This window comes from Actinoplanes sp. DH11, assembly GCF_020873875.1.
Taxonomy (GTDB): domain Bacteria; phylum Actinomycetota; class Actinomycetes; order Mycobacteriales; family Micromonosporaceae; genus Actinoplanes.
The window spans coordinates 57672-114761 of record NZ_JAHWGU010000024.1 but is presented as its reverse complement, the minus strand read 5'-3'; the positions used below and the strand labels follow the sequence as shown (position 1 = coordinate 114761).

The window sequence follows — 57090 nt, the reverse complement described above, 5'->3', positions numbered from 1 at the left end:
CAGGCGGCGTTCGCGGCGTTGCGGAGTGGCATCCCGCAGGACGTGGCCGCGCTGAAGGCGGAGGGCTACCGGGTGCACCGGCCGGCCGTCTTCTTCCTCAGCGACGGCCAGCCGAGCCGGGGCGACTGGCAGGGCGAGCACCGGGCGCTGGTGGACCCGGCCGTCACGCACGCGGCGCCGAACATCATCGCCTGCGGGATGGGCGACGTCGAGGCGAACACCGTGCTCAGTGTCGCCACCCGGCCGGAGTACGGCTTCGTCGCCGAGGTCGGTGTGGACCTGGGCAGCGCGATCGCCAAGTTCTGCACGGCGCTCACCAAGAGCATCGTGGAGTCCGGCCGGTCGCTCGGGTCCAGCCAGCCGGAGCTCGTGGTGAAGCAGCCCGAAGGCTTCCGCATGGCGATCGACGTGGTGTGACGATGGCGTGGGACACGAACGGATGGCGGGAGCGGATCGGGCCCTGGCTGGTCTGGCCGCTCCCCATGCCCCGGTCCGGTGCGGAGCCCCGCCCCCGGCGCGAGGAACCCCGGCGTGAGGCCTCCCGGCGCGAGGGAGCCCGGCGGCCCGAACCCCGGCGCGACGAACCCCGGCGCGAGGAGGCCCGGCGCGAAGAGGCCCGGCCCACCGGGGCGGAGGACCACGGTGGGCGCGGCCGGACCTACGGGTCCAGCACCGCGCCGGCGGCCACGCTCGCACCGCCCCGGCATGCCGCCCGGCGCGCGCAGGCGGACCCGGAGCGCTCCTGGTGGGGCACGCCGGTGATCGGTACGCCGGTGGACGAGTTCGAGCCTCGGCCGCCGGAGTCGGTGTCGTACCGGCCGGACCTCGTGGTGGACGGCTGGGCGTCCGAGGACCTGATCGTCCGGGCCGCCTCGACCCGCGGCTACCTGCACCGCTACCGGGGGACGCCGAGGCAGGACGACCTGGCGGTGGCGTTCGAGCCGCGTACCGGATCGGTGGTCTTCGCCGTCGCCGACGGCCTCTCCTCGGCCCGGCACGGACACGTCGGATCGAGCGCGGCCTGCCGTGCGGCGGTGACCGCGATGGTCAGCGCCCTGGAGGCGGACCCACAGGCCGGACGCCCGCTGATCGACTGGCAGGGACTTGTCGACCAGGCGGCCTGGCAGCTGATCGCCCAGGCCCGGACCCTGCTCGGCCCGGACACCGAGCCCGCGGTGGCCGAGCGCGACTTCGCCACCACGCTCGTCGCCGGGATGGTCCGGCCGACGGCGCAGGGCACCGAGGTGTCGCTGATCCAGGTAGGCGACAGCAGCGCGTGGATCCTCGCCGATGGGCGCTACCAGTGCATGTTGAAGAGCAAGTACACGGCGGACCCGGAGGTGGTCTCGTCGGCCACCGCCGCGCTGCCGCGTACGCCCCGGGTGACGCCGCGCGGTGGCCTGCTCCAGCCGGGCGAGGTGCTGCTGATCGGCACCGACGGGTTCGGCGACCCGCTCGGCGACGGCACCGGCGAGGTCGGCCGGCACTTCGCCGAGGTGCTGACCCGGGCGCCGAACCCGCTCTCGTTCGCCGGCAGCCTGGACTTCTCCCGGGAGACCTTCGACGACGACCGCACCCTGATCGCGATCTGGCCACGCACCGCGAAACCGGCGCCACGGCGATGACCGGCGTACCGGAGATCGAGAAGCCGGTGCTCGGCGCTCTGCGGCGCCTCGGCGACGGCGGTCAGGGCAGCGTCTGGGCGACCGACTCGATCAAGATCAACGGTTCCTGGCCGGGGGTCTACAAGGAGTACGACGCCGCGGTCCTGCCCCGGCTCGACATCGCCCAGCTCCGCCGGATGGTCTCCTTCGTGCCGAGCCTGCCGATGGACCGCGGCCGGTGGCTCTGCGAACAGACCGCCTGGCCAGCCGCGCTGGTCCGCGAGCACGGCGCCGTCCGGGGCTTCCTGATGCGCCGGATCCCGCCGGAGTTCGAGACGTCGCTGCCGCAACGCAGCGGCGCCGCGGTCCGGCGGCCCGCCGGCTTCCAGTACCTGCTGAACCACGAGGACTATCTCCGGCGGATCGCGGTACGGATCGACGACCGTACCCGCCTGCTGCTGCTCGCCGACCTCGCCGAGACCCTGGCCGAACTGCACCGGCTGGGTATCGCGGTCGGCGACCTCTCCCCCAACAACCTGCTCTTCCACCTCGCCCCGGGGCCACCGCGGTCCTTCTTCATCGACTGCGACGCGATGCGGCTGGCGGGTTCGTCGGTGCTGCCGCAGGCCGAGACCACCGCGTGGGAGGTGCCGGCGGGCGAGGAACTGGGCACGGCGGCCTCGGACGCGTACAAGTTCGGGCTCGTCGCGATCCGGCTCTTCGCCGGTGACCAGGACAGCCGCGATCACACCGTGCTCGGCCCGGCGTCCGGCGAACTGGCCGCCATGGCGCTGCGCAGCCAGTCACCGGACCCGGCGGCCCGCCCGGCGCCGGGCGCCTGGGCGCCGCTGCTGCGGACCGCTGCCACCTCGGTCACGACGGTGCTGGCGAAGTCGGCGAACGCACCCAAGGCCAGGTCGGCCAAGGGCACGAAGACCGGGCCGGTGAACGCTCCGAAAGGCGGGGCCCGGACCAGGAGGACACCCGGGCAGCGCACCCCGGTCAAGCCGGCCACGACGGGGGCCACCGGCCCGCACCGGCCGGCACCACCGCCGGTCGTACCGGCACCACCCCCGCGGCCCGTGCCCGCGGCGGCGGACACCTCGTCGGTCAGTCCGGTGACGGTCGCGATCGTGCTGGCCCTGATCGCCATCGGCGTGTTCGTCATGTGCCAGCTGGCCTGACCTTCCGACCGGAATCTCGCACGTCACGGGCGATGCCGCGCGGACCCGGCGGCTGCCTACAATAAAATATGGAGGAGCCTTTCTGGTACGCGCTCACCGAACCCCAGCGCGCGGACCTGCTCAGGATCGGCACCCGGCGGGTGTTCGCCGCGGAGACCGTGATCGTGCGGGAGCAGGAGGCGTCGGACTTCGCGGTCGTGGTGCTGGACGGCTGCGTCAAGGTCTGCACCTACGCCACCCACGGGTACCAGGTGATCCTCGGCCTGCGCGACGCCGGTGACCTGCTCGGCGAACTGGCCGGCATCGACGGCGGCCTCCGCTCGGCCACGCTCTGCGCCCTGACCGAGGTGGACGCCCTCCTGCTGCCCGGCCCGGCCTTCCGCGAGCTGCTGCGCGCCTTCCCGGACGCGGCGGCCCTCGTGCAGCGGACGGTTTCGGCACGCCTGCGCGAGGCGGACCGCTACCGCGCCGCCGCGGGCGCGCAGACCAGCCCGCAACGGCTCGCCGCGCTGCTGCTCAGCCTCGGCCGGCGCTACGGTGTGGCCGCCCAGGACGGCGCCCTGCTGATCGAGCTGCCGCTCTCCCAGCAGGATCTGGCCGGCCTGATCCTGGCGTCGCACCGCACCCTCGGCCGGTTGCTGGAACAGTTCCGTGACCAGGGGATGGTCGCGACCGGGCGGCGCAGCCTGCTGCTGCTCGACCTGCCCGCGCTGCGTGCCGTGGCGGCCGGCTGAGCCCGCACGGCCTCACACCTGTTTGTACGTGAGCTCCGGATGCCCGTACCGCACGGCGGTCGGGTTCCACAGTGTCACGAACCGTTTCTTCGCGGCGGTGGCATCCTTCGACGCGGCGTCACCGCGATCCCGGTGGTCACCGTTCATCGACGACGAACCGCAGCCGTTGCGGGAGACGGCGCGAGCCCATTGGGCGTACGCCTCGTCCGCCTCCCGCGAATGCGCGAGCGCCTCGCCCAGCTCCGCCCGCAGCTGGGCACCGTCCGGCAGCCCGTCGGTGCGCAGCCCACCGAGCCGGGTCAGCAACGCCGCCCGGCCGGCTGCCGCCTCGTCCAGCGCGGTCGCGGCCCGGCCCGGCCGGTCGCAGCCGGCCACGTCCTCGACCGCGCGGATCACTTTCTGCCGGTCCCGCCCGGAACCGTCGAGCAGGGTGGCCAGGGCACTCGCCTGCTCCTGCGGGCTGCTGCCGGTGTCCACCGTGTCCGCGGTGTCCACGGTGGCCTTCCACCAGCCGCCGATCGTGCTGAGGTTGTTCAGGCCGCAGAGCAGCACGAGGCTCAGCGCGGCATAGGTCAGGATGCTCCGGCCGGACGGCAGCCGGCGCGGGCTCGGCCGTCCGGCCCACGTGCCGGCCTGCGGCGGACCGGCGGGCCCCCTGGCCGGTTGCCATCGCTGCTGCGTCGGATGCGCTTGCTGCGGCGGATGCGGCTGCTGCCATTGCGGCTGCTGCGGGTGCGACGGCTGCTGGTAGGGCGACTGCTGCTGGTAGGGCGGCGGCTGCTGCTGGTAGGGCGGCGGCTGCTGCTGGTAGGACGGTTGCTGCTGGTAGGGCGACTGCTGCTGGGCTTGCGGCTGGAGCGGCTGTGACCGGTACGCCCCCGGTGCCGCCTGGTTCGGCACCGCCCGGGCCTGCTGGGGCACGACCCGGGCCGTCCCCGTCGCGGTGCGGTACCACGACGGCTGCGCCGCGGGTACCGGCCTGGCCTGGTCCAGCGCGGTCCGCCACTGCGCGGCCGACGGCCGGCGGCGCGGGTCGGTCTGCAGGCTGTCGGCGGCGAGCCGGTGCAGGTCGCCGCCGGCCCGGTGCAGCACACCCGGGTCCCGTTCGTCCTGGCTGCCGGCGAAGAGCCGGACCGCGAGCAGCGCGAACTTGTAGACGTCGGCCTCCGGCGTGGCCAGGCGCTCGCCCGGCGGCACGTGCCAGCCCGGGGTCTCGGCCTGCGGCAGCGCGGTCGAGGCGGGCAGCCGCATCGCGTCGCAGTCGATGAAGTAGCAGCGCGGCCGGCTGGTGAGGCTGAAACACAGGTTGCGCGGCGACAGGTCACCGACCGCGACACCGAGCCGGTGCAGCCGGTCCAGGGCCTCGGCCGTGTCCCGGAGGAACTCGACGCGGAAGGTGTCGTCCACGGCGAGGCCCCGATCCCGGGCGAACTCGTCACCGTTGAGCAGGAACTGTGCCGTGCAGAGCGTGTCCTTGCGGGCGCGCCCGAGCCGCATCGGCGTCCAGAACGCCGGCGGCACCCGGGGCATCAGGAAGCCGGTGACCCGGCCGGCCTCCTCGACGATCGCGGCCGGCCAGGCGGTGGCCCGGGCCAGCCACGCCGTGTCGCCGCCGGAGAGCCCGGCCGGGAAGCGGACCATCTCGGCGAAGGCGGTCTCGTTCAGGGTCGCCCGGGTGGCGTTGTCGTACTGCTTGTAGACGACGTCCGGCATCCCGGGCACGGCGTAGACCGTCCCCTGCCCGCCACTGTTCAGCTCGGTGAGCGGACCGAGCGACCCCACCGTCACCCGGTCGGTCCGTGCGACCAATGTCCCCGCCCCCTGGAATACGTCGGCGCGCAGCTCAGGAATAGCGGATGGGATTCCGCGCCGGTATGCCATCCGGCCTGTTCAACGAGTCATATTCTTCGGAGGATCCGCCGGGGTTCCGCTGTCGCCTTTCACCATGCGCCCCTTCGGACGGTTCAACCTCCGAGGACGGCCGTCCTCGAGCGTGCCGCCCGTTTCCAGGCATTCTGTCCTGGACAGGAAGCCGCCGAACGACTCGTCGAGCTCGCCGCCCCCGGCGGACAGGACAGGCCTAGGCGTCGAGCAGGGCGCGCAAACCGGCCACGTCCTTGACCCGCTCCGCGCGGGTGGCTGCCAGCGGTGACACCAGCAGCGTCGTGACACCGGCGGACGCCAGCTCGTCGACGCGCCGACGCACCTCCTCCGGGCGGCCGACCAGCGACGTGGCCGCGACCAGGTCGTCCGGCACGGCCGCGGCCGCCTCGGTGCGGCGTCCACTCAGGAACAGCTCCTGGATCACTGTCGCCTGTTCCGGGTACCCGTACCGCCGGATCAGATCGTTGGAGAAGTTGCGGCCCCGCGCACCCATCCCGCCCAGGTAGAGCGCGAGCTGCGCGCGATGCGCAGCGAGCAGCGCGGGTGACGGTTCGGCGAGCGCGAAGGGTACGGGCACCGACACGTCCAGCGGTCCCAGCCCGGGATCGCGCCGGCGCAGCCCGTCGGCGAGCGCGTCACCGAAGACCCGGCCGGCCGCGCGCGCGTCGAAGAAGAGCGCCTGCCACCCCTCGGCGATCTCGGCGGCCAGGGCCACGTTGCGCGGGCCCATCGCGGCCAGCAGCACCGGGATCCGCTCCCGGACCGGCCGGTTGATCAGCTTGAGTGGCTTGCCGAACTCGCCGGGCAGCGGCACCCGGTAGTGGTCGCCCTCGAACACCAGCGTCTCGCGCCGCCACACCTTGCGGAAAATCTCCACCGCCTCCCGCGTACGGGCCACCGGCGCGTCGTAGCGGACCCCGTGGAACCCTTCGATCACCTGCGGGCCGGAGGCACCGAGTCCGAGCGAGAACCGCCCGCCGGAGACGTAGTCGAGCCCCGCCGCCGTCATCGCGGTGAGCGTCGGGGTGCGGGTGTAGAGCTGCATCACGCCGGACGCCAGGCCCATCCGCCGGGTCCGCGCGGCGAGGAAGCCGAGCCGGCTGACCGCGTCGAAGCTGTACGCCTCGGGGACCACGACCAGCTCGGCGCCGGCCGACTCGAACTCGGCCACCTCGTCGACGGTCTCGGCGAATCCCTCGCCGCTGTATCCGATCTGGATGCCGAGGCGCATCAGGAGTCGTACACGATCACTTGGCGGATCAGGTCCCCACTGCCGAGCGCGGCGAGCGCGTCACCGACCTGATCCAGCCGGAGCCGCCGGCTGATCATGCCGTCGATGTCGAGGCGCCCGGCCCGCCAGAGCGCGAGGAGCCGGCCGAAGTCGCGGGGCGGGTCGGCCGAGCCGTAGAGCGACGGCATGATCGTCTTACCTTCGAAGAGCAGCTCGAACGGACTGAACTCGACCTGCTGGTCGGCCCGCCCGGCGCCGACCACCACGACCGTCCCGCCGCGCCGGCAGGCGGTCCACGCGGTGCGCAGCGTCCGCGGGGCGGCCACCACGTCGAACGCGTAGTCGAAGCCCTCCCCGCCGGTCAGCTCGGTGACGAGGTCGCCCAGCGCGTCCGGCCCGGCGGTGTGGGTGGCGCCGAACCGTTTCGCCGCCTCGTGCCGGGCCGGCACGGTGTCGACCGCCACGATGACGGCGGCACCGGCCACCCGGGCGCCCTGCACCGCCGCGATGCCCACGCCGCCGCAGCCGATCACCACGACGGTGTCGCCGGGCCGCACCCGGGCCGTGTTGACGACCGCACCGACCCCCGTCGTCACACCACAGCCGACCAGCGCGGCCACCTCGTAGGGCACGTCGTCGCCGATCCGCACCGCCCCGGCCCGCGGGACCACCATCTCCTCCGCGAACGCGCCGCACCCGGCCATCCCGAAGACCGGCTCCCCGCCCGCGGTGAAACGCGGCATCACGTAGCCGGCCATCACGTGCGTCATGCAGAGGTACGGCTCGTTGTACCGGCAGGACGCACACGTCCCGCAGGAGGGCAGCCAGTTGACCGCGACCCGGTCACCGGGCGCCAGGTCCTCCACCCCGTCGCCGACGGCCAGCACGTCACCGGCCGCCTCGTGACCGAGCACGGCCGGCACCGGCTGCGGCAGGCCCCCGGTCAGCGCGGAGAGGTCGGAGTGGCAGACACCGGCGGCGCGCACCCGAAGGTGCACCTCGCCCGGCCCGGGACCGAGCACGGCCACGTCGTCCCGGATGTCGAGTTTCTCGTCCCCGATCGTGTGCAGAACCGCCGCGCGCATCCCGCCACCCCCTTCGCGCCACTGCCGCCCACAATTAGAACATGTTCTACGCTATCGAGGCGGGTCCGCCCGAGCAAGCGTTTGGCAGGCGCGCATAATGTGGCCGGTGACGACTCCGAAGAACTCCGGGCGGCGCGCCCACCTGGTCTCGCTCGCCGGCGACCTCTTCGCGGAGAAGGGCTTCCGGGCCACCACGGTGCGGGAGATCGCGGACGCGGCCGGGATCCTCTCCGGCAGCCTCTACCACCACTTCGACTCCAAGGAGTCGATCGGCGACGAACTGCTCAGCGCCTTCCTCGACGACGTCCTGGCCGGTTACCGCGAGGCCGCCACCGACACCGACCCGCGCGCCGCGATCGAACGGATCGTCCGGTCCAGCACGGCCACCCTGAGCCGGCACCGGGCGGCGCTGACCATGCTGCAGAACGACTGGGCATACTTCAGCGCCCAGCCCCGCTTCGGCTACCTGCGAACCGCCATGAAAGAGATCGAACAGACCTGGGTCGACCAGCTCACCCGCGGCCGCGAGACCGGCCTGTTCCGCGCCGACCTGGACCCCCGCCTGACGTACCGGCTGCTGCGCGACATCCTCTGGATCCCGACATCCTGGTCCCAGTCGAAAGGCGCCTGGACCAACGACGAGATCGTCGACGGCCTGCTGCGCCTGCTCTTCGACGGCATCACCGCCCGCCCATAGCCGGCAGCACCGCAAACGGTGCCTCCACCGCAGCACGACGCCACGCCTCCGACGATTCCGCCCCCGGATTGCGGGCCCCACTTGCACAGTCGCAGCGTGCCGACCCAACCGCCGCAGATGCCGACCCGACCGTCACAGCGTGCCGGACCGACCGTCGCGGCTTGCCAGCCCGGCCGTCGCACACCGTCGCGGCCTGCCGACCCGGCCGTCCACACCGTCACGGCTTGCCAGCCCGGCCGTCGCACACCGTCACGGCTTGCCAGCCCGGCCGTCCACACCGTCACGGCTTGCCAGCCTAGCCGTCGCGGCTTGCCAGCCCGGCCGTCGCGGCTGCCGGCCCGGCCGTCGCACACCGTCGCGAATCGCCGGTCCGACCGTCGCACACCGTAGCGGCCTCTCGACCCGGCCGATCCGCGACGACCGAGCCGGCTCTGCGTGGGCGGCTGCGTTGCGGCCGAGCGGCGTTGTTGATCTGCTAGCGATGCGAAATTGCTGTTTTACCCCCATGATCACCGCGATTTCGTAGCGCTAGCAGATCAACATCTCGCCATGAATCGCGCGGCCGTCGCCACCGGGGGAATAAAAGGGGCAATACGGGTTGATGCGCGGGCGTCGCGGTCGGGGATGACAAGCGACGACCACTGCAGACGCAAGCCGACCCCGCCGGCTCGCGCCCGCAACGAACGCCGCCTGACCGCCGCGGCCGCAAGCCGACCCGGCCCGCTAGTGCTCGGACGAACGCCGAGCCACAGCCCCAAGCGCAAGCCGACCCCGGCCGCTACTGCCCGGAAAAAACACCACCACAAGCGCAAGCCGACCCCGGCCCGCTACTGCCTGGAAAACACCGCCACAAGCGCAAGCCGACCCCGGCCCGCCACTGCCCGAAGGAACGCCGCCACAAGCGCAAGCCGACCTCGCCGGTTCACGCCCGCAACAGACGCCGCGTGACTGCCGTGGGCGCAAGCCGGCTCGGCGCGTTCCACGACAACGCGGACGAGGTTCCGCCGCCGGCCCGCGGCCGGGAACCGTAGCCAAAGCGCCCCCGCCGCTCTAGCGTAAGTAACCAAGCAAGCGTTTGGTTCACTCCGGCGGGAGGCGCTATGGGGCGGCTCGACGGCAAGGTCGCGCTGATCACGGGTGGGGCGCGCGGCATGGGTAAGGCGCATGCCCGGCACTTCACCGCCGAGGGCGCCCGGGTGGTGATCGGTGACGTGCTCGAGGAGAAGGGCCGGCGGGTCGCCGTGGAGGTCGGCGGGGTGTTCGTCCGGCAGGACGTGACGAGTGCGGACGACTGGGCGGGGGCGGTGACGGCGGCGGTCGAGGCGTACGGCCGGGTGGACGTGCTCGTCAACAACGCCGGGATTCTGCGGCACGGGCCGGTCGCGGAGATGGACCCGGCCGAGTTCCGCCACGTCCTCGATGTCAACCTGGTCGGTTCCTGGCTCGGCATCCGGCAGGTCGTCCCGGTGATGCGTGCGGCCGGGGGCGGCTCGATCGTGAACATCTCGTCGATCGAGGGCATCGCCGGAGCGGCCGGGCTCGCGGCCTACAGCGCCAGCAAGTTCGGTGTGCGCGGGCTGACCCGGTCGGCGGCGCAGGAGCTGGGGCCGCTCGGCATCCGGGTCAACTCGGTGCACCCCGGCGGGGTGCTGACCTCGATGGCCTTGGCCGCGGCGCAGACCATGACGGCGGTGGACGGCAGCGGGTTCCTCAAGGCTCTGCCGATCGCCCGGTTCGCCGAGCCGGTGGAGATTTCCCGGCTTGTCGCGTTCCTGGCCTCGGACGAGTCGTCCTACACCACCGGCGCCGAGTTCCTGGCCGACGGCGGCCTGCTCAGCGGGCCCGGCTACTGAGCCGGCCGGGCGGCAACGGCCGCGAGCGAAAAAGGGCGGCGGGCGAAGAAAGGCAACGGGCGGACGGCGGAAACAGCGGCACGGGCGGCGGGCGAGAGAGCGGCAGACGGGCGGAACGGGTGAGTGACATGGACGGACGGGTCGCGATCGTGACGGGGGCCGGGCAAGGGCTGGGCGCGGCCGAGGCGACGGCCCTCGCCGCCGCCGGCGCGCGGGTCGTGCTCAACGACTTGGCGGGGCCGGCGCTCGACGAAACCGTGGAACGGATCCGCGCGGCCGGCGGCGAGGCGGTCGCGTGCGCCGGCGACGTCGCCGAATGGTCCACCGCCGAGGCGTTGCTGGCGGCCGCCACGGGCTCGTTCGGCGGCCTGGACGTCGTGGTCAACAACGCCGGGGTGCTCCGCGACCGGATGATCTTCTCGATGTCGGAGCAGGAGTGGGACACCGTGGTCCGGGTGCACCTGCGCGGGCATTTCGTGACGACGCGGCTCGCCACCGCCTACTGGCGGGACCTGGCTAAGCGGGAGGGGCGGCCCGCGTACGCCAGGATCGTCAACACCGCCTCGGAGGCCTTTCTGCTCGGCTCGGCCGGGCAGGCCAATTATGCCGCCGCCAAGGGCGGCATCGTCGCTTTGACGCTGGCGACGGCGCGGGGTTGCGCGACTTATGGGGTACGGGCGAACGCCATCTGCCCGCGCGCCCGCACCGCGATGACGGGGGCTTTGATGGGCCCACCACCGCAGGGTGCCGACCCGATGGACGCGGCGCACGTCGCTCCGCTGGTGCTGCACCTGGCCGGGCCGGCCGGTGAGCGGGTCACCGGCGAGGTGTTCGTGGTGCACGGTGACGTGGTGGCGGTGCTCGGGCCGCCGACGGTCCGGGCCACGTTCCGGGCGGCGACGGGCGTGTGGACACCGGGCGAGCTGGACGCCGCGCTGAGTGCGGTCTTCACCGAGGATCCGCCGCGACCGGGTTTCGTGTGCGACGAGACATTACCGCTGGCCGATACGACGTTCGGTGCGGAGGCCCGGTGAAGCAGCGCGAGACGGTGTCGATGACCGGCGACGAGATCAGCGGGCTGCTGTCGGCCGCCCGCAAGACGCACCTCGCGACGATCAATCCGGACGGAACCCCGCACCTGGTGACGATGTTCTTCGGGCTGACCGAGGGCCGGGTCGCGTTCTGGACGTACCGGGCCTCGCAGAAGGCGGTCAACCTGACCCGCGACCCGCGGCTGACCTGCCTGGTGGAGACGGGTGAGGACTACTTCGAGTTGCGCGGCGTGCAGCTGACCGGGGTGGCGCGGCGGATCGACGATCTGGCCGGCGTGACCGGGGTGGGCCGGCTGATCGCGGCCCGGATGCCGGACGTGCCGCGGGACGCGCTGGACGCGTACGTCACGCAGGCCGCGCGCAAACGGTGCGCTTTCGTCGTGGAGCCCCACCGCGTCGTCAGCTGGGATCATCGCAAGCTGCTCGGCTAATCTCATCCACCATGTCTGCCGGAAACCAAGCCGGGCCCGCGGGAAACCCGGCCGGGCGGCCCCGCGACCCGGAGGTGGACGAGCGGATCACCCGCGCCGCCGCCGAGCTGTTCGGCGCGCACGGCTGGGCCGGGTTCTCGGTGGACGCGGTGGCCCGCCGCGCCGGGGTCGGCAAGGCTTCCATCTATCTGCGCTGGCCGAACAAGGAGGCGCTGCTGGCGACGGCCCTCGCGACCCGGCTCTCCGGGGTGCGCGACATCGACACGGGTTCGGTGCGCGACGACCTGGTGGCGCTGGCCCGGCAGGTGCTCGGCGCGTTCCTGGGCGCGGACGGCGGCGCGGTGCTGCGGCTGACCCTGGAGGCGGCCAGCGTCCCGGCCGGGCAGGAGCACCTGGACCGGTTCCGCGGGTCGCAGGCGGCGGCCGCGCGCGCGATCGTGCGGCGCGGCATAGACCGTGGTCAGCTGGGCCCGGACACCAGCGTGACGCTGCTGCTGGACACGATCAGCGGTGGCGCGCTCAATCACGCGCTCGTCACACCGGCCCGGCTGCGTGATCAGGTGGCGGCGGGCGCCGACCGGTACGCCGAGGAGCTCGTCGACTTCGTGCTCAGCGCCGTCACGTAACCGCCGGACCTGGCCAGCCGGCCGGCGGACACCAGCAGTTCGATGTGCGCGGCCGTCTCGGCGACCGCGCCGACCCGCATCGGGCCGATCTTCTCCCAGGGCCGGGACCAGGTCAGCGCCGCGGCCACCTCCCAGACGGTGGGTGTGCCGAGCCGGCCGACCGTGTCGACGATCTCGGCGCAGCGGTCCCGGTGGTGCGCGTCCAGGGCGGCGGCCCGGGCCGCGATGCCCCGGAACCGGTGTTCGTGGCCGGGCAGCGCCTCGTACGCGTCGTAGGCGGCGACCTTGTCCAGCGAGCCGAGGTAGTCGCCCAGCGGGTCGCCGCCGGTCAGCTGGAGGCCGATGTTGGGGCTGATCCGGGGCAGCACGTGGTCGCCGGTGAGCAGCACTCCCACGTCAGGTTCGAGCAGGCAGAGGTGGCCTGGGGTGTGCCCGGGCGTCCAGACCGCCCGCAGCCGGCGCCCGGCCAGCGGCACCAGGTCGCCGTCCTCGAGGAGCACGTCGGCGTCGGCGAGCGGGGCGAAGTGCCGGTCCACGTCGGCGCCGAACGTGCCGAGCAGGTGGTCGATCTCGTCGGCCGGCACGGCGAGCCCGCGCAGCCAGTCGCCGAGCGCCCGGCTGGGCGGGGTCTGCCGGTCGCGCAGCATCGACGCGCGCTCGGCCGGGTGCATGGCGACCCAGGCGCCGGCGGCGTCGCGCAGCCGGGCGGTCAGGCCGTGGTGGTCGGGGTGCACGTGGGTGAGCACGACGCCGGTGACGTCGGCCGGTGTCGCGCCGGCCGCGGCGAGGCCGGTCTTGAGGGCGGACCAGCCGGCCTCGCTGTCCCATCCGGGGTCGACCACGACGAGGCCGTGGTCGCCGGGGATCAGGTACGACAACGTGTAGCGCAGCGGATTGTCCGGGATCGGCACGGGGATCGAGACGAGCCCGCCCGCCAGTTTCTCGATGCGCAAGCCCCAGCCCCTTTTCCTAGACGACTGTCGTCTAGGAACGGAATCTACATCATCTCGTCGGTCGTCGGGATGAGCACCGTCTTGATCTCGGTGTATGCCTCGACGGACGCCCGGCCGCCCTCCCGGCCCAGGCCGGACTGCCCGAACCCGCCGAAGGCGACGTGCGGCTCCAGCTGGTAACCGTTCACCCCGACGGTCCCGGCCCGGACCGCCCGGACCAGCCGCATCGCCCGTTTCACGTCGGTGGTCCAGACCGTGGCGGCCAGGCCGTACGTGGTGTCGTTGGCCAGCCGCACCGCCTCCTCCTCGTCGGCGAACGGCACCACGGCCAGCACCGGGCCGAAGATCTCCTCGCGGGCGATGGTGGCGTCGTTGCGGACGTCCGCGAAGACCGTCGGCGAGACGAAGTTGCCGGCCGCCAGCTCACCGTCCGGCCGTCCGCCGCCGACGACCAGGCGGGCGCCCTCGGCCCGGCCGCGCTCGATGTAGCCGAGCACCCGGTCCACCTGGCGCTCGCTGATCAGCGGCGAGGCGGTGGTCTCCGGATGGAACGGGTCGCCGTAGTTGACCAGGGCGGCCATCGCCTCGGTGATCGCCAGGAACTCGTCGTAGACGTCCCGGTGCACCAGCGCCCGGCTCTGCGCCACGCAGGCCTGGCCGGAGAGGCCGAGCGTCACCGTGCCCATCGTGGTGGTGGCGGCCGCGTAGACGTCCGCGTCGGCGAAGACCAGGGACGGGCTCTTGCCGCCGAGCTCCAGGCTGGTCCGTTTCACCCCGGCGGCGGCCGCGGTCAGCACCCGGCGCCCGACCTCGCGGCTGCCGGTGAAGGTGATCTTGTCGACCAGCGGGTGGTTGATCAGCGCCTCGCCGGTCGGCTCGCCGGGACCGGTCACCACGTTCAGCACGCCCTCGGGCAGGCCGGCCGCCTCGACGATCCGGGCCAGGCGCAGCGCGGCGAACGTCGCGAGCTCGCTCGGCTTGAGCACCACCGTGCAGCCGGCGGCCAGCGCGGGCGCGAGTTTCTGCGCGGCCAGCAGCAGCGGGCCGTTCCACGGGATGACCGCGGCGACCACGCCGACCGGCTCGCGCAGGGTGAACACCAGGTGCTCGCCGCCCTGATAGCCGGGCAGCGTCTCGCCGGCCAGCTTGTCGACCCAGCCGGCGTGGTGCTCGAAGACGTCGGCCACGCACTCGACCGACATCGCGTACGTCTGGCCGAAACTGATCGGCACCCCGTTGTCGAGGGACTGCGTCGCCAGCAGATCGGTGGCGTCCGCGCGGATGGCGTCGGCGATCCGGCGCAGCACGCGGATCCGCTCCTTGGCCCGGGTGCGCGGCCACGGGCCCTCATCGAAGGCCCGGCGCGCGGCCCGCACGGCGGCGTCGACGTCGGCGACGCCGGCGACCGCGAACGCGCCGACCTCCTCGCCGGTGGCCGGATGCGGGTGCACCCAGGTGCGCCCGTCGGCGGCCGGCCGCCAGGAACCGCCGATCAGCAGCTCACCGGTGGAGATGCCGAGTTCGTCGCGCTTCGACTTGATCGAGAGGACCACCGCGCACCTCCACTGGAACGTGTTCTAATTTCCGCCGAATCTACGCCCCGGGACGCAGGTCCGCCAGAGAGGCCGGCCATTCGCCGCCGCCGTGCACGGCGAGCGCCGCGCCGCTGACGTGCCCGGCCAGCGGCGACGACAGCAGCAGGCAGGCGTCCGCGACGTCCTCGGGCGTGGCCGCCCGGCCGGCGACCAGGTGCCGCGATGCCGCCGAGCCGGGCGCGCCGGTGTCCACCGGGCCGACGATCAGGCTGTTCACCCGTACACCCGGGCCCCACTCCACCGCGAGCGACGCCGCCAGATGCAGCAGACCGGCCTTGGCGGCGCCGTAGGCGGCGGTCCCCGGCGACGGCCGCACCCCGCTCACGCTGCTGATCATCAGGATGACGCCGCCGCCCGGCTGGTCGCGCAGCACCGCGTGGGCCGCCTGCGAGACGTGCAGCGGCGCGACCAGGTTGAGGTCGACGACCGCGGCGTGCAGCCGCGGCGAGGCCACGTCGGCGAAGACCTGCGGACTGCCGCCGGCGTTGTTGACGACCACGTCGAGCCGCCCGAACCGCCGCACCGCCTCGGCGATCAGCGCCGCCGCCTGGCAGGGATCGCGCACGTCGGCACGGAAGAAGTCGTCGTCGGCCGGCTCGGGCAGGGTCCGGCCGCAGACCAGCACGCGCGCGCCGGCGGCCCGGTAGGCGCCGGTGATGGCGGCGCCAATGCCACGGGTCCCGCCGGTGACGACCACCGCCCGGCCGGTGAGGTCGAAGGCTTCCATGCCCGTCGATCCTAGCTACCCGAGCAAGCGCTAGGTTAGGCTCCCCGGCATGGGCGTACGGGTGCGGTCGGGAGCGATCACCGAAGTGGTGATCGACTTCCCGCCGGTCAACGCCCTGCCCGCCGCCGGCTGGTTCGAGCTGGCCGGCGCGCTCACCGCGGCGGGCGCCGACCCCGGCACCCGCGTCGTGGTGCTGGCCGCCGAGGGCCGCGGGTTCTGCGCCGGTGTCGACATCAAGGAGATGCAGCGGACCCCCGGCCACGAGGCGCTGCTCGCGGCCAACCGGGGGTGCGCGGCCGCGTTCGCCGCGGTCTACGAGTGTCAGGTGCCAGTGATCGCGGCGGTGCAGGGGTTCTGCCTCGGCGGCGGTGTCGGCCTGGCCGGCAACGCCGACCTGGTGATCGCCGCGGGGGACGCGGTGTTCGGGTTGCCCGAGGTCGACCGCGGGGCGCTCGGTGCGGCGACCCACCTGGCCCGGCTCGTGCCGCACCAGCTGATGCGGACCATGGTCTACACCTGCCGGACGGTGCCGGCGCGGGACCTGTTGCGCTTCGGGACGGTCCTCGAGGTGGTGCCGGGCGCCGCGCTGCGTGCGGCGGCGCGGCGGGTGGCGGCGGAGGTCGCGGCCAAGGACCCGGTGGTGATCCGCCGGGCCAAGGAGTCGCTCAACGGCATCGACCCGGTCGACGTGCGGCGGTCCTACCGGTTCGAGCAGGGGTTCACGTTCGAGCTGAACCTCGACGGCGCCGGCGACCGGGCCCGGCAGCGGTTCGTGGAGGAGTCCCGGTGAGCGTCGCCGACGTCGACGAGGCGGTCGCCGGGGTCCGGGACGGGATGACCGTCGGGATCGGCGGGTGGGGGTCACGGCGCAAACCGATGGCCCTGGTCCGGGCGCTGGTCCGGGCCGGCCGCCGGGACCTGACGATCGTCTCCTACGGCGGCCCCGACGTGGGGCTGCTGGTCGCCGCCGGGTGTGTCCGCCGGGTGGTCACCGGCTTCGTCTCGCTGGACAGCATCCCGCTGGAACCACACTTCGGCCGGGCCCGGACCAGCGGGGAGATCGCCCTCACCGAGTACGACGAGGGGATGCTCCACTGGGGCCTGCTCGCCGCCGCGCACCGGCTGCCGTTCCTGCCGATCCGGGCCGGCCTCGGCTCCGACGTGATGCGGGTGAACCCGGGCCTGCGCACGGTCCGCTCCCCCTACGCCGACGACACCGAACTCGTCGCCGTGCCGGCCCTGCCCCTCGACGTCGCGCTGATCCACCTGAACCGCGCCGACGCGCACGGCAACGGCCGCTACCTGGGCCCGGACCCCTACTTCGACGACCTGTTCTGCCTGGCCGCGAAGCAGCGCGTGCTCTCCTGCGAGCGGATCCTGAGCACCGCCGACCTCGTCGGCGCCGGTCCCCCGCAGACCCTGCTGACCAACCGCTCGATGATCGACGCCGTCGTGGCCACCCCGCACGGCGCGCACTTCACCAGCTGCGTCCCCGACTACGGCCGGGACGAGGCCTTCCAGCGGGAGTACGCGACGACCGGCTGGGACACGTTCCGGGCGCGTTACCTCGACGGCGACGAGGCCGACTACCAGAAGGCGATCCGGCAATGACGACCCGCGCCGAGGTCTGCGTGGTGGCCTGCGCCGAGGCGTGGCGCGGCGACGGGGCGATCCTGGCCAGTTCCACCGGCGTGATCCCCCGGCTCGGCGCCCGCCTCGCGCAGCTCACGTTCGCACCGGAGCTGCTGGTCACCGACGGGGAGGCGACGCTGCTGCGGGACGCGGACGTGGAGGGCTGGCTGCCGTACCGTCAGGTCTTCACCATGGTCGCCGCCGGCACCCGGCACGTGATGATGGGCGCGAGCCAGCTCGACCGCTCCGGCAACTCCAACATCTCCTGCATCGGGGCGTGGGAACGGCCCCGGCGCCAGCTGCTCGGCGTGCGCGGCGCACCCGGCAACACGGTCGGGCACCCCACCAGCTACTGGATTCCCCGCCACTCGCCGCGGGTCTTCGTCGAACGGGTCGACATGGTCTCCGGCGCCGGCTGGGACCGCGGCGCCCACGAGATCCGGGTGGTCGTCACCGACCTGGCCGTGCTCGACTTCGCCGGCCCCGGCCGCACCATGCGGCTGCGCTCCACCCACCCCGGCGTCTCCGTCGCGGACGTCGTCGCCGCGACCGGCTTCACCCTGACGATCCCCGCCGAGGTGCCGCCGACCCGGGAGCCGTCGCCCGCCGAGCTGCGGCTGATCCGCGAGCACCTCGACCCGGACGGCCTGCGCGGCACATGAGGACCGCGCTCACCGACCTGCTCGGCTGCCGGCACCCGATCGTGCAGACCGGGATGGGTTACGTCGCGGGCGCGGGCCTGGTCAGCGCGGTCGGCGAGGCCGGCGGCTTCGGCATCGTCGCCTCCGCGACGATGAACCTCACCGAGCTGCGGGACACCATCCGGGAGATCCGGGCACGCACCGCGGCGCCCTTCGGGGTCAATGTACGGGCGGACGCCCCCGACGCCCGGCAACGCATCGACCTGCTGATCCGCGAGAACGTACGGCTGGCCTCGTTCGCCCTGGCCCCGGACCGCGAGCTGATTCGCCGGTGCGCCGGGGCGGGCGTCCTCACCATGCCGTCCGTGGGTGCCCGCCGGCACGCCGAGAAGGTCGCCGGCTGGGGCGTGGACGCGGTGCTCGTGCAGGGCGCCGAGGGCGGCGGGCACACCGGCCCGGTGCCGACCACGCTGCTGCTGCCGCAGGTGGTGGACGCGGTGGACATCCCGGTGGTGGCGGCCGGCGGCTTCTTCGACGGGCGCGGGCTGGTCGCCGCCCTGGCCTACGGCGCCGCCGGGATCGCGATGGGCACCCGGTTCCTGCTGACCGCGGAAAGCCCGGTCGGCCCCCTGGTGAAACAGCTCTACCTGGACGCCGGCGTCACCGGCACGGTCGTCACGACGAAGGTGGACGGGGTGCCGCACCGGGTGCTGCGGACCCCGTACACCCGGGGCCTGGAACGCTCCGGAAGCATCGCCGCGCTGCTGCGCGCGACCCGGCACGCGCTCGCGTTCCGTCGCCTCGCCGGGCTCAGCTGGCCGGAACTGATCAGCGCGGGGTGCGGTGCCCGGCACCGGGGCGGCGGCAGCTGGGCGCAGACGCTGCGGGCGGCGAGCACACCGGTGCTGTTGCGCGCGGCGATGGTGGAGGGGCGGCCGGAGTACGGGGTGATGTCCGCCGGCCAGGTCACCGGCCTGCTCGACGACCTGCCGTCGTGCGCCGCGCTTGTCGATCGCATCCTGGCCGAGGCAGCCGCCACACTGACCCGCCTGCCCGCCCCCGACCAGCCCGCCGCCCCGCCGGACCGGCCGCCCGCCGACTCGGACCAGCCGCCTGCCGCTTCGGACCGGCCGCCTGCCGCTCCGGGTCGGCTCAGAGACGCTCGATGATCGTCACGTTCGCCTGGCCGCCGCCCTCGCACATGGTGACCAGGCCGTACCGCCCGCCGCACCGCTCCAGATCGAACAGCATCGAGGTCAGCAGCCGGGCGCCCGTCGCCCCGAGCGGATGACCGAGAGCGATCGCTCCCCCGTTGACGTTGGTGCGCGCCGGGTCGGCGCCGGTCTCGCGCAGCCAGGCCAGGACCACGCTGGCGAAGGCCTCGTTCACCTCGAACCGGTCGATGTCGTCCACGGCGAGCCCGGCCCGGCGCAGCGCCCAGGCGGTCGCCGCGATCGGCGCGGTGAGCATCAGGATCGGGTCGTCCCCGCGCGCCGAGACGTGCCGGATCCGGGCCCGCGGTGTCAGCCCGTGCACCCGGACCGCCCGCTCGTTCGCGACGAGCAGCGCGGCCGCACCGTCGGCGATCTGGCTGGACGTGGCCGCCGTCGTGACCCCGCCCTCGCGCAGGGGTTCCAGCGCCGCCATCCGTTCCCGCCCGGTGTCCCGCCGCGGGCACTCGTCGCGCCCGTTCCCGCACGTCTCGGCCTGGAAGCTGCCCCGATCGATCGCGGTCACCGCGCGCCGATGACTCTCCAGGGCGTACTCCTCCAGCTCGTCGCGGCCCAGCCCCCATTTCGCCGCGATCACGTCGGCGCTGCGGAACTGGTCGGTGCCCCGCACCCCATACCTCCCGATCCAGCCCGCCGACCCGCGGTACGGCCCCTCCGAGCCCATCGCGCTGCCGATCGGCACCCGGCTCATGCTCTGCACGCCCCCGGCGACGACGAGGTCCGCGGTGCCGCTGGCCACCGCCTGCGCGGCGAAGTGCACGGCCTGCTGCCCGGAACCGCACTGCCGGTCCACTGTGACGCCCGGGACGTGTTCCGGCAGGCCGGCCGCGAGCCAGGCGGTGCGCGCGATGTCACCGGACTGCGGGCCCAGCGTGTCCACGCACCCGAGAACGACGTCGTCGACCGCCGCCGGGTCGACGCCGCACCGGCGCAGCAGTTCCCCGATGCAGCCGCCGGCCAGGTCGGCCGGGTGCACCGCCGCGAGCATGCCGCCGCGCCGCCCGACCGGAGTCCGCACCGCGCCTGCCAGAAACGCGTCCACTGTTGACGCCCTCCCCCGATCGACGGTAGAACGTGTTCTAACTTAACCCTTGCGGGGTGTCTCGTGCGGATCGGATTCACACCGGATCAGGAGAAGCTCCGGCTCTCCCTGCGGACGTACTTCGCCGACCTGATGACCCCGGCGCTGCGCCGGGCCCTCGACGACCCGGACGGGGAGTACGGTGACGGCGCCGCCTACCGTCAGGTCGTCCGGCAACTGGGCCGCGACGGCTGGCTCTCGACGGACGGCCGCACCCGGATCGATCAGCTGATCTTCACGGACGAGGCGGCGCTGGCTGGGGTGCCGGTGCCGTTCCTGACCCTGCACACGGTGGCGCCGACGATCGCCCGGCACGGCACCGACCAGCAGAAAGCCGAGCTGCTGCCCCGGATCGCCGCGGGCGAGGCGCACTTCTCCATCGGTTACTCCGAGGCCGGGGCCGGCACCGACCTGGCCGCGCTGCGCACCCGGGCGGTCCGCGACGGCGACAGCTACGTGATCAACGGGCAGAAGATGTGGACCAGCCTGATCCGCTACGCCGACTACGTCTGGCTGGCCTGCCGCACCGACCCGGACGCGCCGCGGCACCGGGGCCTGTCGATCCTGATCGTGCCGACCGACGCGCCCGGTTTCTCCTGGACACCGGTCCGGACGGTGGCCGGGCCCACCACCAGCGCCACCTACTACGACGACGTGCGGGTGCCCGCGTCCGCGCTGGTCGGCGCGGAGAACGAGGGCTGGCGGCTGATCACCGACCAGCTCAACCACGAACGGGTCGCGCTGACCTCGGCCGCGCCGCTGCAGCTGTCGCTCGCCGAGGTCACCGCCTGGGCGGCCACGTCCGGCGCGAACCGGCAGGAATGGGTGCGCCTGCACCTGGCCCGGGTGCACGCGAAGGTCGAGGTGCTCAAACTCTTCAACTGGCGGGTCGCGTCCGGTTCGCTGTCGCCGGTGGACGCGTCGGCCGGCAAGGTCTACGGGACCGAACTCGCCATCGAGGCGTACCGGCTGCTCACCGAGGTCCTGCGCGCCCCCGGGCCGGCACCCGGGCCGGACGTGGCCGGGCGGATCGCGCGCATGTACCGCTCGTCGTTGATCCTCACCTTCGGCGGCGGCGCCAACGAGGTGCAGCGCGACATCATCGCGGCCGCCGCGCTCGGCCTCCCGGTCCGGCGATAGGAGCCGCGATGGACTTCACACTCAGCGACTCGGCACGCGAGGCCGCGGCCCTCGCCCGCGATCTGGCGTCCGCCGACGGCGGCCTGGGCGCCTCCGGACGCGACCTTCTGAAAGAGGCGGACGAGGCGGGGTACGGGCTCGCCGAACGCTGCGCCATCCTGATCGAACTCGGTCGCCACGCCGCCGACGTCCCCGTACCCGACGATGTGCTCAGCTCCGCCGCCTACCAGCTCGGCGTGGTCGAGAAGGCCCTGGAGATGACCGCCGCCCACGCCACGTCACGCATCCAGTTCGAACGGCCGATCGGGTCGTTCCAGGCGGTGTCGCAGCGGCTCGCGGACGCGTACATCGATGTCGAAGCCCTTCGCGTGGCCGTCTGGCAGGCCGTCTGGTGCCTGACCGACGACCCGCCCGCCGCCGCCGAGGTCGCCACCGCCGGATTCTGGGCCGCCGAGGCCGGGCACCGCGTGCTGCACACCGCCGTGCACGTGCACGGCGGCACCGGACTCGACCTGGACTACCCGCTGCACCGCTACTTCCTCGCCGCCGAGAAGCACGAGTTCCGGTTCGGCGGGGCCACCGCCCAGCTGCTCACCCTCTCCGAGGTGCTCCGATGAGATTCACGCTCGGCGTCGCCCTGAGCCCCATCGACCAGCTGACCGAACTCGCCGTCATCGCCGAGGAGTGCGGCTTCACCTCGATCGCCCTGCCCGACTCGATCTTCTTCTCCGAGCACGCCGGTGCCGCGTACCCGTACACCCCGGACGGCCGCCGCTTCTGGGACGCCGACACCCCGTGGGCGGACCCGCTGATCGCCGCCGCCGCGATGGGCGCCGTGACCACCCGGATCCGCTTCTACACCCAGGTGCTCAAACTGGACCCGCGCAACCCGGTGCTGCTGGCCCGCCAGGTCGGCTCGGTGGCGAACCTGACCGGCAACCGGTTCGGCCTGGGCGTCGGCCTCGGCTGGTCACCGGAGGAGTCACACTGGTGCGGCACACCGTTCCGCGACCGTGGCGCGCGCGCCGACGAGGCCATCGAGGTGCTGAAACTGATCCTCGGCGGCGGCATGGTGTCGTACCACGGCAAACACTTCGCGTTCGAGAAGCTGCGGATGAGTCCGGCGCCGAGCGCCCCCGTCCCGATCTACGTGGGCGGGCACACCGAACCCGCGCTGCGGCGCGCCGCCCGGGCCGGCGACGGCTGGTCGTCGGCGATGATGCGGCTCGACCACCTGCGCACGGTGATCGAGCGCCTGCACACGCTGCGCGCCGAGTACGGCCGGGCGGCCGGCCCCTTCGAGATCCAGGCCGTCTGCGTCGACCAGTTCGGCCTGGACGGTTACCGCCGGCAGGCCGAGGCGGGCGTGACCGACGCGATCACGGTGCCCTGGGTCCTGGACGGCCTCGGCTTCGACGCCTCGCTGCCGGCCAAGCGCGACTCCCTGCACCGCTTCGCCGACGACGTGATCAGCCACTTCCCCACTGCGTGACCGAGCCGCTTCACAGGCGGGCCGCTTCACAGGCGGGCCGCTTCACAGGCGGGCCGCTTCGCCCGCGGGCCGCTTCGCCCGCGGGCCGCTTCGCCCGCGGGCCGCTTCGCCCGCGGGCCGCTTCGCCCGCGGGCCGCTTCGCGGCTGGTCGCCTTCCCGCTCAGTGATCGGCGAGCGCCGCGTTGCCGCGGGCCACCAGCTCGGTGAACCAGCCGGCCTCGGCGAGCGGCACCATCGCGGTCCTCGCCCAGAACGCGCCGTCCGCACCGCGGTCGCTGCTGTACGCGGTGACGCGCCGGAACTCCGGGACCCCGTCCACCGCATCGTCGCGCAGGCACCTGCTCGCGGCGGTGAGCTGCCCCTCCCGGATGATCCGGCAGAGCCCGGTCTGCCGCGGCGCCAGCTCCACCAGGACCTGCGAGCGGCCGAGATGGTACCCGTCGACGACCGAGCCGTGCCCGACGTCGTCGCTGCCGATGTTCATCCCGGTCAGCCCCGGCGGCCGGTGCTCGGGCAGGTAGGCGAAGTGCCGCAGCTCCCCGTTGCGCCGCTCCAGATCGATGACGAGCACGTCGCGCAACAGCTGATGCTCCGGAACCGCCTCGTCGATCATCAGGTCCGCTGCCGTGACCGGCGCCGCACCGGCCTCCTGCCGCCCGAACCCACCGGCCACCAGCCCGGCGCCGGTCAGCAGCACCACGCCGAGCGCCACGAACCCAGCCTTGACCCGCACACCGGCCTCCCCCGAAAGTCGCCACAGACTAGCCGGTGACGAGCACCCGATTCCCGCGTCACCCGCCCGACGCCCAGCCTGGGCCCGGAGGCGCGCCCATGCCGGCATGTTGATCTGCTAGCGGTGCGAAATCGCGGTTTCAACCCCATGATCACAGCGGTTTCGCACCGCTAGCAGATCAACACCGGCCCCACAGACGCAACGCAGCGGTTTGCGGCAGCTCAATCACCGGCCGCAAGGAAGCCGACCGCAGGAAACACCGCGCCGCGACGACATCCCGCACGCCATGCTCCACACCGCGACCCCCGCCGGTGCAAGCCGCACGCTCGGGCGCATTCCGCCAGCCACCTACGCACCGTCGAAGGCCGCGTCCACGTCGGCGGCCGTCAACCCGTACGCCTGGAGGTCATAGGCCTGCGCGGGGCGTCCGCGTACCCCGCAGGCTCTCCGCATGGGCGTCCACCACCGCGCCAGTCCCCGCCCCCGGCGCCGGTCAGATCCTGATCCGGGTCGCCGGCTGCGGCCTGTGCCGCTCCGACCTGGCCATGCCCGGCATCCCGCGCACCACCGGCGAGCGGATGGGCTGGCGGATGCTCATCGGCGCCGGCGGCCTGGGCGCCTTCGCCGTCCAATTCCTGCGCGCGACGACACCCTGGCGTGGACCTGACGCCCTGCCGAGCCGCCGGTGGGGTGGGCTGACAAGCTGGGGGCATGACGATGCGGTTCGCGGAACTGGCCTGGCACGAGACCCCGATGGGCGAGCTCAGCCTGCGCCGCCGGCTTGATCCGGCGCTCGGCACCGAGGTGTACGAGGTGAAACTCGGCGACGAGTACCTGATGTCCAGTCTGTTCCCGGTCGCCGAGATCGCGCTCGCCGACCTCGGGCTGGCCGAGCTGGCCGGCGAGGACCTGGACGTGATCGTCGGCGGGCTCGGGCTCGGTTACACCGCGCGTACCGTGCTGGCGGATCCGCGGGTCCGTTCGCTCGTGGTGGTGGACGCTCTCGGTGAGGTCATCGACTGGCACCGGCAGGGCCTGCTGCCGTTCGCCGGTGCGGTCGCGACCGATCCGCGGAGCAGGCTCGTGCGCGGCGACTTCTTCGCGCTGACGGCGGAGGCCGGCGGGTACGACCAGGAGCACCCGGGCCGGCCGGTGCACGCGATCCTCGTCGACATCGATCACAGTCCCCGCCATCTGCTGCATCCGCGGCACGCGGCGTTCTACACCGCCGAGGGCCTGCGTGACCTCGCCCGGCACCTGCACCCGGGCGGCGTCTTCGGGCTCTGGTCGAACGACCCGCCGGAGGACGAGTTCACCGCGCTGCTGGGCGAGGTGTTCGCTACCGCGCGCGCCGAGGTCGTACCCTTCGACAACCCGCTGCAACGACGCACCTCGACCAACACCGTGTACGTGGCCCGCACGGCACCCGCCTGAGCTGTCACTCGCAGCCGACGCCGTCGCCGTCCCGGTCCAGGTGCCGGCCGTAGCCGGGGTCGCCGGCGTAGATCGGGTCCGCGCCGGCCGCCCGGACGGCCGTGCAGTTCTTGTAGTACACCGAGCTGGGCGCCTTCGTCGTCGGCCTGGGCTTCGGCTTCTTCGTGGTCGGTTTCGGCGTGGGCTTCTTCGTCGCCGGCTTCTTGGTGGTCGGTTTCGGCTTCGGTGTGGCCGGCTTCGTCGTCGTCCTCGTCGCAGCGGGCCGCGACGTAGCCGGGCGCGTACTCGGCGACCGGGAACTGGCCGGGCGCGAACTCGGCTGGGAACTCGGCGCGGACCGCGCCGTCTGCGCCGGGCTCGGCGACGATGCGGCGGCGGCCGGCTCGGCAACCGGCTCGCTCGTGACCGACGTGGTGGCGACCGCACCGGCCGCCTTCTTCGGCTGCGTACCGTCGTCGGTGAACGCGCCGACGACGCCGACCCCGCCGCAGCAGAGGACGAGGACGCCACCGGTGATCGCGCCGATCAGCTTCCAGGAGGCACGCCTCCGGGGCGGAGGCGGCGGGACGGGCGGCTGTTGCCAGCCGGGAGGCTGTTGCCAGCCGGGCTGCTGGGGCGGGACGGGCGGCTGGTACGGCGGCTGATAGCTCACCTGATCACCCTGCCGCCGTTGTTGATCGCCGTCGATTCCACGTTCGGGTGCCGCGGCCGCGATGTTCAGGCAGGTCGCGCTGGATGAACGGCCCGGCAATCTTCCGCGACTCGGCCACACGGCCACGCCCGCCCCAGGAGAATCCCCGGTGTGACGGTGCAACGAGCCGCCGGCAGGGGCACAGCGTGGTGGCTGGGGTTCCTGGCGTTCATCGGCGCCGGGTGCCTCGGTGTCGGCGCCTGGCGGGTGTACTTCGACCTCACCCGGCCGCCGGCGTCCCCCGTACTCATCGTCGTGGGCGCCTTTCTGCTGCTCAGCCCGGTCCTCATCCACCGGCTCGGCACCGCGCCGGCCGGGCCGGCCCGCTACGGGCTGCGGCTGGTGCAGCAGATCGCCGACCAGGGCGCCCCGAAGACGGCCGCGCTGCTGGACGGTACGGAGCTGGCGCGGCTGGTGGACTCGTACACCGTGATCCGTGAGGAACTGGACGGCGACGACTGCTGGACCGCACGGGTCAAGGTGCAGGACTCCCTGGTCCGGCAGGCCGCCGGGTTCGCCTGCCGGCACGAGTTCGACCCCGCCGAGGTGAAGCTGCTGTTCCCGAAGGCCGCCCCGGTGGTGCGGGTGCTGCTCGTAGCGCTGATGCGCGGCGACCCGCGCCTGCTCGACGCCGGTGTGCTGGCCGCCGCCATCGCGAAAGCGGCGTCCCGCAACGAGCGCTTCCACGCCCTGAAGGTGGTCCAATGGCATTGGCCCCGGCTCAAGCGGTACGAACGGGTGCAGATCCAGGACAGCATCGAAGCGGCCCGGGCGGTGATCGACGGCGACCCCGACGTCTACCTGGAGGCGGAGAAGATCTGCGCCTTGCAGATGCGCGCCCGCCCGGCCCGCCTGATGGAACCCGAGCCGAAAAGTTGAGGCGCGCGGGTCCGGCGGGCCTTCGGCGTATGGCGCGTCCACATTCCGCACGCGTGGCCGGACTCTGCGGGGTTCGGAGGAGCACCCGGCGAGCAGGGCGGTAGCGTGGCGGCGGAAGGCGGTGGCGGTGCGCGAGCGAACCCGGGTGCCGGCGGCTGACGCCCCGGCCGGACCGGCTCGGATCCGGTTCGGCGTCCTCGGGCCGGTGATCGCCGAGGACGGTGTGTCCCGTCCGGTCGCGCTCAAGGGCCCGATGCACCGCGCGGTCCTGGCCCGGCTGATCGTGGCGCGCCGCCGGGTGGTGCCGGTCCGGGATCTGATCGACGACCTCTGGGTGGCGCCGCCGGACGGTGCGGTCGCGGCCGTGCGCACCTTCGTGGCCGCGCTGCGGCGGGCCGTGGAACCGGGCCGGGCGCCCCGGACGCCGCCCGCGCTGCTGGTCACCCGCGGCGCCGGGTACGCCCTGCTGGCCGAGCCCGGTGACGTCGACGCCTGGCGGTTCGAGGACGCCGTGGCGGTGGCCGGTGCGGCGGCGCCGGCCGAGGCGCTGACGGTGCTCGACGAGGCGCTGTCGTGGTGGCGCGGGCCCGCGTACGCCGACTTCCCGGACGCCGTGTGGCCGCGGCCCGACCGTTCCCGGTTGACCGAGTTGCGCCTGCAGGCCGTCGAACGGCGGGCCGGGGCCCGCCTCGACCTGGGCCGCCCGGCCGAGGCCGTCCCGGACCTGGACGAACACGTCACCGCGCACCCGTGGCGCGAACCGGGCTGGCGGCTGCTGGCGCTGGCGCTGTACCGCTCGGGCCGGCAGGGCGATGCCCTGGCCGTGCTGCGCCGCGCCCGCGACCTGCTGGACCGCCAGCTGGGCATCGCACCGGGCGCCGAGCTGCGCATCCTCGAGACCGACATCCTCCGGCAGGCACCGCACCTGGACGGCCCGGCCGCGCCTTCGCCACTCCACCCGGCCGACCCGCCGCACCCGGCCGACCCGCCGCACCCGGCCGACCTGGTGTGGACGACGGCCGCCTCCGCCTACGACCGGGTTCGTGCGGGCGGGTCCCGGGCCCGGCTGGAGTCGGCGGTCGGGCTGCTGCGCAACCTCGCGGTGACCGGCCCCGACGGCCTCCAGGTGGCCCGCGAGCAGCGGGCGGCGGCGGTCGCCGCCGCCGAGCAGCTCGGCGACCCGGAGCTGACCGCGCGCGTGATCGGCGCCTACGACGTGCCGGCCGTCTGGACCCGCGCCGACGACCCGGCGCAGGCGGCGGCCGTCGTCGCGGCCGCGGAACGGGCGCTGGCCGTGCTCCCGCCCCCGGCGTCGTCCCCGGACGGGCACGAACCGGCCCGGGCCCGGCTGCTCGCCACGATCGCCGTGGAGTCCCGGGGCACGCACGACCCCCGGCCGCCGGCCTGTGCCCGCCGGGCCGAGGCGATCGCCCGCGACCTCGACGACCCGGCGCTGCTGGCGTTCGCCCTGAACGGCGTCTTCATGCAGAGCTGCCGGGTGACCGGCGGATCGGCGCGCCGGGACGCCACGGGCGCCGAACTGGTCACCCTGTCGCACCGGCACGGCCTGGTCACGTCCGAGGTCCTGGGGCACCTGATCCGGCTCCAGGCGAGTTGCGCGGTGGCCGCCTTCGACGACGCCGACCGGCACGCGGCCGCGGTGGACGGCCTGGCCCGCCGGCATGAGCTGCCACTCGCCGGTGTCTTCACGCAGTGGTACGGCGCCCTGCGTGCCGACGTGGCCGAAGGGGTGCCGGCGCCGGAGGCGGAACGACGGTACCGCGCCGCGGCGGCCCGGTCGGCCGGTGCCGGGATGCCGGGCTTCCACATCGGCCTGCTCCCGCTCGCCCTGCTCGGCCTGCGCCTGCGCCGGAACCACCCGCTGCCCGCCGCGGGCCTGGACCGCTGCACCTGGCGCGACGACGCGCCGGGCGACTGGGGACCCTACGAGCCGTGGGTGCGGCCGCTGCGCGAACCGGGCGTGATCCCGCTCGCCGAGGTCCCCGACCCACCGGCCGACCTGCTCGCGGAGGCGATGTGGTGCCTGTTCGCGAGGGCGGCGGTCGCCGCCGGTGACGTGCCGGCCATGCGCCGCGCCCGGAGCGCCCTCGCCCCGGCGGCGGCGGAACTGGCCGGTGCGGCAAGCGGACTGCTCACCGTCGGCCCCGTCGCCGGCCACCTGGCCGTGCTCGACGACGCCCTCGGCGGGCAGGCGGCCGGGGCCGGGCAGGCGGAAGCCGGAGCGGGGGATCCGCTCCGGCTTCCGGGAAGAGCCGACGACTACAGGGTCACGGCCCGGCCGCCGAGGGTCACCGCCAGCCGGCCGTCGGAGGCGAACGACCAGCCCAGCGCCCCGGTGTAGGACGCGCACCGGGAACCGTTGGAACCGGACCAGAACTGGTTCGTGCTGTCCGAGTTGCCGATGATCCGGTCGTTCGTCCCGCTGCCGCTGCGGCAGGACGTGTTGCTGCGGAAGACCGAGCTGCCCGCGTCGAAGTTGAAGTTGCGCTCGGCGTTGTCGATGCTCAGGTTGTTCGAGATCGTCATGCTGCCCGGGTTGCTGTTGTACGTGAACCCGTGCTTGCCGTTCTTGAACGCGATGCTCCGCCGCACCACGTGGTTGACCCCGATGTCCTCGCCGCCGAGCTTGTACCCGTTGCGGTCGCCGTTGCCGGCCTGCGAGCCGTCGGTCAGGGTGCCGTTGTTGTAGGCGAGCGAGTCCTCGATCGTCACCACGCCGATCGGCCCGGTGTCGGTCTTGGTGTAGAGGTCCCAGCCGTCGTCGATGTTGTTGTGCGCCACCGCGTACCGGAAGACGTTGCCGGATCCGACCGTCAGCTTCGCGGCGAAACCGTCCGCGTCCTCGCCGTCGGAGTCGGCGTTGTCGTGCGACTCGGCGCTGAGGATCAGGTTGTTCGCCGGCCACTGGTTGTTCGGGGTGGTGGAGACGATCCGGGACAGCTGGAGGCCGGTGTCCCGGTTGAACCGGGTGATGGTGCGTTCCAGGACGTTGTTGCTGCCACCGACGAAGATGCCGTTGTCGCCGGCCCGTTCGACGACGAGGCCGTACACCCGCCAGTAGTTGCCGTTGACCGCCAGCCCGCGGTTCGCCGGGTCCTCGGCCTGCGCCGAGAAGTTGAGGACCGGCGTCTCACCGGGGTAGGCGGAGATCGTCTTGAGCGCGCCGGCGGAACCGTTGTTGCCCGGCTGGATGGTGACGGTGGTGGCGTGCGCGTAGGTGCCGCCGCGCAGATAGATCGTGCCGCCCGCGGCGATCCGGGTGATCGCCGAGACCAGTGTGGTGGGGTTCGCGGCGGTGCCGGCAGCGTCCGCCGTCCCGTTCGGAGCGACGTAGAGGGCGGCGGACGACGACGGCGGCGGTGAGGACGGCGGCGGGGACGAGGGCGGCGGTGAGGACGGCGGGGTGGACGGCGACGGGCTGGTGGACGGTGACGACGTCGGTGACGAGCTGGGCGGGGTGACCGCCGCGTCGTCCACCACGATGTCGTCGAACCGGCCGGCCGCGCGCTCGGTGAGCAGGCCGATCCGCCCGGCCGCGATGGTGCTGTCGGACGCCGAGCCCACGGCGGTCCCGTTCACCGAGCCGCTGACCGTGCTGCCGCTCACCGTCAGCCGCAGCGTGTAGAACGTGGACGCCGAAACGGTCTGCGACAGCGACCCGAGCACGGTCACCGCACTGCCGTTCATCGTCTCCAGCCGCACCTGGCCGGCGCCGGTCAGTCCGAGACGGTACATCTTCGTCGACCCGGCGGCCCGCGCGGTGAGCGCCACGATCCCGGCGCTCGACGCGAACGAGGTCGCCTTGACCCGGGCCTGCACCGAATAGTTCGTCCAGGCGGTCGAACCGGCGAACTGCCGGGCCCGTTCGCTTCCGGTGTCGCTCTGCTGGAGGACCTGCGAGCCGTCGCTGACGACCGACCAGGTCCCGCCCGATTTCGACCATCCGGAGGTGCTGCCCGACTCGAAGTCGGCGCTGAACACGGTCGCCGCCTCGGCGGTGCCGACCACGGCGATCATGCCGGCTGTCACCGAAATGATCAGCCCGCCGATTCCGGCCAGACGTCGGGCGCGAGAAGTTGGCGCCATCATTTCTCCTACCTGAGGGAATGGGCACCGCACACTGAGCCTGGCGATAAAAACGCAGGTGGGGATGGCTCCGGCGGTGCTTGAGGTACGACAGAAATGTCCCACCGCCGAGATAAGGCAGTCAATGAATTCGATTTGCAGGTTTGTTGCAGAAATGCTCGCCGCGGTCGAAAATCGGTCAGGGCTGCTTACCGACCACCCACATGCTGAAGAACTGGGACCCACCGCCGTACGCGTGACCCAGCGCCGTGCCGGCTCCGGCCACCTGGTGCGCTCCGGCCCGGCCCATCACCTGCATCGCGGCCTCGGCGAAGCGCAGCAGCCCGGAGGCGCCGATCGGGTTGGAGCACAGCACCCCGCCGGACGGGTTGACGGGCAACCGGCCGCCGATCCCGGTCTCGCCGGCCTCGGTGAGCTTCCAGCCCTGCCCCGGCCCGGTGAAGCCCAGGTTCTCCAGCCACATCGGCTCGAACCAGGAGAACGGCACGTAGATCTCGGCGACGTCGACCTCGTCGAGCGGGTCGCTGATCCCGGCCGCCGCCCACAGCGCCCGGGCCGCGAGCGCGCCGGCGCGCGGGTTCACATGGTCCTTGCCGGAGTAGGACGTCGGCTCGGTCCGCATGGCCGTGGCCCGGATCCAGGCAACCTGATCAGAACTGGACTCGGCCGCGGCCTGGTCCCCGATCACCACGGCACAGGCGCCGTCCGACGACGGGCACGTCTCGTCGTAGCGGATCGGGTCCCACAGCATCGGCGACGACCGGACCGATTCCGGGGTGATGTCCGGCTGGCGCAGGTGGGCGTACGGGTTCAGCGCGCCGTTGCGCCGGTCCTTCACCGCGACGAGCGCGCCGACGTGCTCGGGAACCCCGAACCGGCGGATGTAGGAGCGGATGTGCGGCGCGAAGTACCCGCCGGCCCCGGCCCCGATCGGCGCGCTGAACGGCGGCTGGATGGAGAGCGCCCACATGGCGTTCGACTCGGACTGCTTCTCGAACGCCACCGCCAGCACCCGCCGGTGCACCCCGGCCCGGATCAGGCTCGTCGCGACGAGCGCGGTGGCACCGCCCACCGAGCCGGCGGTGTGCACCCGGAGCAACGGTTTCCCGGCTGCGCCGATCGCGTCGGCGAGGAACAGTTCGGGCATCATCACGCCCTCGAACAGGTCGGGTGCCTTGCCCAGCACCACCGCGTCGATCTGGGACCAGTCGGTGTCGGAATCGGTCAGCGCGCGGTCGATCGCCTCCCGGCACAGCCCGGCCATGGAGACGTCGGTACGCCGGGAGCGGTGCTGCGTCTGCCCGGTGCCGAGCACTGCCGCCCGTCTCATCACACCGTCTCCGATCCGGTCAGCACGCAGACCAGGTTCTGCTGCAGGGCGGGCCCGCCGGTGGCATGCGCGACGGCGGTCCGCGCCCGGCCGGACATGACCTCGGTGGCCGCCGCGCCGATCCGGGACAGCCCGGCCGAGAACATGGCGTTACCCTCCGGTGCGACCGAGCGGGTGCTGTCCGGCAGGCCGAGAGCGGCACGTAACAGCAGCTCCTGGTGGGTGAACGGGGCGTGCAGCGCGACCACCTCCACGTCGGCGCCGAGACCGGCGTCCGCGGCCGCGGCGGTGGCCGAGGGCACCGCCGTCAGGTCCCGCTCGCCGAGACCCGGCGGGTCCACCCGATGGGCGATGCCGGTGATCCACGCGGGACGATCGCCGGCGGAAGGCCGGTGGCGGGCCCGGTCACCGGCGGCCAGCACCACGGCCGCGGCGCCGTCCGCCAGCCGCGCGACGTCGTGGGCGCGCAGCGGGGCGGCGACGTACGGCCGGGTCAGCAACTCCTCGGCCGTCTCCGCCCGGTCGCGCGCGGCCACCACGGCCATGTCCCGTTCGGTGAACAGCCCGGCCTCCAGCGCGAGCCGTGCCTGAAGTGCCGCCACGCTCGTCGCGTCCGGCCAGAGCGGCGCCACCGTGTACGGGTCGAGCTGCAACGCGAGCACCCGGTTCAGGTCACCGGCGCCGGCCTTGCCGAACCCGTACACCAGCGCGGTCTCGGCCTCCCCGCTCACGATTTTGAGGTAGGCCTCGTAGAAGGCCCACGCCGCGTCCATCTCCACGTGCGACTCGGTGATCGGTGGCACGGCGCCGATCGCGTCCACCGCGCTGACGAACGAGAACGCCCGGCCGGCCAGGTAGTCCGACGACCCGGAGCACCAGAAGTCCACCTCGCGGCGGCTCAGCCCGGCCCGGCCGAGAGCCCGCTCGAAGACCGGGACCAGGGTCTCCACGCCGCTGGTGGTGACCGAGGTGTCCGCGGCGGCGAACCCGATGACCGCGACGTCGCTCATAGATGCTCCGCATACGACTCGTAGCCGGCGTCCGGTTCGCCGGTGGGCTCGAAGTGCGCGATGTTCTCCGGGGTGGCCGACCACTGTGCCCGGTCCCGCCAGACCGCGGCGACCCGCATCCCCATCCGCACCTGGGCCGCGTCGAGCCCGAGGATCAGGTGCGGCACCGGGATGTCGGCGCCGTCCAGCAGGACCTGGGCCACCACGTATGGCGGGTCCAGACGCTGGCCGGCGAACGGGACGTTCACCACGCAGAACGTCGTGACCGTGCCCCGGTCGCTCACCGCGACGACCTCGCCGGGTGCCACCCCGTCGGCCGGGCAGACCCGGGGCGGGACGTAGACCTTGCGGCACGCCGGGCAGCGCTGCCCGATCAGCCGGCCGTCGGCGAGCGCACGCAGGTAGTGGTCCTCCTCGTCGGAGGTGGTGTGCCGGTAGTGCAGCCGGATCGGGGTGACCATGATCCGCACGGGCTCGCCGGCCGCCTCGCCGGCTGACGAACCGACCGCCGAACCGGCTGACGAACCCGCTGACGAACCGACCGATGAACCGGCCGGTTCGAAGCACGCCAGGTCGCGGATGTGGCCGGTGCGGTCGGCCGCCCACCGGGCCCGCACCCGCATCCCGGTGCGCATCCGCGTCTCGGCCCCGGCGTCCACCGCGTGGATCATGGTGGTGTCCGCGCCGTCCAGCCGGATCAGCGCCCACCCGAACGGCCGGTCCAGCGGCTGGCCCTCGAGCGGGTGCGGCGACCAGGTCCAGCTGACCACCGTGCCCGCGCCCGACACCTCGACCAGGTCGGTGACCGGCTTGTGGGTGACCGGGTCGAACTCCAGCGGCGGCACGTGCACCCGGCCGTCCGAGGTCCGTGCGCCGAGCACCCGGCGATCACGCAGCCCCGCCATGAACCGGCCCAGCACCGGCCCGAGCGAGCGCGTGTAATCGAAGGCGATGGTCATCGGCGCTTCCACGCCGTCGAGTGAAACACGTTCCAACTTTGCGCCGCAATGGCTGCGCTGGACGGCTTTCCTGCGGATGGAACGAGTTATAGGGTCGCGGCATGACGGAAGTCGGGATGTGGACCGTCGCGAGCCGGTCACCGCAGCGCGTGGCGATCGTGGAGCCGGGCGGCCGGACACTCACCTACGCGGAACTGGCCGCCGAGGCGAACCGGATCGGCCGGGGGCTGCGGGACGCCGGGTTGCGCGCCGGGGACACCGTCGCCCTGCTGCTGCCGAACGGCGCCGACATCCTCGTGGCCTACTACGCCGCGGTGCAGATCGGGCTGCACGTCGTGCCCCTGAACTGGCATCTCACCGCGCCCGAACTCGGCTACATCCTGCGGGACAGCGGGGCGCGGGCCTTCGTCGCGAGCGAGCGCTTCGCGGACACCGCGGTCACCGCGGCGGACCTGGCCGGCCTTACGGCGCAGGACCGCTACGCGGTGGGGGACATCCCGGGCTTCCGGTCCGCGGGCGAGCTCGGCGGGGGCGGATCAGGCAGACCCGGCGGGCGTACGCTCGGCGCGCTCATGGTCTACACGTCCGGCACGTCGGGGCGGCCCAAGGGCGTACGGCGCCCGCTGCTCGGCCTCGACCCGGACGACGTACCGCCCGTGTCGCTCTGGTTCTTCGGGCTGTTCGGCCTGCGGCCCTTCGATGATCACGTGCATCTGTGCTGCTCCCCGCTCTACCACACGGCGGTGATGAACTTCGCCGTCATCTCGATCCAGATGGGCCACCCGGTCGTGGTGATGGACCACTGGGACGCCGCGTCGTTCCTGCGCCTCGTCGGGGAGCACCGGGTGACGCACAGCCACATGGTGCCGACCCAGTTCCGCCGCCTGCTCGCCCTGCCCGCCGCGGTGCGCGAGCGCGCCGAGACCTCCTCGATGCGCGCGATGATCCACGGCGCCGCGCCCTGTCCACAACCGGTCAAGCAGGCGATGCTCGACTGGTGGGGGCCGGTCGTGATCGAGTATTACGCGGCCTCCGAGGGCGGCGGCACCCTGATCACCGCGCCGGAGTGGTCGGCGCGGCCCGGCTCGGTCGGCAGGGCCTGGCCCGGCTCCCGGGTGCGGGTCCTCGACGACGACGGCAAGGACGCGCCCGCCGGCACCCCCGGGACGGTGTACCTGCAGATGGGCGACGCGACGTTCGAGTACCACGGTGACGCCGCGAAGACCCGGGCCTCCTGGCGGGACCGGATGTTCACGGTCGGCGACATCGGCTACCTGGACGACGACGGCTACCTGTTCCTCTGCGACCGGGCCAGCGACGTGATCATCACGGGCGGCGTGAACGTCTACCCCGCGGAGATCGAGAACGAGCTGGCCGTGCACCCGGCCGTGGCCGACGTGGCGGTCTTCGGCATCCCGCACGACGAATGGGGCGAGGAGATCAAGGCGGTCGTGCAGCCGGCCCCCGGCGCCGCACCGGGCCCGGCGCTGACGGCGGCGCTGCTGGCGTACCTCGGCGAGCGGATGGCCAAGTTCAAGCTGCCGCGCACCGTCGACTACGTGGCCGAGCTGCCCCGGGACCCGAACGGCAAGCTCTACAAGCGACTGCTCCGCGACCCGTACTGGGCCGGCCGTTCCCGCGCCATCTGACGCCTGCCGCGCAGTCTGACGCCTGCCGCACCGCCTGACACCTCGCGCGGCGTCGTTTTACCGCGCCGCGGCTCACCGGTCGCGGAAGTGCGGTTTGCGTTTCTCGATGAACGCGCGAGGCCCCTCCTTCGCGTCGTCGCTGGCGAAGACCTCCATCCCGATCTTCGACTCGATGGCGAACGCCTCGTTCTCCGGCAGCCCCTCGGTCTCCCGGATGGTCCGCAGGATGGCCCGCACGGCGACCGGTCCGTTGGCCGCGACCGCCGCGGCGATCTCCAGCGCCCTGTCCAGCGCCGCACCGTCCGGCACGACGTGCCCGATCAGCCCGGCGTCGCGCGCCTCGGCCGCGGTCAGGTGCCGGCCGGTGAGCAGCAGGTCGGCGGCGACCGTGTACGGCAACTGCCGCGGCAGCCGCACCGCCGAGCCACCGAGCGGGAACAGCCCCCACCGCGCCTCCGAGACGCCGAACCGGGCGCTCTCGCCGGCCACCCGGATGTCGGTGGCCTGCAGGATCTCGGTGCCACCGGCGACGGCGGGCCCCTCCACGGCGGCGATCAGCGGTTTCGTGAGGCGGCGGCCCTTGAGCAGGGCGTCGATGCGCGACAGGTCACCGGTGCGCAGGTCGGGCGGCGCCGCGGTCATGGCCCGCAGGTCGGCGCCGGCGCAGAACGCCCCACCGGCCCCGGTCAGGATCGCCACCCGGATCTCCGGGTCGGCGTCCACCCGGTCCCAGGCGTCGCGCATCACGGCCATCATCTCGGCGGAGAGGGCGTTGCGCACCTGTGGCCGGTTCATCGTGACGATCAGGATCGGTCCGCGCTGCTCGACGATCGCGTCCACTCCGGTCTTCCTCCCGCGCCAGTGGGGAAATCGGAACCTTGCCGGAAACAATAACAGGTTCTACTTTCTGGGAATGGCGGCCAACATAGCGGACCTGTTCGAGCACGCGGTCGATGCTTTCCCCGACCGCGTGGCGGTGGCCTGCGGCACGCGCGAGACGACGTACGCCGAGCTGGAGGAAACCGCCAACCGTCTCGCCCATTTCCTGCGGGATCAAGGAGTGGGCAAGGGCGCCCACGTCGGGTTGTACGCCGGTAACTCGATCGAGGCCGTCGAGGCCATGATCGCCGTGTACAAGCTGCGCGCCGTGGTCGTCAACGTCAACTACCGGTATGTCGAGAACGAGTTGCAGTATCTCTTCGCGGACGCGGAACTGACCGCGCTGCTGCACGACCCCGAGTTCACCGAACGCGTCGCGCGGGTGGCGGCGCCCGGCCTGCGGACCACGCTGACCCTGGGCACCCCGGAGTACCGGGCGGCCCTGGCGGCCGGTGACCCCGGCCGCGACTTCGGCGAACGGTCCGGCGACGACACGTACCTGCTCTACACGGGCGGAACCACCGGATATCCGAAAGGTGTCATCTGGCGCCACGAGGATGTCTGGCGCACCCTCGGCGGCGGCATCGACTTCCTGTCCGGCATCCCCCTCGAGGACGAATGGGCCCAGACCAAACGGGGCCGGGAAATGCCACCGATGACCCGGTTCTGCCTGGCACCGCTGATCCACGGCAACGCGCAGTGGGCCGCGCTCGCCGCGCTCTTCTCCGGCGACACGGTGGTGGTGCTGCCGCACTTCGACCCCGAGGAGGTGTGGCGGACCATCGCGGAACGGCACGTCAACGTGGTGGTGCTGATCGGCGACGCGATGGCCCGGCCCCTCATCGAGACGTACCTGGCCGGCAACCACGACGGCTCCTCGCTCGTGTCGGTCTCCTCCAGTGCGGCGCTCTTCTCGCCGTCGGTGAAACGGCAGTACCTGGACACCTTCCCGAACGTCATGGTCACCGACGCGATCGGCTCCTCGGAGACCGGCTTCGCGGGCCTCGGCATCGTCGCCGACGTCGACGGCGGCGCGGTCGACGGGCCACGGGTGATGCCCGGGCCGGACACGATCGTCATCGACGAGTACGGACACAAGGCGCCGCCGGGCGTGATCGGCCGGCTCGCGCGCGGCGGGCACGTGCCGCTCGGCTACTACAAGGACCCGGACAAGACGAAATCGCTGATCACCGAGGTCGACGGGGTGCGGTACGCGATTCCCGGCGACTTCGCGCGGACCGAGGAGGACGGCACCGTGACCCTGCTCGGCCGGGGCAACACGTGCGTCAACACCGGCGGGGAGAAGGTCTTCCCGGAGGAGGTGGAGGGCGCGCTCAAGGCGCACCCGGGCATCTTCGACGCCCTCGTCATCGGCGCCCCCGACGAGCTGCTGGGGCAGCGGGTGGTCGCTCTGGTGCAGACCCGCCCGGGTGTACGGGTGGACCTGGACGAACTCGACAGTCATGTCCGGCGGCGGATCGCGGGCTACAAGGTGCCCCGCGACGTGTGGCCGGTCGACCGGATCCACCGCACGATCAGCGGCAAGGCCGACTACCGGTGGGCCCACGAATACGCGCGCACCCACCCGGCCGGGGGGTCACGCCGTGCGGACTGAGCTGTGCGAGATGTTCGGCATCGACGTGCCGGTCGTCGGGTTCAGCCCGTCCGAGCACGTCGTCGCGGCCATCAGCCGGGCCGGTGGCCTCGGCGTGCTGGGCTGCGTCCGGTTCAACGACGGCGACGAACTGGACCGGGTCCTGACGTGGCTGGAGACCGAACTGGACGGCCGTCCCTACGGTGTCGACGTCGTGATGCCCGGCCGCGTACCCACCGAAGGAACCCAGGTCGACCTGGGCAAACTCATCCCCGACGGGCACCGGGACTTCGTCGAGCGGACCCTGCTGCGCCTCGGTGTGCCACCGCTCGGCGTCGACGAGTCACAGCGCGCGGGAGTTCTGGGGTGGCTGCACTCGGTGGCCCGTACCCATGTCGACGTGGCCCTGACCCACCAGCCCCGCCTGATCGCGAACGCGCTCGGGCCACCGCCCCCCGACGTGATCGACAGCGCGCACCGGCACGGCCTGGCGGTGGCCGCGCTCGCCGGTCGCGCCGATCACGCCCGCAGCCACCTCGCCGGCGGCGTGGACATCGTGGTGGCGCAGGGGTACGAAGCAGGCGGTCACACCGGCGAGATCGGCAGCATGGTGCTGATCCCGGAGGTCGTCGACGCGGTCGGCCCGGACGTGCCGGTGCTGGCCGCCGGCGGGATCGGCAGCGGCCGGCAGATCGCCGCCGCCCTGGCCCTCGGCGCGCGCGGCGTGTGGATGGGGTCGGTGTGGCTGGGCACGGCGGAGTACGAGACGTCGGCCGCGCTGCGCGACGCCCTGCTCCAGGCCCGGTCCACCGACACCGTCCGCACCCGCATCTACACGGGAAAACCGGCCCGGCTGCTGCGCAACCGCTGGACCGCGGCGTGGGAGTCGGACGACGCGCCGTCCCCGCTGCCGATGCCGCTGCAGAACCTGCTTGTCGCACCCGCCCACGACCGCCTGATGGACTCCGGCGACCCCACCGTCGTCCCGATGCCGGTCGGCCAGATCGTCGGCCGGATGAACCAGGTCCGCCCGGTCGCCGACGTCCTGGCCGACCTGATCACCGAGGCCGACGAAACCCTCACCCACCTCGCCACGCTCCGCTGACCATCCGCCCGGCCGCGCACCCGGCGGCCGGGCGGGTTCAGGCCGGCGTCGGCGCCTCGCTGAACTGGGTCCGGTAGAGCTCCTGGTAGCGCCCGCCCGCCGCCAGCAACTGCGGGTGGGTGCCGCGTTCGATGATGCGGCCGTCCTCCACCACCAGGATCTGGTCGGCGGCGCGGACCGTGGAGAGCCGGTGGGCGATCACCACCGCGGTCCGGCCGGCCAGCGCCTCGCCGAGCGCTTCCTGCACCGCCAGCTCCGACGTGGAGTCCAGGTGGGCGGTCGCCTCGTCGAGGACCACGACACGCGGTTTCGCCAGCAGCAGCCGGGCGATCGTGAGGCGCTGGCGCTCGCCCCCGGACAGCCGGTAGCCCCGCTCGCCGATCACCGTGTCCAGACCGTCGGGCAGCGACTCCACCAGGTCCGCGATGCGGGCGCGGCGCAGCGCGTCCCACAGCTCCTCCTCGGTCGCGTCCGGATGGCCCAGCATCAGGTTGGCGCGCACCGACTCGTGGAACAGGTGACCGTCCTGCGTGACCATGCCCAGGGTCTGCCGCAGCGACGCCGCGGACAGATCGCGCACGTCGACCCCGGCCAGTCGCACGGCCCCCTCGCCGGCGTCGTAGAGCCGGGGCAGCAGACTCGCCATCGTCGACTTGCCGGCACCCGACGAACCCACCAGCGCCACCATCTGACCCGGCTCGGCGCGGAACGACACCTCGTGCAGCACCTCGACGCCACCCCGGGTGTCGAGCGTCGCCACCTCCTCCAGCGAAGCCAGTGACACCTTGTCAGCCGCCGGGTAGGCGAACCGGACGTTGTCGAACTCCACCGCCACCGGCCCGTCCGGCACCGGCCGCGCATCCGGTTTCTCCTCGATGAGCGGTTTCAGGTCGAGCACCTCGAACACCCGCTCGAAGCTGACCAGCGCGCTCATCACCTCGACCCGGGCGCTCGCCAGCGAGGTGAGCGGCGCGTAGAGCCTGGTCAGCAGGATGGCCAGCGCCACCACCGCGCCCGGTTCCAGCTGGCCGCGCAGCGCGTAGACGCCGCCCAGCCCGTAGACCAGCGCCACGGCCACCCCGGACACCGAGACCAGGGCGGTCAAGAAGATCCACTGAGCCATCGCGGTGCGTACCCCGATGTCTCGGACCCGCCTCGCCCGCGCCGCGAACTCGGCCGACTCCGCGCCGGGGTCGCCGTAAAGCTTGACAAGCGTCGCACCCGGCGCCGAGAAACGCTCCGTCATCTGCGTGTTCATGGCCGCGTTGTGCTCGGCCGCCTCCCGCTCCAGCCGGGCCAGCCGCCGCCCGGTGCGCCGCGCCGGCAGCACGAAGATCGGCAGCAGCAGGAGCGAGAGCGCGGTGATCTGCCAGGACAGGCCGATCATCACGATAAGCGTGAGCACCAGCGCCACCAGGTTGCCCACCACACCGGACAGGGTGTCGCTGAACGCCCGCTGCGCGCCGATCACGTCGTTGTTGAGCCGGCTCACCAGAGCGCCCGTCCGGGTGCGGGTGAAGAACGCGACAGGCATCCGCTGCACGTGGTCGAAGACGGCGGTCCGCAGATGCAGGATCAGCCCCTCACCGATCCCCGCCGACAGCCACCGCTGCACCAGCCCCAGCCCCGCCTCGCTGAGCGCGATCACCCCGATCGCGATCGCGAGCGCCACCACCAGCCCGCTGTCCTTGCCGTCGACGATTGCGTCCACCACCCGGCCCGCCAGCACCGGCGTGGCCACCGCCAAGAACGCGGTGACCACGCTGAGCACCAGGAACCCGGTGAGCGCCCGTCTGTGCGGCCGGGCGAACCCCGCGATCCGCCGTAACGTGGCCACCGAGAACGGCCGCCTGTCGTCCTGCTGATTCATCGCGTGGTACATCGAGTTCCACGCGGCCATCTCCATGCTCATGCCGGACCTCCCCGGCAACGAACCTCCCACCTCAACATAGGTGGAGGTCAAGCACTTTTCTGACCGAGCGCGCCGGGACACCTTGATCGACTGCTGTTGATGGTGCCGGAGCGACGACGGCCCGCGGCCGGCGGGCGGCCGGGATCCGGCCGGTGCTGGCGCGCTGACCTGCGGTGGGGGCGGGCTCAGCCCGTACCCCCGCGGTATCGCACCGGCAGGTGCTTGATCCCGTTGATCCAGCCGGACCGCAGGCGCTGAGCCGGACCGGCGAGGGTCGCGCCCGGCATCTGGTCGGCGATCGCGTTGAAGATCAGGTCGATCTCCAGCCGGGCCAGGTTGGCGCCGAGGCAGAAGTGGGCGCCGCTGCCGCCGAAGCCGAGGTGCGGGTTGGGGCTGCGGGTGATGTCGAAGGTGTGCGGGTCGGTGAAGACGTCCTCGTCGTAGTTGGCGGAGCCGTAGAACATCGCGACTCGCCGGCCCGCGCCGATGGCCTGGCCGTTCAGCACGGTGTCGTGCTTGGTGGTGCGCTGGAAGGCGTTGATCGGGCTGCCCCAGCGCACCACCTCGTCGACGGCGGTGCGTGGCCGGGTCTGCCGGTAGAGCTCCCACTGCTCCGGGTGTTCCAGGAACGCCAGCATGCCGTGCGAGATGGCGTTGCGGGTGGTCTCGTTGCCGGCGACGGCGAGCATCAGCACGAAGAAACCGAACTCGTCGGTGGACAGGTGCTCGCCGTCGATCTCGGCCTTGACCAGGGTGGTGACGATGTCGTCGCGCGGGCAGCTCTTGCGGTCCTCGGCCATCGTCATGGCGTAACCGAGCAGTGACGTCGCCGGCTCGATCGGGTCGCTGCCGTCACTGAACTCCGGGTCGTCCTGCCCGATCATCGCGTTGGACCAGTCGAAGACGTCGTGCCGGTCCTCCTGCGGCACGCCGAGCAACTCGGCGATGGCCTGGAGCGGCAGCTCGCGGGCGACCTCCTGGACGAAGTCGCCGGAACCGGAGCCGGCTGCGGCCGCCGACACGATCTGCGCGGCCCGTTTCTGCAAGGCGTCGCGCAGGCTGTTGATCGCCCGCGGCGTGAACCCCTTGGACACGATCGCCCGGTGCTGGGTGTGCTGCGGCGGATCCATGTTGAGCAGGATGTAGCGCTGCATCCCCAGGCGATCGGGTGTCATGTCCGCCCCGAACCGGACGATCGCCGTCTTCTCCCGGCTGGAGTAGGTGTCGCTGTCCCGGGACACGGCCATCACGTCGGCGTGCCGGGTCACCGCCCAGTAGCCGTCGTCGTCGAAGCCCGCGCTGCCGCGCTCCTGCGGCACCCAGCAGACCGGCGCGGACCGGCGGGCTTCGGCGAACTCGGCCTGCGGGATGCCGTGGACGTAGATGTCCGGGTCGGTGAAGTCGATCCTGGTGCGCGGCTCGGCCACGGCTCCTCCTACAGCAACAGGTTCTACCGATTCAAGCACGACCGGCGTACCGGGTGGTAGGTTCTGCGCGAGAACACGTTCTAGATGGGAGTCGCCGTGGGCGTACCGGTGATTGTCGATGCCGTTCGCACACCGATCGGCCGCCGGGACGGCTGGCTGTCCGGGCTGCACGCGGCCGAACTGCTGGGCGCCGTGCAGAGCGGACTCGTCACCAGGAACCCCGGCGCGGACGTGGAGCAGGTCATCGGTGGCTGCGTCACGCAGGGCGGCGAGCAGTCGAACAACATCACCCGGACCGCCTGGCTGCACGCCGGCCTGCCGTACGGCACCGGCTGCACCACGATCGACGCCCAGTGCGGTTCCGCGCAGCAGGCGAGCCACCTGATCGCCGGCCTGATCACGGCCGACGCGATAGCCGTGGGCCTGGCCTGCGGCGTCGAGTCGATGAGTCGCGTCCCGCTGCGGGCCAACCTCGGCGACGCCGGCCTCCCCCGCCCCGAGTCGTGGGACATCGACCTGCCCAACCAGTACGTGGCGGCCGAGCGGATCGCGGACCGGCGCAACCTGACACGCGAAGACCTCGACCGGTTCGGCGTGCGCTCGCAGGCCAACGCCGCGCGGGCCTGGGCCGAGGGCCGCTTCGACCGCGAGGTGACAGCCGTCGGCGGGGTGACCCGTGACCAGGGCCTGCGGGACACCACCATCGAGGGCCTGCGAAACCTGCGGCCGGTGCTGCCGGAGGGTCGGCACACCGCCGGCACCAGCTCGCAGATCTCCGACGGCGCGGCCGCCGTGCTGCTGGCGGACGCCGACCGGGCCCGCTCGCTGGGGCTGCGGCCCCGGGCCCGGATCGTGGCGCAGTGCCTGATCGGCGCCGAGCCGTACTACCACCTGGACGGGCCGGTCGCCGCCACCGAACGGGTCCTGGCCCGGGCCGGCATGAAGATCGAGGACGTCGACCTGGTCGAAGTGAACGAGGCGTTCGCGAGCGTGGTGCTCTCCTGGCTGGCGGTGCACCGCGCGGACGAGTCCCGGGTCAACGTCAACGGCGGCGCGATCGCGCTGGGCCATCCGGTCGGCAGCACCGGAGCCCGGCTTGTCACGACCGCCCTGCACGAACTGGAACGGTCGGACGGGCAAACCGCGCTGATCACCATGTGCGCGGGCGGCGCCATGTCCACGGCGAGCATCATCGAGCGGCTGTGAGGAGAAGCAAATGTTCCTGTTCAAGAACCTGGTGGCCGCCGCGGTGGCCGCCGTCGTGCTCGCGGCGATCGGCGTGACCGCCGTGGTGGCCGCGCTCAACCCCAGCGCCGGCGAGGTCGCCGCCAACACCCCGGAGATCAACCCGGCCGTGCCGCCCGGTTTCTACGGCTCCCGCTGAGAGCCCCCGCTGCTCAACCCCAGCATGTACCTCACCGAGGACATGATCGCCGTAGCCGCCGAACTCGACAAGCGACCCCGCAATATCTCGACTGGGAAATCCCCGCCGCTCGGTCCACCGATTGCTCACCTGAGCCGCATGATCGAATCCCCGCTTCTGGCTCCTCTCTGTGTCAAGACGTTGTCTGCAGCGGGGTTCTAGACTTGTTGTCGGCGGGTTCGGGAAGCGACTTCTCCGAAGAGCCGGTGTGGGGATCAGAGCTGGTCGCGCTGGAGTTCGCAGACGCTTCCCGGTGTCCTCCCGGGCCCATCGCCATCGTCGCCGTGGCATCATCGATGCATCTGCCGGTAGACGACGTCGGACAGGCGCCGTTTCAGTGCCCCATGGCTTCCATAGAGGTTTTTCCGGCTGCCTTCTTGCGGTCGTAGTAGGCGCGACCTTCGGTCGGGTTACGCAGCTGAACGGTGGCCATGATTTACTTTGTCAGATTTCCTCAATCTTGTATCGAAACTCTCTCATTAGCGCAACTGAGGAAAAATTGTCCCACTCTTCTGGCCTGAGCAGTGATTCAAAAACGGCATAGTTCAGCGCTTCCAGCAGGATCGAAGATACTCGCAGTAATCGAATCGACTTGCCATGATGAAAAATCGGGCGCGCGGGGGTAAGTCCTTTGCTACCGAAGTCCACCCCTAGTGCTGCCACGGAAGCTCCAGCATGAATCGAATGATTCAACAGGCGATACACAGAACGTAGTTCGTCACCGCCGAAGCGGTGGTCTAGGTCAGCGAAAGTAACCCTTCGCCTGCCTGCGCCAAATATGGGCAATGCCCAACCGTAAGGCTCACGGATCTCTCGACCGAACTTTTTCTCGATTTGAACGACCAGACTCTCACAATCGGCCCTCTCGTCCAGACCTGGAGGCGGGAATCCCATTTCAGCACATGTCTCATTGTATGCGCGAATGTCCCTTAGCCGCTCATAAACCCCTGAAGCATGGTACCGCTCAGACAGCGAGTAATCTGCGTCGGATGCGATCGCTCGAGAAATTATGCCGATCTCGTAAAGTGTCCTGATCCGCGCTTCCGCACCGTCGTAAAGGGCAAGCTTGGAGAGTGCTGCAACCTCTTTCGCCACCATCAAAGCGCGCGCCTGGAATGAGAACAGTAGCAATGCGTGAATTATATGGCTAGGAAGGAATATCCTGTCGCCCTCAGATGCTTCCTCAAAATCCCAAAACTGCGCCCGCGAACACACGGCGTTTATCAGTCGCTGATTAGCTCCTTCGCCTGCGGCCAGCAAGTCGTCAAATAGTTGGAGTGCGTGATTCGTAGCGGTGTCGCCAATCGCGGCGGCATTCGCGGCGGCATGCCGTTCAGCAGCCCGGTCAACAACCTCTGATTGGAGTTCATCACGTAAGTCACGTCGGAGCGTAAGAATTTCTAGAAGGTTTTCGATCAGCAGGCGAGCGATATCGTCGCGCCCCGGAGTTTCTCCCGTGCTTTGCAGCAGTTCGTTGACCTTCCCTGTCACGAATTCCAGAAATACCGATTTCGTCTCAGTCAAGATCGCCCTCCGGCTTGATGCGGCATGCACCTCAACTTCCCGTATAAACCATGGCAATCAATAAGAAGCCACGTCAACTCTATTCTCGGATCGGTTGGTCTGTGCCCGTGGCGGCGCACTGTCATGCCGCGAGTCAGGCGTCTGGCGGAGCCGCCGGCCGTCCGTTACCGAGGCGCGGTGGGGGGCATCGCCAAGCCCAGCCCTCTTAGTTGCTGTTGCGACGACCACCAGAACCCTCCCTACGGGACTGGGGCCGGCTCCGTCTCGGCCTCGGGCGCCGGGGCCTGCTGCCCGCGCGCGCTGCGGACCAGGAGCACGCCGCAGATCGTCAGCGCCAGCCCGAGCACCAGCAGCCCGAGCGGGACCCAGAAGCCGAGCAGGATCAGCAGGGTACGGCCACCGGCCGCCTCGTCCCGCACGGCCTCGAGAGTGGCCTGGTCGTAGGTCAGGTCGGCGTCGAAGATGACCACCGGGGCGCCGATGTCCGGCACCAGCTCGCGACGCTGCTGTTCGCGGTACCCGACGATGGCGCCGGTCTCCGGTTCCACCCAGAGCGTGCGGACGGCCTGGTAGTTCACGGTGCCGGTGGTCGCCCCGGGCGCCAGGAAACCGAGCAGGCCGCTCAGCGACTCCGAGTCCATCGCGACCGGCTGCGACGGGATCTGCTGCTGGAAACGGTACGTCGGCAGGTCGTTGTAGTTCTCCTCGGCCCGGAACCGGATCGGCAGCGCCTGATGCAGCGTCGAGTCCCAGTAGCGGTACGTCCGCTTCTCGGTGCCGAACGGGAAAAGGTAGAGCTGCCCGGTGAACTCGGCGTTCCCCGCGGTGCACGGCTCACCCTGCGTCTCGCTGTGGCACTGGCCGTCCCAGTCGACCGCCGCGCCGGACACCCGATCGAGCGCGACGCGACTCTCCGACCGGTTGATCGGCTGCATCGTGTCGGCCCGGTCGGTGGCGTGGTACACGTTCCAGATCAGCGTGTTGTCCGCGAGATCACCGATGAGCCCGGCGGCGGCCTGGAAGTCGGGTTTGATGCCCGTCGTCGACCGCAGCGGCGCGGTCTGCACAGCGATCTGCGGCGTGCCGTCCGGCAGCACCTGGGCCTGCACGAACGTGGCGTTCTCCGCCTGCACCACCACATCGGGCGGGATCAGGTCGAGGGGCACCTTCCGCTGCGAGGGGACGACGATCCAGACCAGGGCGCCGGCCAGCAGCAGGCACAGCAGGCCGAACCCGAAGAGTGCCGAACCCGTGATCCGCCGCCTCATCACGCCCTCCTAGAAAGTAGAACGCGTTACAATCTACTCCCCGCGGAAGGGCGCGCAAGGGTACGGCCACCGCCGCACCGCGGGCCCTCAGGCGCGCTGACTGCTCACCGAGATGACCTCGCCCGTCAGGTAGGACGCGTAGTCACTGGCCAGGAACGCCACCACGGTCGCCACCTCCCAGGGGAAGGCGGCCCGGCCGAACGCCTCCCGCCCGGCCAGTTCCGCCAGCTCGGCACGGCCCACCACCCGGTCCAGGAACGGATGCGCCGCCAGGCTCGGCGCGACGGCGTTGACCCGTACGCCGTGCTCGGCAGCCTCCATGGCGGTGCACCTGGTGAACGCCATCACCCCGGCCTTCGCCGCCGCGTAGTGGGCCTGACCGGCCTGGGCACGCCAGCCCAGCACCGACGCGTTGTTCACGATCGCACCGCCGCCACCCTGCGCGATCATGAGGCGCAGCGCGGCCCGGGTGCAGCGGAACGTGCCGGTGAGCGTGACGTCGAGAACCCGGTCCCACTCCTCGTCGGCCATCTCGGCGACCGGCCGGTTGCCGCCCAGGCCGGCGTTGTTGACGAGCACGTCGAGCCGGCCGAAGTGGTGCACCGCCGCGTCGATCAACTCCCGCACGGCGGCCTCGTCCGTCACGTCGCACGGCACCGCGCCGACCCGGCCCGGGCACGCGGCCTCGAACTGCTCGCGCACCTCACCGAGCCGCCGGGCGTGACTGTCGCCGAGCACGACGCAGGCACCCTCGTCCAGGCAGCGGCGGGCCACGGCCGACCCGATCCCGGCGCCCGCGGCCGCGGTGACCACCACGACCTTGCCGTGCAGCAGCCCCCGCCCGGCCGGAGGTCTCACCGGCGGTCACCGCGCGGCAGGCCGAGGACCCGCTCCGCGACGATGCCTCGCTGGATCTCGTTGGACCCGCCGTAGATCGTGTCGGCCCGGCTGAACAGGAAAAGCCGCTCCCAGCGATCCCTCTCCCCGGCCTCGACACCCGCCGCCGCACCGCCGCTTGCCGCCGCGCCGCCGCTTGCCGACACGCCGCCGCTCGCGGCCGTGCTGCCGGCTGCCGGGTCGGCGCTCGCCAGGACGTCCATCGCCAGCTCGCCCAGGCTCTGCCGCCACCGGGCCCAGAGGAGTTTCACCACGGACGGGTTCGCCGGTGGCGGATCGTCCGACGCCAGCGTCCGCACCGTGTGCGACCGCAGCACCGTCAGGTCCACCATGGACCGGGCCAGCCGGGACCGCAGCAGCGGATCGGCCGCCGCGCCGGTGCGCCGGGCCAGCGCCACCAGGTCGTCCAGGTCACGCTGGAACCCGATCTGCTGCCCCACCGTGGCCGCCCCGCGCTCGTAGGCGAGCGTCGCCATCGCCACGCGCCAACCCTCACCGGGACGGCCGACGACCAGGTCCCGCTCGGTGCGGGCGTCGTCGAAGAAGACCTCATTGAACTCGCTGTCGCCGGTGATCTGCCGGATCGGCCGGACCGTGACACCGGGCTGCCGCATCGGCACCAGCAGGTAGGAGAGGCCACGGTGCCGGGGCCCGCCGTCCACCGGCTCGGTGCGGGCCAGCACGAAGCACCAGTCCGCCACATGCGCCAGCGACGTCCACACCTTCTGCCCGGTGATCACCCACCGGTCGCCGTCGAGCCGGGCCCGGGTGGTGACCCCGGCCAGGTCGGAACCGGCGCCGGGCTCCGAATAACCCTGGCACCACAGCTCCCCGACGCTGCGCAGGGCCGGCAGGAACCGGCGTCGCTGCTCGGGGGTGCCGAGGTCCATCAGGGTGGGCCCGACCATCGTGGTGCCGATGTGGTCGACACGGCCGGGGGCGCCGCTGCGCGCGTACTCCTCGTGGAAGATCACTTGGCGCGCCAGCGACGCGCCTCGCCCGCCGTGCGCCACCGGCCAGGCCAGCGTGGTCCACCCGGCGGCGGCGAGCCGGCGGGTGAACGCCAGGCGTCGCGGGAAGGCCTCGTTCTCCCGGCCCGGGCCACCGGCGCCGCGCAGGTCGTCGGTGAGCTCGGCGGCGAGCCACTCCCGGATCTCACGGCGGAACGCCTCGTCGCCGGCCACTGGCGTCACCTCCCGGAGCGCGCGTAGGCTCACCCTACCGACCAAGCACTTGCTTGGTAACCCTTCCCCCGGAGGCCGGATGGGCGCCGGATGGGGGAAAGCCGGATGGGCGCCGGATGGGGGAAAGCCGGATGGGCGCCGGATGGGGGGAAGCCGGATGGAGCAGACCATCCCGGCCGCGGTGGCCCGCGCGGCCCGCGACTTCGGGCCGGCCCCGGCGCTTGTCGACGGCGCGGCGCGGTGGAGTTTCACCGCCCTGCACGAGGACGTCACGGCGGCGGCCCGCGCCTTCCTGGCCGCCGGCATCGAGCCTGGGGACCGGGTCGCGATCTGGGCGCCGAACACGGCCGGATGGGTGATCGCCGCGCTCGGCGCGAGCTGCGCGGGCGCCACGCTGGTGCCGATCAACACCCGCCACCCGGCGACCGAGGCCGCCGACCTGCTCCGGCGCAGCGGCGCGCGAGCCCTGATCGTTTCCGGACCGTTCCTGGGCACCGACCGCCTGACCGAGCTGAGCGCCACCGCCGCTCCCCTGCCCCCGGCGATCGTCACCCTCCCGGCCCCCGAGCCCACCACCCGAGCCGCCGCCGCACCACCTCCCCCGACTCGGCCACACACCCGAGCCGCCGCCGCACCACCTCCCCCCACCCGGCCACACGCCCGAGCCGCCGCCCACCCCGGTCAGAACATTTCCGACTTGTCGGTCTTGTGGGAGGACTTCCTGCGGGGCGGGCTCAGCGTGCCCGTTGCGGCGGCGCGGGCACGAGCGGCGGCGGTACGGCCGGACGACCTCAGCGACATCCTCTTCACGTCCGGCACCACCGGCCGCAGCAAAGGCGCCATGAGCGCACACCGTCAAGCCCTCGGCGTCGCCGCGTCGTGGGCCGGGATCGCGGGGTTGAGCGGCGACGACCGCTACCTCGTCGTCAACCCGTTCTTCCACAGCTTCGGGCTCAAGGCCGGCATCCTGGCCTGCCTGCTCTCCGGTGCCACGATCGTGCCGCAGGCGGTGTTCGACGTGTCGCGCGCCTGCGAGATCATCGCCGCCGAACGGATCACCGTGCTGCCCGGGGCGCCCACCCTCTACATCGGGCTGCTGGACCATCCCGGCCGGGCCGGCCACGACCTGTCGTCGCTGCGGCTCGCGGTCACCGGCGCCGCCACCGTGCCGCCCGCCCTGGTCACCCGGATCCGGGAGGAACTCGGGTTCGGCACGGTCCTCACCGCCTACGGCCTGACCGAGGCCGTGGTCGCCACCATGTGCCGCCCCGGCGACGACGACCGGACGGTGGCCACCACGTCGGGGCGGGCCGCGGCCGGGATGCGGGTGCGGATCGCCGAGCCCGGCGGCGAGGTGCTGCTGCGCGGGCCCAACGTGATGCTCGGCTACCTGGACGACCCGGTGGCCACGGCCGAGGCGATCGACGCCGGCGGCTGGCTGCACACCGGGGACGTGGGCCGGCTCGACGACCGTGGCTACCTGACGATCACGGACCGGCTCAAGGACATGTACATCAGCGGCGGCTTCAACGTGTACCCGGCCGAGGTGGAACGGGCCCTCGCCGCGATGCCGGCGGTGGCGGAGGTCGCGGTGATCGGGGTCCCGGACGTACGCCTGGGTGAGGTGGGCCGGGCTTACGTCGTACCCCGCCCGGGTTGTGATCCGGACCCCGCCGAAGTGATCACTTTCTGCCGTGGGCGTCTCGCCGGCTATCAGGTGCCGCGCACCGTGGAGCTGCGGTCCGAGCTGCCGCACAACGCCTCCGGCAAAGTGCTCAAATACCTGCTGCGGGAGTCGCCGTGACCGTTCTCCACGAAACCCGCGGACCCGTCGCCCTGATCACGATGAACCGGCCGCGCTACCGCAACGCGCAGAACTCGGCGATGACGTACGCCCTCGACGACGCGTTCACCCGCGCCGTCGACGACCCGTCGGTCGCCGTGATCGTCCTCGCCGGCGCCGGCGACCACTTCTCCGCCGGCCACGACATCGGCACACCGGAACGCGACGCCGACACCTCCTTCCCGCGCCGCGCCGCACCGTGGTGGGACCACACGGACCGGGTCGGCGCCGACCGCCGGTACGCCCGGGAGATGGAGGTCTACCTGGGCATGTGCCGTCGCTGGCGGGAGATCCCGAAACCGTCGATCGCGATGGTGCAGGGTGCCTGCGTGGCCGGCGGACTGATGCTGGCCTGGGTGTGCGACCTGATCGTGGCGGCCGACGACGCGTTCTTCGCCGACCCGGTGCTGCGGATGGGCATCCCCGGCGTCGAATACTTCGCGCACCCCTGGATGCTCGGCCCGCGCCTGGCCCGCGAGATGCTCTTCACCGGCGACCGGCTTCCGGCCCGGCGGGCGTACGAGGCCGGCATGGTCAACCGCGTCGTGCCCCGGGACGCGCTGGCGGACGAGACGTTCGCGCTGGCGGAGCGGATCGCCCGGATGCCGTCGTTCGGGCTGGCGCTGGCGAAACGCGCGGTGAACCTGTGCGAGGACCAGATGGGGATGCGCGCCGGCATGGACACGGCCTTCGGGCTGCACCATCTGGCGCACGCCCACAACGCGGAGACCAGCGCGGACCCGCTCGCCGGGATGGACGCCGCAGCCATGAAGAGAGCCGCCGAATGAATCCCCCGGCCGGCACTCCCGGCTCGCTTCCCGCCGCCGGGCCGCCTTCCGAAGCTGCTCTGAGGCCTATGCCCGGCGCCTCCCCCGGGCCTACGTCCGCAGCCTCCCCAGGGCCTACTTCCGATGCCTCCCCGGGGCCTACTTCCGATGCCGAGGTTTCCTCCGCTGCGGCCTTTCGGGAGGAAGTTGGTGATTGGCTGGCCCGGAATGCGCCCCGGGGACCACTGCCCGATGTGGACACCAGTGCCGGCGCGGCGGCGCATCGGGCCTGGGAGCGCAGCCTCTTCGACGCCGGGCTGGCGGTGGTGTCGTGGCCTTCCGCGTTCGGCGGGCGCGATGCTCCGCCGTTGCACGAGCTGATCTTCGATGAGGCGTACCACGGTTGTGGCGCACCGATCCGAATCGGACAGAATGGGTTGTTCCTGCTGGCGCCGACGTTGCTCGCGCACGGCACCGCCGAGCAGTGCGCGCGGATCCTGCCGCCGATGGCGCGCGGCGAGACGGTCTGGGCGCAGGCCTGGTCCGAGCCGGAGGCGGGCAGCGATCTTGCTGCGCTGCGATCCACGGCGAGGCGTACGGACGGCGGCTGGCTGCTCTCCGGCCAGAAGACGTGGAGCTCGCGGGCGGCGGTGGCGGACCGGGCGTTCGGCCTGTTCCGCAGCGGGCCGCCGGACGAACGGCACCGCAACCTGACGTACCTCATGGTCGACCTGCGCGCACCCGGCGTCACCGTGCGCCCGATCGCGCAGCTCGACGGCCGCACCGGCTTCGCGGAGATCTTCCTGGACGACGTGTTCGTGCCGGACGCGGACGTGATCGGCCGGCCCGGCGACGGCTGGCGGGTGGCGATGAGCACCGCCGGTCACGAACGCGGCTTCACCCTGCGTGGCCCCGGCCGCTTCACCGCCGCCGCGTCCCGGCTCGTCGACCTCTGGCTCGGCCACGGCGACCCCGCCGACGGCGCCACCCGCGACCGGGTGGTGGACGCGTGGATCGCGGCCCGGGCCTACCGGCTCGCCGCCCACGCCTCCCTGACCACCACGATGCCACCGAGCGCCATCAAGATCTTCTGGTCGGAAACGGACATCGCGCTGCACGAGGCGGCCCTTGACACGCTCGGCGCGAACGCCGAGACGCAGACGGCCTGGACGGACGGCTACCTCTTCGCCCTGGCGGGCCCGATCTATGCGGGGACGAACGAGATCCAGCGGGACATCCTGGCGCAGCGGGTGCTAGGCCTACCCCGCGACAGGGGTACGCGATGACGCCCGCACCGTCACCCGAAGAACGCGCCTTCGGCGAGTCGCTGCACGGCGCCCTCGTCGCGGCCGGCCCATTCCCCTGGCCGCTGTCAGACATCGCCGGTCGCGCCGACTCACCGGCCCACGACAGCGTCCTGACCGCTTCTGATCGGGCGAGCAGGGTGCCGCCGACGCCGGGCGGCTCCGGGCCGGGCAGGTCCAGGCCGGGCGATTTCGGGCTGGGCTATCCCGGGCCGGGCGATGCCAGGCCGGGCGGGTCCGGGCCTGGCGGGTCTGCGCCGGGCGAGGGAGTGTGCTCGGTCAAGGCGGACGCCGGGCCGGGAGCGGTGTGGGCGGTGCTGGCGCGGCTCGGGGTGACCGGGCTGGCCGTGCCGGAACGGTTCGGTGGGGCCGGCGCCTCGGTGGGTGCGCTCGTGGTGGCGGCCGAGGAACTGGGGCATCACGCCGCACCGGGGCCGGTCGCCGAGTCACTGGCCGCGGTCCCGGTGCTGCTGGCCGGGTGCGGGAACGACGAGGTGGCGGCCACCTGGTTGCCGGAACTCGCCGCCGGGCGGGTGCTGGCCGGCCTCACGGCGCCGCCGTGGCTTCCCCGGGCCGTGCACGGCGGGACAGCCGGGATCGTGGTGGTCGCGGGGACGGATGTGGTGCGGTGGGGGCGGGCCGGTTCCGCGTACACCTCGATGGACAGCTCACGCCTGCTCGCCGAGGTCTCCCCCGCCGGGGTCGTGGCCGAGGGCCCGGCCCTGGTCCCGGTCATCGCGCGGGCGCTGGATCTTGGTGCGCTGGTGTGTGCGGCGCAGCTGCTGGGGCTCGGCCGGGGGATGTTGGAGGCTTCGGTTGAGCATGCTCGGAATCGGTCACAGTTCGGCGGGCCGATCGGGCGCTTCCAGGCGGTTCAGCATCGGCTCGCGGATGTGTCGGTGGCGCTGCAGTTCGCGCGGCCGCTGTTGTGGGCCGCCGCAGCGGCGATGGGGCCGTCCGAAAGGGATCGGTCAGCGGGTTTGTCGCCGGGGACCGCGGATGGCGGGACTGTCGCCCGGGACGTGTCGGCGGCCAAGGTGGCCTGCGGGGAAGCGGCGCGGCTCGCGGCGCGGGTGGCGCTTCAGACGCACGGGGCGATCGGCTGCACCCGGGAGCACGGGCTCGGGCGGTGGCTGACGGCGGCGCGGGTGCTGGCGCTCTCCTGGGGTACGCCGGCGCAGCACCGGGCTCGGATCATGACGGAGCTGGCGAGGGAGCGATGACCGAAGAACATCAGGCGTTGCGGGAGGCCGTCCGTGGATTGCTGTCGGGGTACCCGACGCGGGCCGCCCTGTCCGCGCCCGCCGGATATGACGCCGCGCTGTGGCGCCGGCTCTGCGGGGAGATCGGCGTGGGCGGGTTGGCGGTGCCGGCGGAGTACGGCGGTTCCGGTGCGTCCCTGCTGGAAGCCTGCGTCGTCCTGGAGGAACTCGGCCGGTCGCTCACGCCGTCGCCGATGCTCGGTGTGCTGCTCGCCGGGCAGGCGCTGCTGGCAAACGGTGATGCCGGGGCGTGCGCAGGGCTGCTGCCGGCGATGTGCGCGGGCGACCGCGTTGTGGCCGTCACCTGGGACGGCACCGTGACCGATTCCGGCTCTGTGGACACGTTGCTAGTGGTCGCCGATGGCACGCTGTTCGAGGTGGACGCGGGTGCGCTGCGGCACGTGCCGTCGCTGGATCTGACGCGACGGCTGGCCACGGTCGACGTGCCGGGTGAAGCGGCAGCCGGCACCGCACAACGACCGGCAGGCGCAGGGCAAAGGTCGGCCGGCGCGGAACTGGCCGGCTCGAGGGTGGGCGCGGCCGGCTCGGCGGCAGGGGCGAGTGGGGCGGTGCTCGGGGCGGTCGATGTGGGATGGCTCCGGGATGTGGCGTGCGTGGCGCTCAGCGCCGAGCAGGTCGGAGCGGCCGCGCGGGCGCTGGAGTTGACCGTGGAGTACGCCCGGACGCGGGTCCAGTTCGGGCGGCCGATCGGGTCGTTCCAGGTCCTGCAGCATCGGATGGCCGAGTCGCACGTGCTCGTCGAGGCCGCCCGATCGGCCTCCTGGACCGCCGCCGAAGCCCTGGTGGCGGGCGCGCCGGAGGCCGGGCGGCTCGCCGCCGTCGCCAAGGTGTGGTGCTCGGAGACGTTGCGGACGGTCGCCGCCGACATGGTGCAGGCGCACGGCGGGATCGCGATCACGTGGGAGCACGACGCCCACCTCTACCTGCGGCGGGCGTGGGCGTCCGCGCAGCTCTTCGGCTCCCCCGAGGACCACGTCGACCGGGTGGCCGCCGACCTCGGACTCGATCTCACATCCGGTCGATCTCGGTGAGGTCGATCGTGATCTCGTAGGGATGCCGCAGATCCACCCGGTCGTGGAAGATGCCGACGGGGGCGTACTGACGGGTGGTGGAGTCGAGCTCGTACGCGTAGATGACCATGCGGCCACCGGCATTCTCGACGCGCCAGAAGAAGCGGATCCCCGACGCCGCGTACAGCTGTGGTTTGCGCTCGCGGTCACGTTCCTCGGAGTCGGGTGACACCACCTCGACCGTCAGGAGGACGGCCTCCGCCGGGTACCACGTGGCGTCGTGATCGATCGCGGCATCGGCGTGCAGGACCAGGACATCCGGCTCGGGCCGCTGGCGTGGGCCGAGGACGACCGACATCTCGCGCCGCACGCGGATGCCCGGCGGGGCGCATCGCCGCAGCCCGGCTTCCAGCACCGAGACAGCGGTCATGTGGAACGCTTTCTGCGGACTCACCAGGACCAAGCTCCCGTCGATGAGCTCGGTGTGCGGCGGAAGACCAGGGATCCGATCCAGATCCTCAGCGAAATAACCCTCCGGCGGGGGTCGATGCCATTCAGCCGCGGGTTCGGCGCTCATGAACCTACCCTTCCGGAAAGCACACCCTGGTCGCCCGAAAGCCTATCCGAAATCGGGCCGGGTCAGATCCAGTCGTTGTGGCGGGGCCAGGCCAGCAGGGTGTCCACGACCTCCGGTGGCTCGTGCGGGGAGACGGTGACCGTCGCCGTGTAGCGGCCGCGGTGGAAGACCAGGGGGCCCGCGTCCCGGCAGGGGCCGAGCGCTGTCACCCGGCCCACCACGATGACGTGGTCGCCGCCCGGGTGCACTGCCTCGACCCGGCAGTCCGCCCAGGTCAGCACGTCCGTCAGCAGCGGTGATCCGCTGGGTGCGGGTGACCAGCCGACGCCGGTGAAGCGGTCGCCGTCGCCGCCACCGCCGAAGGTGCGGGACAGATCTTTCTGGTCGTCGGCGAGGACGTTGACGGCGAACATGCCGGCGGCCTGAATGCGGTGGCCGGTGGCCGATTCCGATCGTACGCAGAAGAGCACCAGCGGCGGGTCCAGCGAGAGCGGGACGAACGCCTGGCAGGCGAAACCGGCGGGGCCGGCGGCGTCGGCCGTGGTGATGACGGTGACGCCGGTGCAGAAGTGGCCGAGCACGCGACGGAAGCGCCCGGTGCCGACGGCCGCGGACGCCGCGGTCAATGGTCACCGCCGCCGGAGAAGCGATGCCCCCACACGCTGTGCGCGGTGGTCTGGCGGGCCACCCAGGTGCGGTCGTCGACGGTCAGGCCGCCGGTGCCGTACTCGATGTCGAATCCGCTCGGGGTGCGCACGTAGAACGAGACCATCTCGTCGTTGGTGTGCCGGCCCAGCGTGGAGATCATCGGTGCCTGGTGCCGGCCGCAGCGGTCGATGGCGCGGCCGACGTCGTCGATGGAGGAGGTCTCCACCATCAGGTGGATCAGGCCGGTCGGTGCGGGGATCGGTGCCAGGGCGACGCTGTGGTGGCGCGGCCCGCAGCCGAGGAATCGCATCCAGAGCGGGCGGTCGCCGGCCGGCAGGCCGATCATCTCGGGGACGAGCCGCATCGAGTCGCGGAGCCGGAAACCGAGCACCTCGGTGTAGAACCGCAGGACCGCCGCGTCGTCCGTGGCGGGCAGCACGACGTGTCCCATGCCCTGCTCGCCGGTCACGAAGCGGGTGCCGGTGGGGCTGCGGAACGGCCGGGTGTCCAGCGCCGCGCCGCAGAAGAACTCGAGCCGGTTGCCGGCCGGGTCGTCGACGGTGATCGCTTCGGCCACCCGGCGGTCACCGGGGTCGTCGACGGATTTGACCGGCACCCCGGCGCTCTCCAGCACACCGGCGAGCCGGCTCAGGGCGATCGGGTCGGCCACCTCCCAGCCGCTCGCCACCAGCCGGTCGCGGGTGCCGGGTGTCACCACGATCCGCGCCGGGAACTCGTCCATGCGCAGGTGGACCGCGTCGGCGGAGGAGTCGCGGCCC

General features: G+C 72.5%; 51 protein-coding genes and 2 pseudogenes (2 of these 53 running past the window's edge). 30 read left to right on the top strand and 23 right to left on the bottom strand.

Annotated features, from left to right (window positions below; genetic code table 11):
- From LPA41_RS29840 to LPA41_RS29825, 4 genes are all read left to right on the top strand, one after another.
- Nucleotides 1–417, top strand: partial view of a hypothetical protein gene (locus LPA41_RS29840; RefSeq protein ID WP_229074322.1) — the 3' portion only. Its footprint begins 258 nt before the window's first position; only the last 417 of its 675 coding nucleotides appear in the window; its start codon lies beyond the left edge, outside the window; the stop codon is at nt 415–417.
- A 2-nt stretch (nt 418–419) separates the two neighbouring features.
- Nucleotides 420–1625, top strand: a complete 1206-nt coding sequence (locus LPA41_RS29835; RefSeq protein WP_229074271.1) for a protein phosphatase 2C domain-containing protein — start codon at nt 420–422, stop codon at nt 1623–1625.
- Nucleotides 1622–2788 carry a hypothetical protein gene (locus LPA41_RS29830; RefSeq protein WP_229074269.1) on the top strand — a complete coding sequence of 389 codons (1167 nt, stop codon included), beginning with the start codon at nt 1622–1624 and terminating at the stop codon, nt 2786–2788. Before LPA41_RS29835 ends, LPA41_RS29830 begins: the two co-directional genes overlap by 4 nt.
- 68 nt (nt 2789–2856) lie before the next feature.
- Complete coding sequence (locus LPA41_RS29825) at nt 2857–3522, top strand: Crp/Fnr family transcriptional regulator (protein ID WP_229074267.1); 666 nt, start codon at nt 2857–2859, stop codon at nt 3520–3522.
- 12 nt (nt 3523–3534) lie between these two features.
- Here LPA41_RS29825 and LPA41_RS29820 read toward each other — a convergent pair whose 3' ends face one another.
- From LPA41_RS29820 to LPA41_RS29810, 3 genes are all read right to left on the bottom strand, one after another.
- Complete coding sequence (locus tag LPA41_RS29820; protein WP_229074266.1) at nt 3535–5310, bottom strand: hypothetical protein; 1776 nt, start codon at nt 5308–5310, stop codon at nt 3535–3537.
- Nucleotides 5311–5602: 292 nt separating this feature from the next.
- Entirely contained in the window at nt 5603–6637 is a 1035-nt protein-coding gene (locus LPA41_RS29815; protein WP_229074265.1) for an LLM class F420-dependent oxidoreductase, read from the bottom strand.
- Entirely contained in the window at nt 6637–7722 is a 1086-nt protein-coding gene (locus LPA41_RS29810; protein ID WP_229074264.1) for a zinc-binding dehydrogenase, read from the bottom strand. The genes LPA41_RS29815 and LPA41_RS29810 overlap by 1 nt, the downstream gene beginning before the upstream one ends.
- A gap of 106 nt (nt 7723–7828) precedes the next feature.
- Between LPA41_RS29810 and LPA41_RS29805 the strand changes: the two genes are divergently transcribed.
- The 5 genes from LPA41_RS29805 to LPA41_RS29785 all read left to right on the top strand — a co-directional run bounded on the left by LPA41_RS29805 (nt 7829) and on the right by LPA41_RS29785 (nt 12381).
- Complete coding sequence (locus LPA41_RS29805; protein ID WP_374238226.1) at nt 7829–8419, top strand: TetR/AcrR family transcriptional regulator; 591 nt, start codon at nt 7829–7831, stop codon at nt 8417–8419.
- Between the two features lie 1100 nt (nt 8420–9519).
- Nucleotides 9520–10272, top strand: a complete 753-nt coding sequence (locus LPA41_RS29800) for a glucose 1-dehydrogenase (protein WP_229074260.1) — start codon at nt 9520–9522, stop codon at nt 10270–10272.
- A gap of 128 nt (nt 10273–10400) precedes the next feature.
- The gene (locus LPA41_RS29795) at nt 10401–11306 is read left to right on the top strand and encodes an SDR family NAD(P)-dependent oxidoreductase (RefSeq protein WP_229074259.1); all 906 of its coding nucleotides are present in this window, start codon (nt 10401–10403) and stop codon (nt 11304–11306) included.
- Nucleotides 11303–11755 (top strand): pyridoxamine 5'-phosphate oxidase family protein, encoded by a 453-nt coding sequence (locus tag LPA41_RS29790; protein ID WP_229074258.1) that lies wholly within the window; start codon nt 11303–11305, stop codon nt 11753–11755. Before LPA41_RS29795 ends, LPA41_RS29790 begins: the two co-directional genes overlap by 4 nt.
- Nucleotides 11756–11766: 11 nt before the next feature.
- Complete coding sequence (locus tag LPA41_RS29785) at nt 11767–12381, top strand: TetR/AcrR family transcriptional regulator (protein WP_229074257.1); 615 nt, start codon at nt 11767–11769, stop codon at nt 12379–12381.
- Here the strand turns inward: LPA41_RS29785 and LPA41_RS29780 are convergent.
- The 3 genes from LPA41_RS29780 to LPA41_RS29770 are packed head-to-tail and all read right to left on the bottom strand — an operon-like array spanning nt 12312 to nt 15656.
- Complete coding sequence (locus tag LPA41_RS29780) at nt 12312–13334, bottom strand: MBL fold metallo-hydrolase (RefSeq protein WP_229074256.1); 1023 nt, start codon at nt 13332–13334, stop codon at nt 12312–12314. The genes LPA41_RS29785 and LPA41_RS29780 overlap by 70 nt on opposite strands.
- A 44-nt stretch (nt 13335–13378) precedes the next feature.
- Complete coding sequence (locus LPA41_RS29775) at nt 13379–14887, bottom strand: aldehyde dehydrogenase family protein (RefSeq protein WP_229074254.1); 1509 nt, start codon at nt 14885–14887, stop codon at nt 13379–13381.
- A gap of 40 nt (nt 14888–14927) precedes the next feature.
- Nucleotides 14928–15656 carry an SDR family oxidoreductase gene (locus LPA41_RS29770; protein WP_229074252.1) on the bottom strand — a complete coding sequence of 243 codons (729 nt, stop codon included), beginning with the start codon at nt 15654–15656 and terminating at the stop codon, nt 14928–14930.
- 49 nt (nt 15657–15705) lie between these two features.
- Between LPA41_RS29770 and LPA41_RS29765 the strand changes: the two genes are divergently transcribed.
- The 4 genes and pseudogenes from LPA41_RS29765 to LPA41_RS29750 form a co-directional block, all read left to right on the top strand.
- On the top strand, nt 15706–16446 hold the full coding sequence (locus LPA41_RS29765; RefSeq protein ID WP_229074251.1) for an enoyl-CoA hydratase family protein: 741 nt from the start codon (nt 15706–15708) through the stop codon (nt 16444–16446).
- On the top strand, nt 16443–17267 hold the full coding sequence (locus tag LPA41_RS29760) for a CoA-transferase (RefSeq protein ID WP_308036635.1): 825 nt from the start codon (nt 16443–16445) through the stop codon (nt 17265–17267). The genes LPA41_RS29765 and LPA41_RS29760 overlap by 4 nt, the downstream gene beginning before the upstream one ends.
- Entirely contained in the window at nt 17264–17950 is a 687-nt protein-coding gene (locus LPA41_RS29755; RefSeq protein ID WP_229074249.1) for a CoA-transferase subunit beta, read from the top strand. Before LPA41_RS29760 ends, LPA41_RS29755 begins: the two co-directional genes overlap by 4 nt.
- Nucleotides 17947–18981 (top strand): annotated as a pseudogene (locus tag LPA41_RS29750) (NAD(P)H-dependent flavin oxidoreductase); the annotation flags it as partial. The gene LPA41_RS29755 and the pseudogene LPA41_RS29750, both read left to right, overlap by 4 nt.
- 100 nt (nt 18982–19081) lie before the next feature.
- Here the strand turns inward: LPA41_RS29750 and LPA41_RS29745 are convergent.
- Nucleotides 19082–20203, bottom strand: a complete 1122-nt coding sequence (locus LPA41_RS29745; protein WP_308036634.1) for an acetyl-CoA C-acyltransferase — start codon at nt 20201–20203, stop codon at nt 19082–19084.
- A gap of 63 nt (nt 20204–20266) precedes the next feature.
- Here LPA41_RS29745 and LPA41_RS29740 point away from each other — a divergent pair, with 63 nt between their 5' ends.
- From LPA41_RS29740 to LPA41_RS29730, 3 genes and pseudogenes are all read left to right on the top strand, one after another.
- Entirely contained in the window at nt 20267–21382 is a 1116-nt protein-coding gene (locus tag LPA41_RS29740) for an acyl-CoA dehydrogenase family protein (protein WP_229074247.1), read from the top strand.
- A 209-nt stretch (nt 21383–21591) separates the two neighbouring features.
- Nucleotides 21592–21999: pseudogene (locus tag LPA41_RS29735) on the top strand (acyl-CoA dehydrogenase family protein); the annotation flags it as partial.
- A complete protein-coding gene (locus LPA41_RS29730; protein ID WP_229074245.1) occupies nt 21996–22874 on the top strand; it encodes a TIGR03619 family F420-dependent LLM class oxidoreductase in 879 nt (292 codons plus the stop codon). The pseudogene LPA41_RS29735 and the gene LPA41_RS29730, both read left to right, overlap by 4 nt.
- A 160-nt stretch (nt 22875–23034) precedes the next feature.
- On the opposite strand, the gene LPA41_RS29725 is transcribed toward LPA41_RS29730, so the two are convergent.
- Nucleotides 23035–23607, bottom strand: a complete 573-nt coding sequence (locus LPA41_RS29725) for a hypothetical protein (RefSeq protein ID WP_229074244.1) — start codon at nt 23605–23607, stop codon at nt 23035–23037.
- 711 nt (nt 23608–24318) lie between these two features.
- Between LPA41_RS29725 and LPA41_RS29720 the strand changes: the two genes are divergently transcribed.
- The gene (locus LPA41_RS29720) at nt 24319–25041 is read left to right on the top strand and encodes a spermidine synthase (RefSeq protein ID WP_229074243.1); all 723 of its coding nucleotides are present in this window, start codon (nt 24319–24321) and stop codon (nt 25039–25041) included.
- Nucleotides 25042–25045: 4 nt separating this feature from the next.
- Here the strand turns inward: LPA41_RS29720 and LPA41_RS43095 are convergent, their stop codons facing one another.
- A complete protein-coding gene (locus LPA41_RS43095) occupies nt 25046–25162 on the bottom strand; it encodes an excalibur calcium-binding domain-containing protein (protein ID WP_229074242.1) in 117 nt (38 codons plus the stop codon).
- A 58-nt stretch (nt 25163–25220) separates the two neighbouring features.
- On the opposite strand from LPA41_RS43095, the gene LPA41_RS43090 reads away from it, so the two are divergent.
- From LPA41_RS43090 to LPA41_RS29700, 3 genes are all read left to right on the top strand, one after another.
- A complete protein-coding gene (locus tag LPA41_RS43090) occupies nt 25221–25685 on the top strand; it encodes a hypothetical protein (protein WP_229074241.1) in 465 nt (154 codons plus the stop codon).
- 158 nt (nt 25686–25843) lie between these two features.
- Nucleotides 25844–26611, top strand: coding sequence for a hypothetical protein (locus LPA41_RS43085; RefSeq protein ID WP_229074240.1), 768 nt, complete (start codon nt 25844–25846; stop codon nt 26609–26611).
- Between the two features lie 127 nt (nt 26612–26738).
- Complete coding sequence (locus LPA41_RS29700) at nt 26739–28973, top strand: BTAD domain-containing putative transcriptional regulator (protein WP_229074239.1); 2235 nt, start codon at nt 26739–26741, stop codon at nt 28971–28973.
- On the opposite strand, the gene LPA41_RS29695 is transcribed toward LPA41_RS29700, so the two are convergent.
- The 4 genes from LPA41_RS29695 to LPA41_RS29680 form a co-directional block, all read right to left on the bottom strand.
- Entirely contained in the window at nt 28892–30718 is a 1827-nt protein-coding gene (locus LPA41_RS29695) for a cellulose-binding protein (RefSeq protein ID WP_229074238.1), read from the bottom strand. The genes LPA41_RS29700 and LPA41_RS29695 overlap by 82 nt on opposite strands.
- Before the next feature lie 178 nt (nt 30719–30896).
- Entirely contained in the window at nt 30897–32048 is a 1152-nt protein-coding gene (locus tag LPA41_RS29690; RefSeq protein ID WP_229074236.1) for a thiolase domain-containing protein, read from the bottom strand.
- Nucleotides 32048–33058, bottom strand: a complete 1011-nt coding sequence (locus LPA41_RS29685; RefSeq protein ID WP_229074234.1) for a lipid-transfer protein — start codon at nt 33056–33058, stop codon at nt 32048–32050. The genes LPA41_RS29690 and LPA41_RS29685 overlap by 1 nt, the downstream gene beginning before the upstream one ends.
- Complete coding sequence (locus tag LPA41_RS29680) at nt 33055–34017, bottom strand: Zn-ribbon domain-containing OB-fold protein (protein ID WP_229074233.1); 963 nt, start codon at nt 34015–34017, stop codon at nt 33055–33057. Before LPA41_RS29680 ends, LPA41_RS29685 begins: the two co-directional genes overlap by 4 nt.
- Before the next feature lie 101 nt (nt 34018–34118).
- Between LPA41_RS29680 and LPA41_RS29675 the strand changes: the two genes are divergently transcribed.
- Nucleotides 34119–35666 (top strand): acyl-CoA synthetase, encoded by a 1548-nt coding sequence (locus tag LPA41_RS29675; RefSeq protein ID WP_229074231.1) that lies wholly within the window; start codon nt 34119–34121, stop codon nt 35664–35666.
- Nucleotides 35667–35738: 72 nt separating this feature from the next.
- Here LPA41_RS29675 and LPA41_RS29670 read toward each other — a convergent pair whose 3' ends face one another.
- Entirely contained in the window at nt 35739–36506 is a 768-nt protein-coding gene (locus LPA41_RS29670; protein WP_308036633.1) for a crotonase/enoyl-CoA hydratase family protein, read from the bottom strand.
- Nucleotides 36507–36579: 73 nt separating this feature from the next.
- Here LPA41_RS29670 and LPA41_RS29665 point away from each other — a divergent pair, with 73 nt between their 5' ends.
- A complete protein-coding gene (locus LPA41_RS29665; RefSeq protein ID WP_229074229.1) occupies nt 36580–38160 on the top strand; it encodes an acyl-CoA synthetase in 1581 nt (526 codons plus the stop codon).
- The gene (locus LPA41_RS29660; RefSeq protein WP_229074227.1) at nt 38150–39244 is read left to right on the top strand and encodes a nitronate monooxygenase family protein; all 1095 of its coding nucleotides are present in this window, start codon (nt 38150–38152) and stop codon (nt 39242–39244) included. Before LPA41_RS29665 ends, LPA41_RS29660 begins: the two co-directional genes overlap by 11 nt.
- Nucleotides 39245–39281: 37 nt before the next feature.
- Here LPA41_RS29660 and LPA41_RS29655 read toward each other — a convergent pair whose 3' ends face one another.
- Nucleotides 39282–41156, bottom strand: a complete 1875-nt coding sequence (locus LPA41_RS29655) for an ABC transporter ATP-binding protein (protein ID WP_374238225.1) — start codon at nt 41154–41156, stop codon at nt 39282–39284.
- A gap of 185 nt (nt 41157–41341) precedes the next feature.
- Nucleotides 41342–42583, bottom strand: a complete 1242-nt coding sequence (locus LPA41_RS29650; RefSeq protein ID WP_229074225.1) for a cytochrome P450 — start codon at nt 42581–42583, stop codon at nt 41342–41344.
- A 96-nt stretch (nt 42584–42679) separates the two neighbouring features.
- Between LPA41_RS29650 and LPA41_RS29645 the strand changes: the two genes are divergently transcribed.
- Together LPA41_RS29645 and LPA41_RS29640 are read left to right on the top strand one after the other, a co-directional pair.
- The gene (locus LPA41_RS29645) at nt 42680–43789 is read left to right on the top strand and encodes a steroid 3-ketoacyl-CoA thiolase (protein ID WP_229074223.1); all 1110 of its coding nucleotides are present in this window, start codon (nt 42680–42682) and stop codon (nt 43787–43789) included.
- 10 nt (nt 43790–43799) lie between these two features.
- On the top strand, nt 43800–43967 hold the full coding sequence (locus LPA41_RS29640) for a hypothetical protein (protein ID WP_229074221.1): 168 nt from the start codon (nt 43800–43802) through the stop codon (nt 43965–43967).
- A gap of 483 nt (nt 43968–44450) precedes the next feature.
- Here the strand turns inward: LPA41_RS29640 and LPA41_RS29635 are convergent, their stop codons facing one another.
- The 4 genes from LPA41_RS29635 to LPA41_RS29620 form a co-directional block, all read right to left on the bottom strand.
- On the bottom strand, nt 44451–45530 hold the full coding sequence (locus LPA41_RS29635) for a DUF5677 domain-containing protein (protein ID WP_229074218.1): 1080 nt from the start codon (nt 45528–45530) through the stop codon (nt 44451–44453).
- Nucleotides 45531–45769: 239 nt separating this feature from the next.
- On the bottom strand, nt 45770–46798 hold the full coding sequence (locus LPA41_RS29630) for a DUF3068 domain-containing protein (RefSeq protein WP_229074217.1): 1029 nt from the start codon (nt 46796–46798) through the stop codon (nt 45770–45772).
- Nucleotides 46799–46885: 87 nt separating this feature from the next.
- Complete coding sequence (locus LPA41_RS29625) at nt 46886–47656, bottom strand: SDR family oxidoreductase (protein WP_229074216.1); 771 nt, start codon at nt 47654–47656, stop codon at nt 46886–46888.
- Nucleotides 47653–48912 carry an acyl-CoA dehydrogenase family protein gene (locus tag LPA41_RS29620; RefSeq protein WP_229074215.1) on the bottom strand — a complete coding sequence of 420 codons (1260 nt, stop codon included), beginning with the start codon at nt 48910–48912 and terminating at the stop codon, nt 47653–47655. The genes LPA41_RS29625 and LPA41_RS29620 overlap by 4 nt, the downstream gene beginning before the upstream one ends.
- Nucleotides 48913–49036: 124 nt before the next feature.
- On the opposite strand from LPA41_RS29620, the gene LPA41_RS29615 reads away from it, so the two are divergent.
- From LPA41_RS29615 to LPA41_RS29595, 5 genes are all read left to right on the top strand, one after another.
- Complete coding sequence (locus LPA41_RS29615; protein ID WP_229074214.1) at nt 49037–50683, top strand: AMP-binding protein; 1647 nt, start codon at nt 49037–49039, stop codon at nt 50681–50683.
- Entirely contained in the window at nt 50680–51510 is an 831-nt protein-coding gene (locus LPA41_RS29610; protein ID WP_308036632.1) for an enoyl-CoA hydratase, read from the top strand. The genes LPA41_RS29615 and LPA41_RS29610 overlap by 4 nt, the downstream gene beginning before the upstream one ends.
- 68 nt (nt 51511–51578) lie before the next feature.
- Nucleotides 51579–52775, top strand: coding sequence for an acyl-CoA dehydrogenase family protein (locus LPA41_RS29605; RefSeq protein WP_374238224.1), 1197 nt, complete (start codon nt 51579–51581; stop codon nt 52773–52775).
- Entirely contained in the window at nt 52772–54016 is a 1245-nt protein-coding gene (locus LPA41_RS42550; protein ID WP_304523807.1) for an acyl-CoA dehydrogenase family protein, read from the top strand. The genes LPA41_RS29605 and LPA41_RS42550 overlap by 4 nt, the downstream gene beginning before the upstream one ends.
- Nucleotides 54013–55107 carry an acyl-CoA dehydrogenase family protein gene (locus tag LPA41_RS29595; RefSeq protein ID WP_229074213.1) on the top strand — a complete coding sequence of 365 codons (1095 nt, stop codon included), beginning with the start codon at nt 54013–54015 and terminating at the stop codon, nt 55105–55107. Before LPA41_RS42550 ends, LPA41_RS29595 begins: the two co-directional genes overlap by 4 nt.
- Here LPA41_RS29595 and LPA41_RS29590 read toward each other — a convergent pair.
- The 3 genes from LPA41_RS29590 to hsaC form a co-directional block, all read right to left on the bottom strand.
- Nucleotides 55085–55663: a Uma2 family endonuclease gene (locus LPA41_RS29590; protein WP_229074212.1), complete on the bottom strand. Its 579-nt coding sequence runs from the start codon at nt 55661–55663 to the stop codon at nt 55085–55087. The genes LPA41_RS29595 and LPA41_RS29590 overlap by 23 nt on opposite strands.
- Nucleotides 55664–55725: 62 nt before the next feature.
- Nucleotides 55726–56289, bottom strand: a complete 564-nt coding sequence (locus LPA41_RS29585; protein WP_229074211.1) for a flavin reductase family protein — start codon at nt 56287–56289, stop codon at nt 55726–55728.
- A protein-coding gene (hsaC, locus tag LPA41_RS29580) for an iron-dependent extradiol dioxygenase HsaC (RefSeq protein ID WP_229074209.1) crosses the window boundary here: on the bottom strand, nt 56286–57090 show its 3' portion. The gene runs 95 nt beyond the window's last position; only the last 805 of its 900 coding nucleotides appear in the window; its start codon lies off the right edge, out of view — the gene reads right to left on this strand; it ends in the stop codon at nt 56286–56288. The genes LPA41_RS29585 and hsaC overlap by 4 nt, the downstream gene beginning before the upstream one ends.

Bases quoted from the DNA above. Each gene is read 5' to 3' on its own strand.
- LPA41_RS29665 (WP_229074229.1), top strand. From the start codon at position 36,580: ATGGCGGCCAACATAGCGGACCTGTTCGAGCACGCGGTCGATGCTTTC.
- LPA41_RS29695 (WP_229074238.1), bottom strand. From the start codon at position 30,718: ATGGCGCCAACTTCTCGCGCCCGACGTCTGGCCGGAATCGGCGGGCTG.
- LPA41_RS29615 (WP_229074214.1), top strand. From the start codon at position 49,037: ATGGAGCAGACCATCCCGGCCGCGGTGGCCCGCGCGGCCCGCGACTTC.
- LPA41_RS29690 (WP_229074236.1), bottom strand. From the start codon at position 32,048: ATGAGACGGGCGGCAGTGCTCGGCACCGGGCAGACGCAGCACCGCTCC.
- LPA41_RS29595 (WP_229074213.1), top strand. From the start codon at position 54,013: ATGACCGAAGAACATCAGGCGTTGCGGGAGGCCGTCCGTGGATTGCTG.
- LPA41_RS29785 (WP_229074257.1), top strand. From the start codon at position 11,767: ATGTCTGCCGGAAACCAAGCCGGGCCCGCGGGAAACCCGGCCGGGCGG.
- LPA41_RS29830 (WP_229074269.1), top strand. From the start codon at position 1,622: ATGACCGGCGTACCGGAGATCGAGAAGCCGGTGCTCGGCGCTCTGCGG.
- LPA41_RS29630 (WP_229074217.1), bottom strand. From the start codon at position 46,798: ATGAGGCGGCGGATCACGGGTTCGGCACTCTTCGGGTTCGGCCTGCTG.
- LPA41_RS42550 (WP_304523807.1), top strand. From the start codon at position 52,772: ATGACGCCCGCACCGTCACCCGAAGAACGCGCCTTCGGCGAGTCGCTG.
- LPA41_RS29755 (WP_229074249.1), top strand. From the start codon at position 17,264: ATGACGACCCGCGCCGAGGTCTGCGTGGTGGCCTGCGCCGAGGCGTGG.
- LPA41_RS29770 (WP_229074252.1), bottom strand. From the start codon at position 15,656: ATGGAAGCCTTCGACCTCACCGGCCGGGCGGTGGTCGTCACCGGCGGG.
- LPA41_RS29800 (WP_229074260.1), top strand. From the start codon at position 9,520: ATGGGGCGGCTCGACGGCAAGGTCGCGCTGATCACGGGTGGGGCGCGC.
- LPA41_RS29605 (WP_374238224.1), top strand. From the start codon at position 51,579: ATGCCCGGCGCCTCCCCCGGGCCTACGTCCGCAGCCTCCCCAGGGCCT.
- LPA41_RS29815 (WP_229074265.1), bottom strand. From the start codon at position 6,637: ATGCGCCTCGGCATCCAGATCGGATACAGCGGCGAGGGATTCGCCGAG.
- LPA41_RS29720 (WP_229074243.1), top strand. From the start codon at position 24,319: ATGACGATGCGGTTCGCGGAACTGGCCTGGCACGAGACCCCGATGGGC.
- LPA41_RS29590 (WP_229074212.1), bottom strand. From the start codon at position 55,663: ATGAGCGCCGAACCCGCGGCTGAATGGCATCGACCCCCGCCGGAGGGT.
- LPA41_RS29795 (WP_229074259.1), top strand. From the start codon at position 10,401: ATGGACGGACGGGTCGCGATCGTGACGGGGGCCGGGCAAGGGCTGGGC.
- LPA41_RS29685 (WP_229074234.1), bottom strand. From the start codon at position 33,058: ATGAGCGACGTCGCGGTCATCGGGTTCGCCGCCGCGGACACCTCGGTC.
- LPA41_RS29655 (WP_374238225.1), bottom strand. From the start codon at position 41,156: ATGAGCATGGAGATGGCCGCGTGGAACTCGATGTACCACGCGATGAAT.
- LPA41_RS29810 (WP_229074264.1), bottom strand. From the start codon at position 7,722: ATGCGCGCGGCGGTTCTGCACACGATCGGGGACGAGAAACTCGACATC.
- LPA41_RS29640 (WP_229074221.1), top strand. From the start codon at position 43,800: ATGTTCCTGTTCAAGAACCTGGTGGCCGCCGCGGTGGCCGCCGTCGTG.
- LPA41_RS29835 (WP_229074271.1), top strand. From the start codon at position 420: ATGGCGTGGGACACGAACGGATGGCGGGAGCGGATCGGGCCCTGGCTG.
- LPA41_RS29825 (WP_229074267.1), top strand. From the start codon at position 2,857: ATGGAGGAGCCTTTCTGGTACGCGCTCACCGAACCCCAGCGCGCGGAC.
- LPA41_RS29680 (WP_229074233.1), bottom strand. From the start codon at position 34,017: ATGACCATCGCCTTCGATTACACGCGCTCGCTCGGGCCGGTGCTGGGC.
- LPA41_RS29765 (WP_229074251.1), top strand. From the start codon at position 15,706: ATGGGCGTACGGGTGCGGTCGGGAGCGATCACCGAAGTGGTGATCGAC.
- LPA41_RS29675 (WP_229074231.1), top strand. From the start codon at position 34,119: ATGACGGAAGTCGGGATGTGGACCGTCGCGAGCCGGTCACCGCAGCGC.
- LPA41_RS29730 (WP_229074245.1), top strand. From the start codon at position 21,996: ATGAGATTCACGCTCGGCGTCGCCCTGAGCCCCATCGACCAGCTGACC.